At 66.3% G+C, this 55,174-nt stretch carries 54 protein-coding genes and 1 riboswitch; of the genes, 21 read left to right on the top strand and 33 right to left on the bottom strand.

The genetic code is table 11. The annotated features are described in order from the left end of the window. The first annotated feature begins 1,012 nt into the window (after window positions 1–1,012). The 6 genes from ACQR0U_RS32025 (at window position 1,013) to ACQR0U_RS32000 (ending at window position 6,065) form a co-directional block, all read left to right on the top strand. On the top strand, window positions 1,013–2,011 hold the full coding sequence (locus ACQR0U_RS32025) for an aliphatic sulfonate ABC transporter substrate-binding protein (RefSeq protein WP_434840888.1): 999 nt from the start codon (window positions 1,013–1,015) through the stop codon (window positions 2,009–2,011). Window positions 2,012–2,091: 80 nt separating this feature from the next. After that, window positions 2,092–2,712 (top strand): nitroreductase family protein, encoded by a 621-nt coding sequence (locus tag ACQR0U_RS32020; RefSeq protein ID WP_316166948.1) that lies wholly within the window; start codon window positions 2,092–2,094, stop codon window positions 2,710–2,712. Window positions 2,713–2,804: 92 nt separating this feature from the next. After that, on the top strand, window positions 2,805–4,100 hold the full coding sequence (locus ACQR0U_RS32015) for an O-acetylhomoserine aminocarboxypropyltransferase (protein WP_316166950.1): 1,296 nt from the start codon (window positions 2,805–2,807) through the stop codon (window positions 4,098–4,100). A 4-nt stretch (window positions 4,101–4,104) separates the two neighbouring features. Continuing rightward, complete coding sequence (locus ACQR0U_RS32010; RefSeq protein ID WP_316166952.1) at window positions 4,105–4,887, top strand: alpha/beta fold hydrolase; 783 nt, start codon at window positions 4,105–4,107, stop codon at window positions 4,885–4,887. Window positions 4,888–5,010: 123 nt separating this feature from the next. Further along, entirely contained in the window at window positions 5,011–5,412 is a 402-nt protein-coding gene (locus ACQR0U_RS32005) for a BA14K family protein (protein WP_316173087.1), read from the top strand. A gap of 140 nt (window positions 5,413–5,552) precedes the next feature. Then, complete coding sequence (locus tag ACQR0U_RS32000) at window positions 5,553–6,065, top strand: hypothetical protein (RefSeq protein WP_316166954.1); 513 nt, start codon at window positions 5,553–5,555, stop codon at window positions 6,063–6,065. 60 nt (window positions 6,066–6,125) lie between these two features. Here the strand turns inward: ACQR0U_RS32000 and cyoB are convergent, their stop codons facing one another. The 13 genes from cyoB to ACQR0U_RS31935 form a co-directional block, all read right to left on the bottom strand. Further along, window positions 6,126–8,129: a cytochrome o ubiquinol oxidase subunit I gene (gene cyoB / locus ACQR0U_RS31995; protein WP_434844160.1), complete on the bottom strand. Its 2,004-nt coding sequence runs from the start codon at window positions 8,127–8,129 to the stop codon at window positions 6,126–6,128. Between the two features lie 15 nt (window positions 8,130–8,144). After that, a complete protein-coding gene (locus tag ACQR0U_RS31990; RefSeq protein ID WP_434844161.1) occupies window positions 8,145–9,914 on the bottom strand; it encodes an SDR family oxidoreductase in 1,770 nt (589 codons plus the stop codon). 171 nt (window positions 9,915–10,085) lie between these two features. Next, on the bottom strand, window positions 10,086–10,994 hold the full coding sequence (locus ACQR0U_RS31985) for a flagellin (protein ID WP_315828416.1): 909 nt from the start codon (window positions 10,992–10,994) through the stop codon (window positions 10,086–10,088). Between the two features lie 15 nt (window positions 10,995–11,009). Further along, window positions 11,010–12,767, bottom strand: coding sequence for a flagellar hook-associated protein FlgK (gene flgK, locus ACQR0U_RS31980; RefSeq protein WP_315828417.1), 1,758 nt, complete (start codon window positions 12,765–12,767; stop codon window positions 11,010–11,012). Window positions 12,768–12,794: 27 nt separating this feature from the next. After that, complete coding sequence (locus tag ACQR0U_RS31975; RefSeq protein WP_434844162.1) at window positions 12,795–13,247, bottom strand: flagellar protein FlgN; 453 nt, start codon at window positions 13,245–13,247, stop codon at window positions 12,795–12,797. Window positions 13,248–13,262: 15 nt separating this feature from the next. Beyond that, entirely contained in the window at window positions 13,263–13,532 is a 270-nt protein-coding gene (locus tag ACQR0U_RS31970) for a hypothetical protein (protein ID WP_315718456.1), read from the bottom strand. 2 nt (window positions 13,533–13,534) lie between these two features. Further along, complete coding sequence (gene flgE / locus ACQR0U_RS31965; protein WP_315769942.1) at window positions 13,535–14,773, bottom strand: flagellar hook protein FlgE; 1,239 nt, start codon at window positions 14,771–14,773, stop codon at window positions 13,535–13,537. Between the two features lie 22 nt (window positions 14,774–14,795). Beyond that, on the bottom strand, window positions 14,796–15,461 hold the full coding sequence (locus ACQR0U_RS31960; RefSeq protein WP_315718454.1) for a flagellar hook assembly protein FlgD: 666 nt from the start codon (window positions 15,459–15,461) through the stop codon (window positions 14,796–14,798). Between the two features lie 364 nt (window positions 15,462–15,825). Beyond that, window positions 15,826–16,098 (bottom strand): hypothetical protein, encoded by a 273-nt coding sequence (locus tag ACQR0U_RS31955; protein WP_316225774.1) that lies wholly within the window; start codon window positions 16,096–16,098, stop codon window positions 15,826–15,828. A 231-nt stretch (window positions 16,099–16,329) separates the two neighbouring features. Beyond that, window positions 16,330–16,755, bottom strand: coding sequence for a flagellar export chaperone FliS (fliS, locus tag ACQR0U_RS31950; protein ID WP_316225773.1), 426 nt, complete (start codon window positions 16,753–16,755; stop codon window positions 16,330–16,332). After that, a complete protein-coding gene (gene fliD / locus ACQR0U_RS31945) occupies window positions 16,755–18,470 on the bottom strand; it encodes a flagellar filament capping protein FliD (RefSeq protein ID WP_316225772.1) in 1,716 nt (571 codons plus the stop codon). The genes fliS and fliD overlap by 1 nt, the downstream gene beginning before the upstream one ends. Before the next feature lie 61 nt (window positions 18,471–18,531). Beyond that, a complete protein-coding gene (locus ACQR0U_RS31940) occupies window positions 18,532–19,356 on the bottom strand; it encodes a flagellin (RefSeq protein WP_315718450.1) in 825 nt (274 codons plus the stop codon). A 138-nt stretch (window positions 19,357–19,494) separates the two neighbouring features. After that, a complete protein-coding gene (locus ACQR0U_RS31935; RefSeq protein ID WP_315754502.1) occupies window positions 19,495–20,199 on the bottom strand; it encodes an RNA polymerase sigma factor in 705 nt (234 codons plus the stop codon). 940 nt (window positions 20,200–21,139) lie between these two features. On the opposite strand from ACQR0U_RS31935, the gene ACQR0U_RS31930 reads away from it, so the two are divergent. Both ACQR0U_RS31930 and ACQR0U_RS31925 read left to right on the top strand, forming a co-directional pair. Continuing rightward, window positions 21,140–22,471 carry a hypothetical protein gene (locus tag ACQR0U_RS31930; protein ID WP_434844163.1) on the top strand — a complete coding sequence of 444 codons (1,332 nt, stop codon included), beginning with the start codon at window positions 21,140–21,142 and terminating at the stop codon, window positions 22,469–22,471. A gap of 18 nt (window positions 22,472–22,489) precedes the next feature. Further along, complete coding sequence (locus ACQR0U_RS31925) at window positions 22,490–23,215, top strand: formyltransferase family protein (RefSeq protein ID WP_316176113.1); 726 nt, start codon at window positions 22,490–22,492, stop codon at window positions 23,213–23,215. On the opposite strand, the gene bluB is transcribed toward ACQR0U_RS31925, so the two are convergent. Then, the gene (bluB, locus tag ACQR0U_RS31920; RefSeq protein WP_315718446.1) at window positions 23,216–23,872 is read right to left on the bottom strand and encodes a 5,6-dimethylbenzimidazole synthase; all 657 of its coding nucleotides are present in this window, start codon (window positions 23,870–23,872) and stop codon (window positions 23,216–23,218) included. Then, window positions 23,869–25,209, bottom strand: a complete 1,341-nt coding sequence (locus tag ACQR0U_RS31915; RefSeq protein ID WP_434844164.1) for a cobyrinate a,c-diamide synthase — start codon at window positions 25,207–25,209, stop codon at window positions 23,869–23,871. Before ACQR0U_RS31915 ends, bluB begins: the two co-directional genes overlap by 4 nt. A gap of 47 nt (window positions 25,210–25,256) precedes the next feature. Here ACQR0U_RS31915 and ACQR0U_RS31910 point away from each other — a divergent pair, with 47 nt between their 5' ends. Then, window positions 25,257–26,387, top strand: coding sequence for a cobalt-precorrin-5B (C(1))-methyltransferase (locus tag ACQR0U_RS31910; protein ID WP_434844165.1), 1,131 nt, complete (start codon window positions 25,257–25,259; stop codon window positions 26,385–26,387). Here ACQR0U_RS31910 and cobM read toward each other — a convergent pair. Genes cobM through cbiE form a run of 3 tightly spaced genes read right to left on the bottom strand, consistent with a single transcriptional unit; the run spans window position 26,357 to window position 28,751 of the window. Further along, window positions 26,357–27,118: a precorrin-4 C(11)-methyltransferase gene (cobM, locus tag ACQR0U_RS31905; RefSeq protein ID WP_315754514.1), complete on the bottom strand. Its 762-nt coding sequence runs from the start codon at window positions 27,116–27,118 to the stop codon at window positions 26,357–26,359. The genes ACQR0U_RS31910 and cobM overlap by 31 nt on opposite strands. Then, window positions 27,115–27,519 (bottom strand): cobalamin biosynthesis protein, encoded by a 405-nt coding sequence (locus ACQR0U_RS31900; RefSeq protein ID WP_315754516.1) that lies wholly within the window; start codon window positions 27,517–27,519, stop codon window positions 27,115–27,117. Before ACQR0U_RS31900 ends, cobM begins: the two co-directional genes overlap by 4 nt. After that, complete coding sequence (cbiE, locus tag ACQR0U_RS31895) at window positions 27,516–28,751, bottom strand: precorrin-6y C5,15-methyltransferase (decarboxylating) subunit CbiE (protein WP_434844166.1); 1,236 nt, start codon at window positions 28,749–28,751, stop codon at window positions 27,516–27,518. The genes ACQR0U_RS31900 and cbiE overlap by 4 nt, the downstream gene beginning before the upstream one ends. 14 nt (window positions 28,752–28,765) lie before the next feature. Here cbiE and ACQR0U_RS31890 point away from each other — a divergent pair, with 14 nt between their 5' ends. Beyond that, complete coding sequence (locus tag ACQR0U_RS31890; RefSeq protein WP_434844167.1) at window positions 28,766–29,539, top strand: cobalt-precorrin-6A reductase; 774 nt, start codon at window positions 28,766–28,768, stop codon at window positions 29,537–29,539. Here ACQR0U_RS31890 and cobJ read toward each other — a convergent pair. From cobJ to ACQR0U_RS31850, 8 genes are read right to left on the bottom strand one after another with little or no spacing between them, the layout of a single operon-like run. Further along, the gene (cobJ, locus tag ACQR0U_RS31885; protein ID WP_316166975.1) at window positions 29,503–30,270 is read right to left on the bottom strand and encodes a precorrin-3B C(17)-methyltransferase; all 768 of its coding nucleotides are present in this window, start codon (window positions 30,268–30,270) and stop codon (window positions 29,503–29,505) included. The two genes, ACQR0U_RS31890 and cobJ, sit on opposite strands and share 37 nt — an antisense overlap. Further along, window positions 30,267–31,025, bottom strand: a complete 759-nt coding sequence (locus tag ACQR0U_RS31880) for a precorrin-2 C(20)-methyltransferase (RefSeq protein WP_315718438.1) — start codon at window positions 31,023–31,025, stop codon at window positions 30,267–30,269. Before ACQR0U_RS31880 ends, cobJ begins: the two co-directional genes overlap by 4 nt. After that, a complete protein-coding gene (locus tag ACQR0U_RS31875) occupies window positions 31,022–31,654 on the bottom strand; it encodes a precorrin-8X methylmutase (RefSeq protein WP_434844168.1) in 633 nt (210 codons plus the stop codon). Before ACQR0U_RS31875 ends, ACQR0U_RS31880 begins: the two co-directional genes overlap by 4 nt. Then, the gene (gene cobG / locus ACQR0U_RS31870) at window positions 31,647–32,921 is read right to left on the bottom strand and encodes a precorrin-3B synthase (RefSeq protein WP_434844169.1); all 1,275 of its coding nucleotides are present in this window, start codon (window positions 32,919–32,921) and stop codon (window positions 31,647–31,649) included. The genes ACQR0U_RS31875 and cobG overlap by 8 nt, the downstream gene beginning before the upstream one ends. Beyond that, on the bottom strand, window positions 32,918–36,337 hold the full coding sequence (gene cobN, locus ACQR0U_RS31865) for a cobaltochelatase subunit CobN (RefSeq protein ID WP_434844170.1): 3,420 nt from the start codon (window positions 36,335–36,337) through the stop codon (window positions 32,918–32,920). Before cobN ends, cobG begins: the two co-directional genes overlap by 4 nt. A 9-nt stretch (window positions 36,338–36,346) precedes the next feature. Next, window positions 36,347–37,384, bottom strand: a complete 1,038-nt coding sequence (gene cobW / locus ACQR0U_RS31860) for a cobalamin biosynthesis protein CobW (protein ID WP_315718434.1) — start codon at window positions 37,382–37,384, stop codon at window positions 36,347–36,349. A gap of 20 nt (window positions 37,385–37,404) precedes the next feature. After that, the gene (locus ACQR0U_RS31855) at window positions 37,405–37,800 is read right to left on the bottom strand and encodes a DUF1636 domain-containing protein (RefSeq protein WP_315718433.1); all 396 of its coding nucleotides are present in this window, start codon (window positions 37,798–37,800) and stop codon (window positions 37,405–37,407) included. A 3-nt stretch (window positions 37,801–37,803) separates the two neighbouring features. Continuing rightward, entirely contained in the window at window positions 37,804–38,436 is a 633-nt protein-coding gene (locus ACQR0U_RS31850; RefSeq protein WP_315718432.1) for a HupE/UreJ family protein, read from the bottom strand. Between the two features lie 119 nt (window positions 38,437–38,555). Further along, window positions 38,556–38,748: riboswitch (cobalamin riboswitch) on the bottom strand. Between the two features lie 34 nt (window positions 38,749–38,782). Between ACQR0U_RS31850 and cobU the strand changes: the two genes are divergently transcribed. Genes cobU through ACQR0U_RS31835 form a run of 3 tightly spaced genes read left to right on the top strand, consistent with a single transcriptional unit; the run spans window position 38,783 to window position 41,442 of the window. After that, complete coding sequence (gene cobU / locus ACQR0U_RS31845) at window positions 38,783–39,319, top strand: bifunctional adenosylcobinamide kinase/adenosylcobinamide-phosphate guanylyltransferase (RefSeq protein WP_434844171.1); 537 nt, start codon at window positions 38,783–38,785, stop codon at window positions 39,317–39,319. Window positions 39,320–39,335: 16 nt separating this feature from the next. After that, the gene (cobO, locus tag ACQR0U_RS31840; protein ID WP_434844172.1) at window positions 39,336–39,944 is read left to right on the top strand and encodes a cob(I)yrinic acid a,c-diamide adenosyltransferase; all 609 of its coding nucleotides are present in this window, start codon (window positions 39,336–39,338) and stop codon (window positions 39,942–39,944) included. A 4-nt stretch (window positions 39,945–39,948) separates the two neighbouring features. After that, window positions 39,949–41,442 carry a cobyric acid synthase gene (locus ACQR0U_RS31835; protein ID WP_434844173.1) on the top strand — a complete coding sequence of 498 codons (1,494 nt, stop codon included), beginning with the start codon at window positions 39,949–39,951 and terminating at the stop codon, window positions 41,440–41,442. On the opposite strand, the gene cbiB is transcribed toward ACQR0U_RS31835, so the two are convergent. Continuing rightward, complete coding sequence (gene cbiB / locus ACQR0U_RS31830) at window positions 41,429–42,400, bottom strand: adenosylcobinamide-phosphate synthase CbiB (RefSeq protein WP_434844174.1); 972 nt, start codon at window positions 42,398–42,400, stop codon at window positions 41,429–41,431. The two genes, ACQR0U_RS31835 and cbiB, sit on opposite strands and share 14 nt — an antisense overlap. A gap of 37 nt (window positions 42,401–42,437) precedes the next feature. Here cbiB and cobD point away from each other — a divergent pair, with 37 nt between their 5' ends. Further along, on the top strand, window positions 42,438–43,493 hold the full coding sequence (gene cobD / locus ACQR0U_RS31825; protein ID WP_434844175.1) for a threonine-phosphate decarboxylase CobD: 1,056 nt from the start codon (window positions 42,438–42,440) through the stop codon (window positions 43,491–43,493). Here cobD and ACQR0U_RS31820 read toward each other — a convergent pair. From ACQR0U_RS31820 to cobT, 3 genes are read right to left on the bottom strand one after another with little or no spacing between them, the layout of a single operon-like run. Further along, a complete protein-coding gene (locus ACQR0U_RS31820; RefSeq protein WP_316171915.1) occupies window positions 43,490–44,209 on the bottom strand; it encodes an adenosylcobinamide-GDP ribazoletransferase in 720 nt (239 codons plus the stop codon). The two genes, cobD and ACQR0U_RS31820, sit on opposite strands and share 4 nt — an antisense overlap. After that, a complete protein-coding gene (locus ACQR0U_RS31815) occupies window positions 44,206–44,799 on the bottom strand; it encodes a histidine phosphatase family protein (RefSeq protein WP_434844176.1) in 594 nt (197 codons plus the stop codon). Before ACQR0U_RS31815 ends, ACQR0U_RS31820 begins: the two co-directional genes overlap by 4 nt. Next, the gene (gene cobT, locus ACQR0U_RS31810) at window positions 44,799–45,854 is read right to left on the bottom strand and encodes a nicotinate-nucleotide--dimethylbenzimidazole phosphoribosyltransferase (protein WP_316188181.1); all 1,056 of its coding nucleotides are present in this window, start codon (window positions 45,852–45,854) and stop codon (window positions 44,799–44,801) included. Before cobT ends, ACQR0U_RS31815 begins: the two co-directional genes overlap by 1 nt. A gap of 142 nt (window positions 45,855–45,996) precedes the next feature. Between cobT and ACQR0U_RS31805 the strand changes: the two genes are divergently transcribed. Together ACQR0U_RS31805 and ACQR0U_RS31800 are read left to right on the top strand one after the other, a co-directional pair. Beyond that, window positions 45,997–48,354 (top strand): Orn/Lys/Arg decarboxylase N-terminal domain-containing protein, encoded by a 2,358-nt coding sequence (locus tag ACQR0U_RS31805; RefSeq protein ID WP_434844177.1) that lies wholly within the window; start codon window positions 45,997–45,999, stop codon window positions 48,352–48,354. An 8-nt stretch (window positions 48,355–48,362) separates the two neighbouring features. Further along, a complete protein-coding gene (locus tag ACQR0U_RS31800; RefSeq protein ID WP_434872392.1) occupies window positions 48,363–48,935 on the top strand; it encodes a GNAT family N-acetyltransferase in 573 nt (190 codons plus the stop codon). Between the two features lie 9 nt (window positions 48,936–48,944). On the opposite strand, the gene ACQR0U_RS31795 is transcribed toward ACQR0U_RS31800, so the two are convergent. Then, window positions 48,945–49,157, bottom strand: a complete 213-nt coding sequence (locus ACQR0U_RS31795; protein WP_316201049.1) for a hypothetical protein — start codon at window positions 49,155–49,157, stop codon at window positions 48,945–48,947. A 431-nt stretch (window positions 49,158–49,588) separates the two neighbouring features. After that, window positions 49,589–50,638, bottom strand: coding sequence for a hydroxyacid dehydrogenase (locus ACQR0U_RS31790; protein WP_434844179.1), 1,050 nt, complete (start codon window positions 50,636–50,638; stop codon window positions 49,589–49,591). A gap of 151 nt (window positions 50,639–50,789) precedes the next feature. Here ACQR0U_RS31790 and ACQR0U_RS31785 point away from each other — a divergent pair, with 151 nt between their 5' ends. From ACQR0U_RS31785 to ACQR0U_RS31775, 3 genes are all read left to right on the top strand, one after another. Further along, window positions 50,790–51,341 carry a thiamine pyrophosphate-binding protein gene (locus ACQR0U_RS31785; protein WP_315754547.1) on the top strand — a complete coding sequence of 184 codons (552 nt, stop codon included), beginning with the start codon at window positions 50,790–50,792 and terminating at the stop codon, window positions 51,339–51,341. Next, window positions 51,338–51,937, top strand: a complete 600-nt coding sequence (locus tag ACQR0U_RS31780; RefSeq protein ID WP_315754549.1) for a thiamine pyrophosphate-dependent enzyme — start codon at window positions 51,338–51,340, stop codon at window positions 51,935–51,937. The genes ACQR0U_RS31785 and ACQR0U_RS31780 overlap by 4 nt, the downstream gene beginning before the upstream one ends. 130 nt (window positions 51,938–52,067) lie before the next feature. Then, complete coding sequence (locus tag ACQR0U_RS31775; protein WP_315718418.1) at window positions 52,068–52,421, top strand: VanZ family protein; 354 nt, start codon at window positions 52,068–52,070, stop codon at window positions 52,419–52,421. A gap of 52 nt (window positions 52,422–52,473) precedes the next feature. On the opposite strand, the gene ACQR0U_RS31770 is transcribed toward ACQR0U_RS31775, so the two are convergent. Beyond that, window positions 52,474–52,863 carry a DUF1236 domain-containing protein gene (locus ACQR0U_RS31770; RefSeq protein ID WP_315718467.1) on the bottom strand — a complete coding sequence of 130 codons (390 nt, stop codon included), beginning with the start codon at window positions 52,861–52,863 and terminating at the stop codon, window positions 52,474–52,476. 949 nt (window positions 52,864–53,812) lie between these two features. Between ACQR0U_RS31770 and ACQR0U_RS31765 the strand changes: the two genes are divergently transcribed. Both ACQR0U_RS31765 and ACQR0U_RS31760 read left to right on the top strand, forming a co-directional pair. Continuing rightward, complete coding sequence (locus tag ACQR0U_RS31765) at window positions 53,813–54,319, top strand: hypothetical protein (protein WP_316173084.1); 507 nt, start codon at window positions 53,813–53,815, stop codon at window positions 54,317–54,319. Between the two features lie 349 nt (window positions 54,320–54,668). Further along, entirely contained in the window at window positions 54,669–55,088 is a 420-nt protein-coding gene (locus ACQR0U_RS31760; protein ID WP_315754553.1) for a hypothetical protein, read from the top strand. Window positions 55,089–55,174: the final 86 nt, after the last annotated feature.

The following is a 55,174-nucleotide window of genomic DNA, read 5'->3' as shown; positions in this document are numbered from 1 at the left end:
GTCCCAGAGGTCTGCCTTAGTCACGGGCTGTCCTCCCGAACGTGCCCACTCCGTGGCTCCTGCCCCCCATGGCTGCCGGCTCGGCGCACCGCGCAAGTCGGAGGCCTCCGGCCAAATCCGCTCGTGAGCTCCCGCGCTTCATTTCGGCCGGCAGTTCGATAGGACATGCCCGCCCAGACCTCTGTGGAGAGTCGTTAAGACGTCATGGCCGGGCCGAGGCCCTGCCATGCCGTCGCGGCAGAGGGGCACAAGCTGATTGTGATATGCCGAAGCCCCAGGGCTTGCGTGACGAGCCAATGGCTTCTCCTCGCGCGTGCGCGACGAAGCGGAATTCGCCCGCATTCTCAGGCTGATTTGCCCTGTCCAGTCCCGCGACGAAAAATATTCTTGTTTCTTTTTTTCAGAATTCATGGTTGTATCACCCCATCCCGCCCGATCGAGAGGGGCGCTTCGCGAACGTCACGAAACGTTGGTGCGGGATGCGATGGCCGGTTCTCGTCGCAGTGTGCGTCAAGCGCGCGGACGAACGATGGGAGCCGGACGGCGAAATCGCGCGGTCCTGATACTCCGATGCTAGTATCAAGTTCGCGAAGATGCTTGCGTGTCTCGCGGATGACGGTGGCCAGAAAGCCCGGCGCACCGGGGAGATCGCGTATAAGCCGTAAGCCCATTGCGCAGGGAAGGCCGGATGTCCGGCTGATCCTGTGGTAACCGCCGCGTGCTTCCTTTTTTGCACGCGGGCCATGGGTGTCAGTCGACGCCCGGCCTTCCCTGTGCCCTCTCTCGATGGAGGGACGAACGGCAGACATCTCTCGGACGCTCTGCGCGTGGCGAGGATGCGAACGGCTGTCTCGTCAGATCTCGCGCGCCAAGAAAACAAAACCTCTCGCGGCACGGGCACATGAGAAACTTTCCTCTCCATATGAACAGATCTGCAAAATTGCGCAGGGCTGACGATCCTGCGAATGATCCTGGACAATTGCATGCAACCGCCTGTTTGGGAGATTGCCGAATGACACCGTCCTTCAGCGGCCTGCGTCGCGCGCGGCCCTTGCATCTCGCCCGTCGCGGCGTCCTGATGATGGCCGCGGCCCTGCTCGGCGCGCTTGCCACGTCGCAAGCCGACGCAGCCGAGACGCTGCGCATCGGCTATCAGAGATCCTCGACCCTGATCGCCCTCCTCAAGACCAATGGCGAGCTGGAGAAGGCGCTGGCGCCGCTCGGCATCAAGGTGTCGTGGCACGAATTCTCCAGCGGCCTGCCGCTGCTGGAAGCGATCAACATCGGCAGCATCGATGTCGGCGCCGATGTCGCCGATACCGTCCCGGTGTTCGCGCAGGCCGCGGGCGCGAGGCTCGCTTATGTCGCCGAGGAGGCCGCCTCGCCGTCGGCGCAGGCGATCCTCGTGGCAACGGCTTCGCCGGCCAAGACGCTCGCTGAGCTGAAAGGCAGGAAGATCGCGGTGACCAAGGGCGCCGGCAGCCACTATCTGCTGCTCGCCGCGCTCGCCAAAGCGGGTCTCACCTTCAAGGACATCACCCCCGCCTATCTGCCGCCCGCCGACGGCAGGACCGCTTTCGTCAGCAACAATGTCGATGCCTGGGTCGCGTGGGATCCGTTCCTGACCAGCACCATCCGCCAGTCAGGGGCGCGCGTGCTCGCGGACGGCAGCGACGGGCTTGCCAGCTACAAGCGCTACTATCTCGCATCCGCCGACTACGCCGCCGGGCATGGCGACGCCCTCAACGTCATCTACGGCAAGCTCGTCGAAACCGGCAAATGGGTGAAGGCCAATCCGGCCGCCGCGGCGAGCCAGCTCGCAGCGCTGTGGGGCATCGATGCGGCCACCGTCGAGGAGGCCAACAGCCACCGCTCCTACCAGGTCGGCGCGGTCACCGCGGCCGGCCTGTCGGAACAGCAGAAGATCGCGGATGCTTTCCTGGCGGAGCGCGTGCTGCCGGCGAAGGTGGACACATCTGCGTTGGCGATCTGGACTCCCAAAGCACCGTGAGCCACACAGAGGTCGCGATTGTGCTGCGCAGCGAGGCGCGGCACGAGGCCCGAGGACGGGCCTGAACGAAGGAGACCCCCGTGACTGCCCATCTTCCTCCCCCGACCGGCCGCATCACCGAGCATCCGGCGCATCGCATCTTCGTCGATCGCTGGTCGCCGCGCGGCTTCAGCGACGAGGCGCTTCCCGAGACGGAGCTCCTGACCTTCATCGAGGCGGCACGCTGGGCGCCCTCCTCCTACAATTCGCAGCCCTGGCGCTTCCTCTACGCGCTGCGCGGCTCGGCCGAGTTCGACACCTTCCTGGCGCCGCTGGTCGAGTTCAACCGCGGCTGGGCGCAGCATGCCGCGGCGATCGTCTACGTGCTGTCGAAGAAGACCTTCATCCCGGCGGGCAAGACCGAGCCGGCACCGACGCGCACGCATTCCTTCGATGCCGGCGCGGCCTGGGCCAATTTCGCCAACCAGGCCGCGTTGTCCGGCTGGATCACCCATGGCATGAGCGGCTTCGACGTCGCCGCCGCGCAGACGGCCCTCGGGGTGCCCGCCGGTTTCGCCGTGGAGATCGCGATCGCGGTCGGCCGCAAGGGCGATGGCGAAAAGCTGCCGGCCATGCTCAAGGAGCGCGAGAAGCCGAGCGCACGCCTGTCCATCGCCGAGATCGCCTCGGCCGGCCTGTTCCCGCAGCGCTTCGGCGGCTGATCGATGTCGCAGGGGCGGCGCACCGCACCGCTCCTGACGGACCGCGAAATCTGTGGCAAAAGATGCGATCTGCTTGAGGAGAGTTGATCCGCATGCCGCCGCCGAAACCGCCCGCCTTCGAGACCCTGAGCCTGCACGCGGGCCAGCACCCGGATCCCGCGACCGGCGCCCGCGCGGTGCCGATCTATCAGACCACGTCCTATGTGTTCGACGACACCGAGCACGCCGCGGCGCTGTTCAATCTCGAACGCGCCGGCCACATCTATACCCGCATCTCCAACCCGACCACGGCCGTGCTCGAAGAGCGGCTCGCCGCGCTCGAAGGCGGCGTCGGCGCGGTCTGCACCGCGAGCGGCCAGGCGGCGCTGCATCTGGCCATCGCCACGCTTCTGAATGCGGGCGATCACATCGTGGCCTCCTCCTCGCTCTATGGCGGCACCATCAACCTGCTCGCGCACACGCTGCCGCGCTTCGGCATCACCACGAGCTTCGTCAAGCCCAGGGATCACGACGGTTTCCGCGCTGCGATCAAGCCGAACACGCGGCTCCTGATCGGCGAGACCCTCGGCAACCCCGGCCTCGAGGTGCTGGACATCCCCAAGGTCTCGGCGATCGCGCACGCGGCCGGCGTGCCGCTCCTGATCGACAACACCTTCGCCACGCCCTATCTGAGCCAGCCGATTTCCCAAGGCGCCGACATCGTGATGCACTCCGCGACCAAGTGGCTCGGCGGCCATGGCATCGCGATCGGCGGCGCGATCATCGATGGCGGCCGGTTCGACTGGCGCGCCTCGGCCAAGTTCACGCAGCTCACCGAACCCTATGCCGGCTATCATGGCATCGTCTTCGACGAGCAGTTCGGCGCGGCCGCCTTCATCATGCGCGCGCGGACCGAAGGCCTGCGCGATTTCGGCGCCTGCCTGTCGCCGACCAACGCGTTCCATCTGCTGCAGGGCGTCGAGACGCTGCATCTGCGCATGGAGCGGCACGTCACCAACACCCGCGCGGTGCTGGAGGCGCTGACCGCCAACAAGGCCGTCGACTGGGTGCTGCATCCTTCGCTCGAGACCCATCCGGACCATGCGCTCGCCAAGGAGCTGTTGCCGCGCGGCGCCGGCTCGATCATCTCGTTCGGTATCAAGGGCGGACGTCCCGCGGGACGCAAGTTCATCGAGAGCCTGAAGCTGATCAGCCATCTCGCCAATGTCGGCGACGCCAAGACGCTGGTGATCCACCCCGCCTCGACCACGCATCAGCAGATGGACGCCGCCCAGCTCGCCGCGGCCGGAATCGGCGAGGAGCTGATCCGGCTCTCGGTCGGCATCGAGGCGGCCGGCGACATCATCGACGATCTCGGACAGGCGCTGCGCGCCTCGCAGAAGGTGTGAGCCCATGCAACTGTCGATCGGAGATCATGAGGTCTTCGCCGCCACGGGCGGCCGCGAGTTCGATTCGTCCCTGCCCGCCGTCGTCTTCATCCATGGCGCCGGCTTCGATCATTCGGTCTGGGCGCTGCACAGCCGCTGGTTCGCCCATCACGGCTTTGCCGTGCTGGCGCCCGATCTGCCGGGCCATGGCCGCTCGACGGGGCCGGCGCTGCCGACCATCACCGCCATGGCCGATTGGATCGTCGCGCTGTTGCAGGCGGTGAACGCGAAGCCCGCTCACCTGATCGGGCATTCGATGGGATCGCTGATTGCGCTGGATGCCGCGGCGCGCCATCCCGATCGCGTGTCGGCGCTCAGCCTGATCGGCACCGCGGCAGCGATGACGGTCGGACCTGACCTCCTGAAGGCCGCCGAAGCCAACGATCACGCCGCCATCGACATGGTCTCGATCTGGGGCCTCGGTTTTGCCGCCGAGCTCGGCGGCAGCCGCGCGCCCGGGCTGTGGATGCATGGCGGCGCGCAGGCGACCCTGGAGCGCTGCGCGCCGGGCGTGCTGTTCAACGATCTCTCCGCCTGCAACGACTATCAGGATGCGCTGGCAGCGGCGGCCAGGATCAAGGTGCCGACGCGGCTGATCCTCGGCGAAAAGGACATGATGACGCCGCTGAAGGCCGGCAAGGCGCTGGCGGCTGCAATCGCGCAATCGCGCACCATCGTGCTGCCCGGCGCGGGGCATACGATGATGACGGAATGTCCGGATGCGCTGCTCGACGCGCTGATCGAGTAGCTTGCGGTCACGGTTCGCTCTTGGCTGCGACCTCGTGCCGCCGACATGCTCCTTTGCAGCGCGGAACGGAGGGCGACGGCGAGCCGTTGCCCTCCGGCACAACGAACAGAAAGGAGCACGCAGATGGATCTGCGCAAACTTTTGACGGTCGCCACCATCGGAACGATGTCGCTCGCGGCCGCATCGCCGCTCGCCGCCGCGCCGTTGCCGAACCACGCGGCGCCGGCCGCCGCCACGCAGAACGCGACCGAGCTGCAGCAGGTGCAATATCGCCACTGGCGCGGCGGCTACGGTCATCGCCACGGCGATTACGGCCATCGCTATGGCGGGCATCGCCACGGCTACGGTGCGGGTGCCGCCGCCCTGGGCGGTCTCGCGGCCGGCGCGATCATCGGTGGCGCCATCGCCAACAGCCGCGCCGAGGCCGCCAACGCCCAGGCCTATTGCGCCCAGCGGTTCCGATCCTACGACCCGGGCTCCGGCACCTATCTCGGCAATGACGGCCTGCGCCATTCCTGCCCGTAGCGACATCAAGGCCGATGCCGGTCTCCGGCATCGACCGCCGCCTGGACCCATGGCGCGCGACAAAACGTCCGCCGCGACAAATGCAACGAAGTGCGTCTCATCCGGTTGAGTATGAGCCTGAATCAACGGGAGACATCGGGATGGTCACCTTCAAAGCCGCCGCGACGCTCGCCATCGCCGGCGCACTTTCTTTGTCCACGCTGCACTCGGTCTCGGCTGCGCCGCTGACGTCGCTGTCGGCAGCCGCCAAACCGGGCGCCGAAAGCTCGAATGCCGTCCAGGTCCGCTACGGCGGCTGGCATGGCGGCTGGGGCGGCGGTGCCGCAATCGGCGCGGGGCTGTTGGCGGGTGCCCTGATCGGATCGGCGATCGCCGCCCCCTCCTACTATGGCGGCTACGCGCCCTATCCCTACTACGGCGGGTATCGCTACGCTGCCTATCCCTACGGCTATGGCGGCTACTACCCGGCCTACCGCCCCTATTACGGCGGCTACGGCTACGGCTACAGCTACGTGCCGCGCCCGATCTATCGCAGCTACGGCTATTCCTATGGCCCGCGGCCGTGGCGCCACAGCTACGGCTATTACCGCGGTCCGGGTTGGGGCCATCACCGCCACGGCCATGGCGTGATCCGCGCCCATCATCGCTGGTGATGTGAATTCGCCGGTGCGTGCGGCTGGCCCGACGCATCGGCAGCTTCCCTTCGATGGGTCTCAGGCCCCGGCAGCCGCTGACGACGAGAATCCCTGCCGCGCTTCGATGATGCCCCGATCGATCCGGGCGACCTCCGCCGCAGGGATGACGTACTCGTCGTGATCGCGCCAGGCAAACACGACGAATGTCGCCAACGCGCCCATTGCGCCGAGCGCCACCATCCACCAGATGTGCCAGATCAGCGCGAAGCCCATGACCGTGGCGAAGAAGGCGCAGACGAATCCCGTGGGGGAGTTTTTTGGCAGCTCGATGTCCTGATAGTCCTTTTCCCGCGTATGGGGCTGCTGGTCTTTTGCATTTTCCTTGATCCGCCAATACGCATCCTGCCCCGTCACATTCGGCAGCACCGCAAAATTGAACACCGGCGGCGGTGAGGACGTGGCCCATTCGAGCGAGCGGCCGTCCCAGGGGTCGCCGGTCGTATCGCGTAGGAGCTCGCGATCGCGGATGCTGAAGACCAGTTGGAGAATCTGGAGAATGACACCGATGGCGAGCAGCGCCGTGCCGAACGTTGCAGCTGCAAGCCAGGGACGCCATTCCGCGACATCGTAGTGCTGCATCCGTCGGGTCATGCCGAGCAGGCCGACGACATAGAGCGGCATGAAGGTCACGTAGAAGCCAATGAGGGTGAACCAGAACGCCGCCTTGCCCCAGCTCTCATACAGCCGGAAGCCGAACGCCTTTGGAAACCAGTAAGTGACACCGGCGAATACCCCGAACAGCACGCCGCCTATGATGACGTTGTGGAAATGGGCGACCAGGAACAGGCTGTTGTGCAGCAGGAAATCCGCCGGCGGCACCGCGACAAGCACGCCGGTGAGCCCGCCGATCATGAAGGTGATCATGAAGCCGACCGACCACAGCATGGGCGTCGTGAAGCGCACCCGCCCGCCATACATCGTGAACAGCCAATTATAGATCTTCACGCCCGTAGGCACCGCGATGATCATGCTCGCAATGCCGAAGATCGCGTTCACGTTGGGGCCCGCCCCCATCGTGAAGAAATGATGCAGCCAGACCATGAAGGAGATGACGCAGATCGCCATGGTCGCCAACACCATCGAGCGATAGCCGAACAGCGACTTGCTCGAGAACGTCGCGACCACCTCGGAGTAGATCCCGAACGCCGGCAGAACCAGGATGTAGACCTCGGGATGTCCCCAGGCCCAGATCAGGTTCATGAACATCATCATGTTGCCGCCGGCCTCGTTGGTGAAAAAGTGGAAGCCGAAATAGCGGTCGAGCATCAGCATCGTCAGCGTCGCCGTGAGGATCGGAAACGCCGCGACGATCAGCAGGTTCGTTGCCAGCGTGGTCCAGCAGAACATCGGCATGTGCAAATAGCTCATGCCCCGGGTGCGCAGCTTGAGGACGGTGGTGACCAGGTTGATGCCGCTGACCAGGGTCCCGACGCCGGAGATCTCCAGCGCCCAGATGTAATAGTCCACGCCCACTCCCGGCGAGTAGGTCAACTCCGACAAGGGCGGGAACGGCAGCCAGCCGGTGCGCGCGAACTCGCCGACCACGAGGGACACGTTGACCAGCAGCGCGCCGGTGGCCGTGAGCCAGAAGCCGACGGAGTTCAGCGTGGGAAAGGCGACATCCCGTACCCCGAGCTGCAGCGGCACGACCAGATTCATCAGCCCGATCACGAACGGCATCGCCACGAAGAAGATCATGATAGTGCCGTGGGCGGAGAAGATCTGGTTGTAGTGCTCCGGCGGAAGATAGCCGTTGGAATGAAACGCCACCGCCTGCTGCGTTCGCATCATGATCGCATCAGTGCCGCCACGCAGCAGCATCATGAAGGCGAGCAGCATGTACATCACGCCGATCCGCTTGTGATCGACGCTGGTGATCCATTCACGCCAGAGATAAGGGAAGTACCCCTTCGCCAAGACCCATCCGAGGACACCGAGGATCGCCACCAGCACGAGGCCTGCGGCCACGAGCGGGATGGGCTGGCCAAAAGGGATCGCCGACCAATCGAGCTTGCCGAGCATGGACGCCCCCGGGGATCAGCGGGTAATATGTCGGCGCGATGGCCGCGAAGGCCGGCGGGCGCGCGCAAGAGCAACCAACGCGATGCCTCCGAGCCCAAGTGCCAATCCAATTCTGCTGAGCTGCCCGGCCGGCGGCAGCTTCTTGCGCACGAGCCAGCCGCCGCTCACCGCGGTGCCAGCGGCGATCGGCGCCAACACGGCACCTGTGCTGCGTGGTGCGCCCTTCGCGCGCGACAACAGGAAACGGAACGCCGCGCTCATGAGTCGCTCGGTCGGCCAGCGCGCCAGGGCATAGGAGATCTGCCCGAGCCGCGCCGGCCAGCCGACGGCGACTTCGTCGTGAGGAGTGCGGATCAACTGCAAGAACGTCTCGGCGACGTCCTCAGGCCGGTACAGCAGCGGTCCTGGATCGAGATTGCGGCCGGACATGTTGGCGCCATGCACGAAGCCGGGCGTGTCGACCATCGCGGGGAATACGCTGCAGACGTGGATATCCTTGTGACCGGCGAGTTCCTGACGCAAGCTCGCCGAGAAGCCGCGGAGACCGAACTTGCTGGCGGTGTAGGCGGCGGCGAACGGAGTCGGTGCCCATCCACCGAGCGAGATGTTGTTGATCAAGGTTCCGCGCTGCTGCCGCAGGAAGACCGGCAGAACCGCATAGGCACCGTTCATCGTCCCCAGCAGATTGACCTCGATGGTCTTATGGTGGAGCGCGATGTCGGCGTCCTGATAGGCGCCGAACACCCCGGTTCCGGCGTTGTTGATCCAGACATCGATGCCACCGAACGTCTGCACGGCCTGATCGGCCAAGTGCATGACCGCGGCTGCATCGGTCACATCGGTGCCGACGGCGATGGCGCGCCCGCCAAGGGTTTCGCATTCGGCCGCGACGTCTTTCAGCACGTCCACGCGCCGCGCGGCCAGCACGATGCTGGCCCCTTCCCGCGCCAAGGCGAGTGCCGTCGCCCGGCCGATGCCGCTCGAGGCGCCCGTCACCACGACGCGCGTTCCCTTCAGATCACGCATCAGCCGGCGCGCCTCGGGGGAGGCATCCAGCAGCCAGCCGAGCGCGCGGCGCAGCTGGTGCGCGCCGCCGGTGTCGAACCATCGGCCATGGGAAAAGACGACGCGTTCGGGCGCCAGCGCAATCAACCGCGCCGCCGCGAGCCGGACGGCACGGCCGCCGAGCCGCAGCAGCATCCGCAGATGGGTCGGTGCCTCGCCATCAGGCGCGGTGATCCCGAGCAGATTCGCCGCGGTCCGCGCCACGATGCCCAGACCTTCCGGTGCCAGGTTCTGCACGAGGTCCGTCAGGACGAGTGTGCGGCTCGGCCTGTGAAACAGCTCCACTTCGGCGAACATCGGTGCGGCAACGAGCACCAACTGGATATCTGCGGACCATTCGTCCGGCGTGACATCGGTCAGCTCACGATCGATACGCAGGCCGCTGCGGCGAACCTGCTGGCGCTCTGCCAAGCCCGGCGCAGCGAAGACCTGCGCATTCGGCAGGGCCGCCTGCCAGTCCGGCAAGAACATCCAGTGCGCGACGTTGGGCGCGAGCAGATATTTGATGGGTCCCAGCTGCTCCAGCTCCTCCCGCAGCGCATGAGTGAAGCACGTGGGCGAGTGCAGCAGCAGATCACCGCTCGACAGGCGGATCACCGTCATGCGCACGGAGAGCGGCAGTCCGGCGGCCCGAATCCGGCCGCCGTCGACGATCCACACATTGTCCGCCACGGGCCGCAAGCCATGGCCGTCGCTTCGAGGCTGAGTTATCTGGTCCATGAGAGTTCCGCCGACGAGATGCCCGTCAACAAACCTCCGGCGCGGCGCATGGTTTCAATCGGCTGGGAATGCGGATCCCAAGGCCGGCCGCCGGCAAGGTCTATGCCCGCCCGGCAGATCCGGCTCTGCTCGGGTCCCTGCGCCCTGCATCGCCGCGCGATAAGTCGGGGCTCAACGCAGGTAACTGGCCAGGTTCAGGCTCTGGATCTTGGAGATGGCGGTATAACTCGCCGTGAGCTGGGCTTGATAAGTCGAGAGCTGGGCGGTCACCGCCGCCACATCGACGCTGGTCAGGTCGGTCGCCAGGCTCTCGGCATAGCTCTTGTAATCGGTCTGCTGCGACTTCGCGCTCTCGATCCGGGACGCCGCATCGGAGAGCTTGGCCTGTACCGTGGCGACATCGTCCACCGCCTGATCGGCAAGCGACAGCGCGGAGGTGATGTCGGTTCCGGACAGGGTCGAGCTGTTGGCCACGAACTTCAGGACCCGCATGACCTCCTCGAACGCCGGATTGTCGGCAGTAACGCCATAGGTGACCGACTGCCCATCGGAAACCCGGACCGAGGCAAGCTCGCTGTCGCCCTGAAAATAGCTGGTATCCGTCGTGGTCAACGATCCCGTGCCGGAGGCGAAGCTCGACGTATCGACCGCCGCCGTCGCGGTCCGCGCACCGCCGAACAGATATTGCCCGTCGTACTGGGTGTTCAGAATGCCCGACATCTGCTGCAGCAACTGCTGCGCACTGCTGATCGCGGACGTGGTTCCCGTGCTGCTGCCGGAGCTCGCAGCGCTCAGGGCCGTGCGCAGCTGACTGACGATGTCCGACACCTGCCCCACGGCAGAGTACATGACCTGCACTTTGCTGTCCGCCAGAGTCGCAGCGTCGATGTAGGACTGCGCCCGCGCGACGGAGACCTGCAGATTGACGACGTGCTGGGTGTCGGCGCCGTAACCGGCGAGATACTCGGCCTTCAGCCCCGAGGCCTCCTGCACCTGGAGGTTGGCCATGGTCGCCTGCGTCCGCAGCGCGCCCGTGATCATCTGGTCGGAGTTCGAGAATGTCGCAATCCGCATCGTCATGATGTCCACTCCGGACTAGGTCGATTGCACGGCAGTGAGCAGCGACGAGAACATGCTGTTGACCACGGAGATCAGCTGCGAGGCGGCAGCGTATTTGTTCTGCAGCGAGCTCAGCCGCGCCGTCTCCTCGTCGAGGTTGACGCCCGATTGCGAGGACAGCGAACTGGCATAGCTCGACTGGGCCGTCGACTTCGCGGTGTAGGCAGTGGAGGCCTGCGACGCCTTGCTGGCGACATTGGCGACGATCGCCGCGGCGTAGTCGGCGAACGAGCCGGTCGTTGCGCTCAGGCCGCCAGCCGAGGCGAAGCTGGTCGAGCCGGTCAGCTTGTCAACGAGCGCGTCGATGACCGTCGCCGAGCCGGCCGTCAGCACCTGGCTGCCGGTCGTCAACGTCGCGGAGCCGTCGAGCGTGCCGGTGGGCAAACCGGCCGCGCCGCTCAGGATGCTGCTGTTGACGGCAAAATTGGCGGCGCTCGTGCCGGTGACGAGGTCATTCATGCCGAAATAGTCGGAGAAGCCGCTGCCGCCGACCGCGCTGGTCATGTCGTTGATCGCGATGCCGTTCGACGACGACGTGGCGCTGATCGACAGGTGTCCGCTGGAATCGATCGAGGCAGAGACCCCGGAGATGCCGTTGAGCGCCGTGACCAGATCGCCCACCGTCGCATAGGACGACAGGTCGAGATCCTCGTACGAAACGAGATTGCCGCTCTGGTCAGCCACGGCGATGCGGACCGTTCCGGACGCCGACAGGGCCGTCGTACTGCTGACGCTCGCCGACCCGGTCAGAGCGGTCGGAGGTGGAACGGCCGATGCGCCATTGGTGATCGCATTCAGCGACGATTTCAGCTGCGAGGCCAGCTGATCGAGCTGGGTCTGCGCGGCCGGCAGGGTCTCGTCCCGCAACGTGACCAGCGAACCGATCTTGCCCGACGTGATCTGCGACGTGACGTCGACGCCGTCGACCATGATGCCGCTGAAGCCGCCGGACGCATAGCTCGACGCCGCCGAGACATTCGCCGAGGCCGTATAGCTCAGCGTGTGCGCCGAGCTGTCGACGAGAGCTCGCCCCGACGAGGTATAGACCTGAAGGTCGCCGTTCGACGCCGCGTAGTAGCTGACGTTCATATAGGACGAAAGGTCCTGCAACGCGGCATTGCGCTCGTCCTCGAGATCGGCGGTCGATTGGCCGGACGCCGCCATCTTGCGGATCTCGACATTGAGATCGGCGATCTGTTGCAGGTCGTCGTTGGCGCTCTGAACCGACGACGCGATGTCCTTGTCGGCGTTGGCCCGCAACGTCTGCACACCGCTCGACGTGCTGCGCAGCTGGCTGGCGAAGTCATCCAGCGCGCTGACGACTGCCGATTGCAGCGAAACACTGCTGGGCGAGCTCGCCAGCGACGACAAGGCGGACTCCAGCGATGCCAGCGAGTTTGCCAGCGACGTTCCCGTCGTCGAGGTGCCGGATGTGGACGCGCTGCCGAACAGCTGCTGCAGTTGCGTCAGATAGTTGTTCGTGGTGTCGGCCGCGCCGAGCTCCGAATTGGCTCCGATCAAGGATTTCAGCAGCAGCTTGTCGACATTGCTCGAAATGCCGGTAATGGAAACGCCGGTCCCGACTCCGCCGGTCACGTTCGTGACCTGGTTGGCCGTCTTCTGCGTATACCCCTTCGTGTCGGCGTTCGAGATGTTCGACGACGCCACGCTGATCTGCAGCTCCGTGGCCGAGATGCCGCTGAAGGCGACCAGCCGTGCTATGTCGAGCGACATTGCCCTACTCCCGCTGTTGGCTGGCCATCACGCCCTCACGTTGGTTCCACAGGACGTCGCACGCGCGGTACGACGTCCACCGGCGCCATAGGGCGAGGCATTCGCGATCTGCTCGCGGATCGCCTGCATCACCGCCTCGATGCGACGATTGCTGGCTTCGATCGCAGCCCGCAGCCGAACGAGGTTCTCGTCCATCGCGCCACGAAGGTTGAAGATGTGCTCCATGAACTGCTCGCGCAGCACACGGTCGCGGACGTCGAGGCTCGCCGTTCGCCTGGCGCATTCGGCGACCCGCTGCTCAAACAGCCCGGCGAGCCGATTCTTGTCGTCGAGCTGCTTGGAACGCGAGGCCGGGAGCCCTTTGGCAAGCTCCGCATTCTCCTCCGACACCACCGCGATGAGTTCGTCGATCAGCGCGATCAAGGTCCGCACTTCATCTTCGCTGGCCGGCCGCTGATCGGCCTGAATTGCGTGTTTCATCCTGTCGCTCCCATCCTACTGTTCACGCTGCGGTCGGCGGCTGATCTGCGCGACACGGGCGTAGGTATTCAGCGCCGTCACCCTCACGGTGGCGACCTTGAGCTCTTCGTCGAGCAGCGCGCATTCACGCAGCAGCTTTCGTCGGACCGTTTCGATATCGTCGATCAAGGCCAGCAGTTGCGCGCGGTCGTCCTTGCCGGCGGTCGCAGCGCGCAGTCTCAGCCGCCGCAGCCTCTTCAGCAGAGCCTCGCCCTCGCCGAGCCGCTCCCTCTTCAGGTCGGCCATGATCACCTCATCGACGAAATCAGCGTGTCGTACATCTTGTTGACGGCCGAGATCACCTGCGATGCCGCCGAATAGGCCTGCTGAGCCGAGATCATGTTGCTGAACTGGCCCGTGGTGTCGGTCGTGCTCGATTCCAGCTCACTGCCGTAGATGGTTCCTGCACCATTCTCGCCGGACGCCTGCAGGGTCGCATTGCCCGACGTCGCCGTCGACGTGTACATGCCGCTGCTATGCGCCACGAGACCATTGGGATCGGCGAAGGTCGCTACCGCGAGCTTGTAGATCGGAACCGTCTGTCCGTTGGAATAGGTCGCCTCGACGAGGCCATTCTTGCCGACCGAAATGCTGCTCAGCGTGCCAAACGAGATGCCATCGGAATTGGCGCTGAAATTGGAGACGCTCGGCGTCGTGCTGCCGGACGACAACTGGGTCAGGCCGTCGGTACCGCCGCCGGTGGTGCCGAAGCTGAGCGCGATCGAGCTCGCCGCGGCGCCGTTGTTCCAGGTGATACCGAGATTGGTCGAGGAGACCGTGCTGAGCGAACCATCTGAGTTGAAATCGATCGTATAGGTGCCGCTCGTCACGGTGCCGTCCGACGCCGTCGCCGGCGCGAAATCGGCGGTCCATTCGTTCGCCGTCGCCCCCTTGGTCCAGGTGACGTTGAGCGTGTGCGATTGCCCCAGCGAATCGTACACGGTCATCGAGCTGCTGAAGGTGTCTCCGCTCGCGGCATCGGCCGGCAGGTTGGCCGCAAGCGACGTCTTGGTCGTCGCCCCACCATTCGTCAGCGCCACCTTCGTATTGACCGGCTCGAGGCCGTTGCCGACCACGTTGCCGGTTGCATCGGTGCGCCAGCCTTCGAGGTAGTAGCCGTCGTTCTCGAGATAGCCGGCATTGTCGGTGGTGAACGCGCCGTTGCGGGTGTAGAAAGTCTCGCCTCCGGCCGAAGTCGAGTTGGTCGCGACGAAGAAACCCGAGCCCTGGATTGCGACGTCGGTCGCGTTGGTGGTGGCGGCCAGCAGCCCCTGCTGCGTGATGTTGGCACGGCCGGAGACCGAGACGCCCCCCGAGGAATAGGCTTTCGAACTGCTCGATGCCGTCACCAGCTGCTCGAACAGGCCGGAGGTGGTCTTGTATCCGGTCGTATCGGCGTTGGAGATGTTGTCGCTGATCATGGCGAGCGACGAACTCTGCGCATTGAGCGCCGAGATCGCCGATGACAGGGCTCCAGAAAGACTCATGATTGTACTCCGGGTAATGCCGTCAGGAGGTGACGCCGATGATGTTGCTGGCGCTGACAGGAACGCCGCCGACGGTGAGCGAGGGCGTGCTGGTCGAGGTGTCGATGCCGGTTACGGTCCCGGTGACCGTCGTGTAGTTGAGGACCGAGGTGCCCGCGGAGTCCGTCGCCGTCACGGAGATCGTGTACTGGCCGCCGTCGCTGAGCTGATTGCCGCTGGAATCGGTGCCGTCCCAGGTGATCGAATTGGCGCCCTTGTTGCCGGTCCCGGTGCCGGTCCAGACCGTGCTTCCGGAGGAATCCTTGATCGAGATCGAGACGTTCGATGCCGCCGACGACAGCGAATAGCCGAACGTCGCCGAGCCGTTCGAGAGAACGGCGGTGTCACTCTTGGCCTCGACGGTGTGACCGATGTAGTTCACCGAATTCAGCGTCACCAGGCTCGAGAACGAGCCGGCCAGCGAGGTCATGCTGCTGTTGAGCGACTGCTGCGAGGTGTAGTTGGCGTAGGACGTCATCTGGTTGATGAAGTCGGTCACGCTGGTCGCATTGAGCGGATCCTGGTTCTGGAGTTCGCTCACCAGAAGCTGAAGAAAGTCGGTAGAGCTGAGTGTCGTACGAGATGTGTCGCTGGATGATGAGGTCGATGAGGTGGTCGCAGTCGACGAACTCGCGGCAGAAACGGTCATGGCAGAACTCCGGCTCGCGCCGCGAACGGCGGCGGGACACAGCACGACCACGCGGTCGTGAAGGCGTTTGCTGATCAAACGGCCGGAGCGCCGATTCCAGGCGCACAATTAGTCGGTCGAATTAGTTGATCCGACGGCAGAATTTGCCGCCGCGCGGTTGCGCTGAGTGGGCAAAAATCGCCTGGTGCGAGGCTCCGATCTGCATCGGCGCGACGGTTCGCCGTCGCCGCACTCGGGCGCCTGGATTCGCGCGCAAGCGAGCTCGACAGATTGAGCGAGATGACAGATGCGATGGTGTTGCGGTTCCAGCGCCGAAGTCCAACCGGCCAAAGCGTAGCCGCCCAAGCTCGGCCCTGGCTAGGGCTCAGCCAGGCTGGTGGGCGTCGGCCGGGGCGGTTGCCGCTTCCTCTTGGGTCAGGCGATGGGCCGCAGCAAGGATGCGCGACGTCAAGCCCGCGGGTGCACGCGCCGGCGGCGACGACAGCGCCTCACGAACAAGACGTGCCTCGGACAGCAATCGACCGGCTTCGGGAGAGGATGCCAGCAGATCAGCAGCTGACTGACGCTGCTCCGCTGGCCAGCGCGAGATGTCCTCACCCAGCCTGCCGATCAGATCCTCGAATTCCCTGACGTCCATCGTCCGCCCAATCCAGCGCTTCCAGCTTGGTCATAAAGCATTCAGCCCGCGAACGAAATTGATATCGGCAATTGTGGCGATCGACCGCAACCGGACACGGAAAACTCCGTATTTTTCGGGAGCCGTATGCACGCGAGGCCGCACTGGATACCGAAACGGGAGACAATGCAGCCCGTTTCTGATCCGTTTCCCAAGATTTCCGCGGTGCGGCAGGGGCCTGATTCGCCAGAGCTACCGAGGGTTGGCCGAATCACCGGCCGCTCGCTTTCCCCGGGATGCCGCCTCGACCGCCTCCCACGCCTCCCGCAGCTCCAGCAGACTTTCGGTGATCCGCTGGAAATTCTCGCGCATGTGAGGTCGACCGTAGGCCCGCAGCGCGGCCACGATCAGGGCGTTGTAGGTTCCGAACAGCTGGTCGGCGACCGGCCCGCCGCGCGTCGGATCGAGGTGAAGGCTCAATCCGCGCAGAATGGCCGTCGCCCGGGTCACATGGATGTGCCCCTCCTCGAAGCGGCGAGCCTCCTGCGCCTGCAGCGACTTCTGCAAGCTCATCATCGCTCCGTTGAGCAGCATGGTGACGGCCCGCAGCGGCGGAACGGCCACCGCAGCGCCGCGATAGGCCTGACTTGCGAATTGCGCCATCGAATTCTGGGTCATCAGTTACTCGAACTCGCGTTGAGAAGGGCTTTCAGATAAGTGAGCGTGTTGTTGGCGCTCTCGATCGCAGCCTGATATTTGGCGTACTGCGCCGTAAGCTGCGTCTGGAACGTGGAGGCCGAGCTCTTGATGTCATCGACCTTGGCCTGCATCGTGTCGTCCTGCGAGGTCAGATTGTCGATCAGCGTCTGCAGCGATCCCGTGCTGGATGATGCGGTCTTGGCGATCTGGTAGATCTGGGTCGCGAGCCCCTGTGTGGAGGTCACGGTGATCGATTGCGACGTCGAGCCGGCATAGGTGAAGGCCATCCCGGCATAGATCGTCCCGGAATTGCCCACGATCGTGTTGCTGCTCACCGTGAACAGGGAGCTGTCGCCACCGACGGACGCCGCCGAAAGATTTCCCGACGAATCCACCGTCAGATCAAGGGTGAACGACTGCGGCGACGACCCGGTATTGACCACGCTGAGCTGGCTCGACGAGGTCTTGGTCTGCGCCGACAACAACGTCGTCACGCCGCTCAGATTGGTGCTGAGGATCGTCGACAGCGTGCTGGTATCGAGTTCGAGCTCGTTCTTCTCGTTGAACGACAGGCCAAGGTCGGCCATCGTCAACCCGCCGACCGAGGTTCCGAGCACGGCCTGAAGCGAATTCATGATGTCGCGCATGGTGCCGTCGCCGAACAGGACGGAGCTCGAGGACGCCGTCCCGTCTGAATTGGTGGTCTGCTGCGCGATCACGGCATCGCGGAATGCATTGTAGTCGGTAACGAATGTCTGCAATGCCGACGAGATCTGGCTCGTGTCCGTCCCGATCGTGACGGTCAGCGTCGTTCCGGACGGGGTCGCCTGCAGCAGGTCGAAGGTGACGCCACTGAGAACGTCGGTGATGTCGTTGGTATCGCGCGTCAGGCTGATCCCATCGAGCGTGAACTCCGCGGCCTGGGCCGTCTGCAGCACCGTCGCGAAGGCTCCCGAGCTGTCGGTCACCCCGAGCTTGTTGAGGATGTCGTCCCCGGACGAGCTTGCATAGGTAATGTCCGCGGCATCCTGGGTTCCCGTCAGCACCAGCTGATAGGACCCGCTCGATACCTGGACGATCGACGCCTCGACATTGGTCGTGGAGCTCTGGGCATTGATCGCGTCGACGACATCCTGCAGCGACATGCCGCTGGTGATGGTGATGTCGGCCGTGCTGCCCCCGGACAGGCCGAGCGAGAACGTACCGGAATAGCCGAGTGCCGCGGTCTGGCTCGACTGCGTCGCGCCCGTCACCTTGTGAGCCGTGGCGACCTGGCTGATCGTCAGCGTGTGGCTGCCGGTCGCGGCTCCGTTGCTCACCGACATCGACAGAGCCGATGAGGCGCTGACGTCGCCGGTCGCGCTGATGGTGGCGGCCCGCGTGGCGAAGGCGTTGGTCGCAAGCGAGTTCACCATCGACGTCGCCAGTGACGACAATCCCGATGACAGCGTCTTCAGCGCGGTCTGCAGCGTCTGATACGCCGTGATCTTGGCCTCATTGGCCGTGATCTTGGTCGAGATCTGGGTCGCCTGGGTGAGCTTGGCATTGACGGCGGACTCGATCAGCGCGGTCCAGTCGATCGTGCTCGTCGTGCTCGTGCCCGACGTCGTGAGCGAGCTGCTCGAGCTCGTCGACGATGATGAAGACGACGACGTCGTGCTGCTCGTGCTCGAGGTTGCGCTGCTCACCGTCATCCGTCGTCGTCCTCCAAGGAAGAAGCCGGACCGGCGAGGCGCCGGCCCGGCAGATCACGGCTCAGCCCAGCAGCTTCAGGAGGTACTGCGGGATCTGGTTGGCGGCGGCTTCCGCCGACACCGCGGCCTGGGTCTTCACCTGCGCCGACGACAGCTTCGCCTGCTCGGACGCGATGTCGACGTCCTTGATCGCGGAATTGGCCGATTGCAGGTTCTGCGTCTGCGTGGAGATCGAGTCGGCCGAGAAGTTGAAGCGCGACTCCTGCGCGCCGATGTCGGCGCGGGCCTTCGACACGGTGTCGATCGCGGTGTCGAGAGCGGTCAAGGCTGCGGTCGCGCCGGTCTGGGTGCTGACGTCGAGCGACGAGACGCCGAGCGTGCTCGCGGTGAGATCCGACAGCGTGATGTTGATGGTGTCGGACGCGGACGAGCCGACCAGGACCGAGACGCCCGACGAGAAGGTGCTGGTGCCGTCGAGCAGGCTCTGGCCGCTATAGCGCGTTCCGGTCGCGATCGACGAGATTTCACTGGTGAGCTGCGAGAATTCCGACTGGATGTAGGTGCGGCTGGTTCCGACCGTGGTGCCCGATGCGGACTCGGAGGCCAGCGACTTCATGCGCGCCAGGATGTCGCTGATGTTGGATGCGCCACCATCCGCGGTCTGCAGGATCGACGTCGCCTGCGCCGTGTTGGTCGCAGCCTGCTGCAGCGTGGTGATGTCCGACGAGATGCGCGTCGAAATGGCGAGACCGGCCGCGTCGTCCGAGGCTGACGTGATGCGCGAACCGCTCGACAGCTTGGAGAGCGAGCTCGTCTCCTGGTTGGAGTTGATGTTCAGGTAGCGGACGGCGGAGTTGGCGGCGATGTTGGTGGAAATTGCGGGCACGGTGAGGACTCCTGAGTGATCGGCAAAGCACGCCGCATCGTGGAAGGACTGACGGTGCGGATCGGCCCCGTCTGACCGATCAAACGGAAGCGCCTGCGGGAATCAGGCGGGAATTCTCCCGCGACGGGATTTTTATGGTTAGCAATCCGTGAAGGCGCCGCGAATGTCGCGCTCGTGACGCCGCAGCATGTCGCGCAGATGCTGGCGTCCCCGTTTCAACAGCGACTCCACGGCGGCCACTGTCGTGTCCATCACCTCGGCGATCTCGCCGTTGCTCATGTTCTCGTGATACGACAGGATCACAGCGATCCGTTGCTGTTCCGGAAGCCGCTGCATCGCTCCTTCCAGGAGGTCGCTGAGCTCCGCACGCTCGATGACGCTCACTGCATCCGGCTTGCCGTCCGCAACCTCGGGCACCACATCGACATTCTCGGTCCGCGGCTTGCGCCGGATGTCGATGCAGCGGTTGCTGACGACGCGATAGAGCCAGGTCGAGAATTTGGCGCGGCCGTGCTGCCACCGCCCCCGGTGCGTCCAGACCTTCAACATCGTATCCTGCACGACGTCCTCTGCATCGGCAGCATTGCCGACGATGCGCAACGCAATCGCATAGGCGCGGTCGATGTGGCGCTCGACGAGGAGACGAAATGCGAGTTCCTCTCCGGTGGCCAGCCGGTCGAGCAGATCCTTGTCCTCGTCAAAGATCGCAGCCTCGCCTGGCGGCGCGGAGTCGGGAACGGTGCTGGCCGACTCGCTCGACAGCAGCGTCGCAACGTCCGGCGCCTCCGGCTCCTTCGAAGATACGCCATCGGCCGGGGCCCAGACGTCCAGCGCGTAGCTCATTTCCGAATCTCCAACCCGCAATGCCGACTACGCAATTCGCAGACGGCTTCCGATCGTTGAACGCTGCGATCGAGAGAAGCAGGCGAAGATTTTTTGTGACTTTTCAGGTAGTTAGATGGAATGTTTTGCCTAGGGACAGGCAAATTCTGCCGCACGCGGATCGAGCGCTCGACGGTCGTTGAGAAGGAAAGGCCGATGTTCGGCATGGCGGGGATTTCATTCCGGAAGACGAATTCAGCAGAAAACGCGAGCCGCAACGCTTACTAACAGCATCCGTGGATGCGTACCGCGCACGCCAAATCCGCGCTCGCGCAAGGTCCGGAATTCTTGCGAAACGATCATCTCGCCCGGCAATTTTTTCCGAATCACCTCGACGAAATTATCTCATTTTTCGACTCTGTCAGTTGCCGCAGACGCGATTTTTGAATCGCGTGACGATTTTTGCGACATGACGCGCCTGATCTGTCGCGTTCTTACGTTGTAGTTGCTGATGACGCGACAAATGAAGCGAACGACGTGATGCGTCGCGCGCCATCGACACGCGCCTGGATGTCCATCGATGTCCATAGCGTCACCGAATGTTGCTGAATGTTTCGATCGATACAGACTCTCCGGAGCGGAGTTGCGTTCAACGTATCAGCGTGAAGCGCGGGATCCGCGCAGCGATCGCTTTTGCGCGCCCAATCGCTCACGTCAGTGCTGGTCAACTTGATCAGACCGGACGCGAATGCTCGTACTTCCGCTTCTGCAATCACGATGTCGATTCAACCGTTCGGGTTTCGAGCGGCGCGCCCGGCAACATTGCGAAACGAAGTTCGCGTTTTCCGTGTCGAGAGCCTCGTCCTACGCGCATCATCGCAATTCATCAGTGCAAGCACATGCGCGATCGACGCGCCTGATTGGCTGACGTGGTCCGTTTGATTGTGCAGGAGGACCCGGCATGACGCGACAAGACCCGAAGACCATTGACGACGACCCGCTGCAAGCCCTGCGCGCTCTTGGCGTCAAGCTCGGTCAGCAGCAAGGTCGTCGTCTCCAATGGCTGTCGCGGACGTTCGGGCCGCCGATTCACTGCGGCGACCGTCCGTCGCTTGGCCGTGGCCGTACGGTCGTCCTGCTCGACCCGCCAACGGGCGCGGGTGCCGAACTGCTGCATGGCTCGCTGACAACGTATGACGCCGTGGTCATCCCCTTCGGCGAAAATCCTGCGTTCGATTTCCTGAAATCCAAGTTGACCGCGTTCGGTACCGTCGGCACCTCAGCCGACGGTCCGCATGAATTGTGGTGGGGCGGCCGCGACTGGCCTGCTCCGGAGGCGGCACCCGCAACTGCGATGCGTGTCGTGTCCTGCCATCCAACGACGGTCGGCGACCTGCACGTCTATCATCTCAGACGCTCGCTGCAGCGGTTCGGGCTCCCATTCGACATCGAGGCGATCGATCGACGCCCCGGCGAGCGTCTGAGCGCTGCCGACAAGGCCGACTTCATCGCGCGGATGTGGCAGCGTCACCGCGAGCCGCTGTTGTACGTCGAGGCCGACGTGATGTTTCAAGCCGCCCCGGACCTTCCTCATCTGACGGGCTGCGACTTCGCCGTCCATAAGTGGAACGGCTGGGAGATGTCGCCGCGCACCCTCTATTTCGGTCGCTCCAAGGCGGCCGAGACAATGCTGACGACCTGGCGCGAGATCGCCTCGTCATACCCCGATGTCTGGGGCGGCTATCTGATCGACCAGGCCTGGAGTGCGGTAACGTCTCAGATCGCGCTCGACACGGTCTGGCTTCCCCGCAGCTTTCATGCCGTTGCAGGGGAAGCCGGGGTCCGCAACGCGACGATCGTGCACAATCTGAAGCCGACCAAGGCTGATCTTGGTCCCGACCCGGACTTCGCCGAGGTGGCGCGGTCGCCGCGGCGGGCTGGGCGCGTCGGCGCGCTGGAGTCGCTGCTCGTGGTGCGCTCGAGAGTGAAGTCCGACCGGGGCATCACGGTCATCCTGCGCGACGTCGAACGCAGTAGCGCACGCGCAACGGCTGACAGCATCGAGAGGCTGACGAGCGCCTTCGTCGCCGACTGCGGCGGCTTTGGCCGCCTCGAACTTTCGCTGTGCTCGTGGCCGCCGGAGGTTCGCATCGCGAGGGAGGCCGCTTTGCTGGCCGACAACATGGTGCTCGAGATCATCCCCGGTCAGGAACTGCCGGCCGATCTGTTCGCCGCCACCGCCGGCTCGGAAGCGACGCGCCGGCCCGCCAGCTTCAACGCCCATCGCCACTGACGCCAGCCAGGACAAATCATGTTCGACACTATCATCCTTCTCACCGGCAGCCGCGACCAGCAGCTCGCATTGTCGGAGCTCCTGCGGGCGCACAACCCTGCCCTCGCATTCCGTTTCGCGGTCAGCCTGCAGGACATCGAAGCCATCGAGCGCGACGTGCTCGGCAGATCCCGCCTGCTTGCCTTCACGACCGGCGTCATCGTGCCCGCCGCCATCCTTCAGGCGCTCGGCCACGGCGCCTACAATTTTCATCCGGGCCCGCCGGATTATCCCGGCTGGGCACCGGCCCATTTCGCGATGTACGACGGTGCGACGCGCTTCGGCGCGACGGCCCATGCGATGGAGGCCCGGGTCGACTGCGGCGCGATCGTCGGTGTCGAGACGTTCGACATCCCGCGAGGCGTGGATGTCCGCGGCTTGGAGCAGATGACGTTCGTGCGGCTCGCCTATCTGTTCTGGCGGATGTCGCGCGACCTCGCCTGCCATGCCGGCCCGCTGCCGGCACTCGGCACCGGTTGGAGCGGCGCGAAGAGCACCCGGCAGATGTACGCCGCCATGTGCGACATGCCCGTCGACATCGATCCGGCCGAAATGGCGCGCCGCATCCGCGCCTTTCACGACGATTTCCGCGGCATTCCACTGACCCTCAACCTGCACGGCACACGGTTTCAGCTCATGCGCGCCGCGGACGCTGTCGGCGAGCCGATGACGGTTGACGCACCGGCGCTGGCGCTCGCATCGTGACTAGCGCTTGAGCGGCTTGATCACGGTCTGGTCGAGCCGCGTTTCCCAGCCGTGACGTTCCAACTCGGGATCGTCATGCTCCTCCTGCGGCCAGCCGACGCAGAGATACGCAATTAGGCTCCAGTCGGACGGCAACTCGAGTTCACGACAGACAGCCGCCGGGTCCAGGATCGACACCCAGCCGACGCCGAGACCTTCCGCGCGCGCTGCCAGCCAGAACGTCTGGATCGCGGCCACCACCGAGTAGCGGAGCGTTTCCGGCATCGTGGCGCGGCCGAGACGATGGCCGGTGGCAGCGCCCTCGTCGGCACAGACTGCGAGATGGACCGGCGCCTGCGTCAAGCCTTCCAGCTTGAGGCTTGCATAGAGCGCGCGGCGCTCACCATCATAGCCGGCGAGCGCGGCCTGGTTCGCGTGCTGGAAGTTCTCGATGACCGTCGCGCGGCGTTCAGGGCTCTCGACGAGCACGAACCGCCAGGGCTGGCAGAAGCCGACGGATGGCGCATGGGACGCGAGCGCGAGCAACTGTTCGATCAGCTCTGGGGAGACCGGATCGGCGCGGAAACGGCGGACGTCGCGACGCCAGCGCACCAGCTCGGCAAAGCGCTGCCGGAATGTCGCGTCGAACTGCGGAGGGCTTCGGCCTGGCTCGCTCATGCGCCCTCCCCGCTCAGGACATGCAGGAACGATCCGGTCACCGACCCGCGCCGGGCGCCGCGCTCGGCGACAACGCCGCCCGATGCATCGCGGCACGCGATCAGCGGATCGTCTGCCTCGCTCAGGATGGTTGCATAGTGGAATTCGTGACCGCGAACGACGGCCCCTCTTCCGCCGAGACTGCAGTCGGCCAAGAGCGTCGCTTGACGATAGCCGAGATGCAGACGGCGGCGCGCGAACGACGTTTCCAGCGACAGCAGCCCGGCCATCGCATGCCGGACACCGTGAGCATCCTCGAGTCCTGTCCCCAGCGTCATGTAGCCGCCGCACTCACCGTGGATCGGCACGCCGCGTAACGCCATCGCGCGCAACGCATCGAGGAACGACCGCGCCGAGGCCAACCGTCCCGCGTGCAATTCGGGATAGCCGCCTGGCAGCCAGACCGCGTCGGCTGCGGGATCGGGAGCCTCGTCGTTCAACGGCGAGAACGGAATGGTCTCCGCGGCCTGAGCGCGCCAGTGCCGGAGGAGGTGCGGATAGCTGAACGAGAAGGCGGCATCTGCTGCGAACGCGATGCGCTGTCCGGGCGGTTTGAGGCCGAGGCTGGATGTCTGTGCCGCTAGATCGGGCGCGCGGATCGGGTTCGCGAGAGCGAGCAGCGCGTCGAGATCGACCGATCCGGACACGCTGGCCGCGAGACGCTCGAGATGGGCCTCGATGGCCGTGATCTCCTGGGCCTGGACCAGGCCGAGATGACGTTCCGGCAAGGTCAATTGCGCGTCCCGCGCCAGAGCGCCGAGGACCTTGATTCCGATAGCCGCGAACGCCGGCTCGATCAGCGCTCGGTGGCGCTCGCTCGCGACCCGATTGAGGATCACCCCGGCCACGTGAACATCGTCGCGAAAACGCGCGCAGCCGAGCGCGACGGCGGCGGCCGTCTCGGTCTGCCCGCTGACATCGAGAACGAGCACGACTGGCCAGCCGGTCAGGGCTGCGAGATCCGCGGCCGAGCCGCTGCCCGCGCGCCCGGGATGTGACGCACCATCGAACAGGCCCATGACGCCCTCGACGATGGCGATATCGGCATCGGCGGCAACGCTGCAGGCAAGCCCGAGCAGTTGCCGCGCCGACATCGCCCAGCCGTCGAGATTGTAGCTCGTCCGTCCTGCAGCGGCCGTGTGATAGGCGAGATCGATATAGTCCGGGCCGCATTTGAAGGGTTGCACGCGCGCGCCGCGCCGGCTGAGCGCACGCAACAGCCCGAGCGTGACCGTCGTCTTGCCGGCGCCGGAACGCGGCGCGGCGATGATGATTCCGTTGGGCGCCACCATGGTCATGGCCGCAACGCCGTCGAGGCATGGCAAAATGTGCTATGCGAGCGGACATGATGGAAACCGTGGATCCGCCGAACCGACCGCTGAAGCGTGGCTGGACGACCGGCAGCTGCGCCACGGCCGCGGCGCGCGCCGCCTACGAGCTGCTGATCACTGGCAACTGTCCTGCCATGGTCGAGATCGCCCTGCCGGGCGGACGTCGCGTCGGCTTTGCGATCGCGATGCATGAGGCCGACCGCACCAAGGCAACCGCGGGCGTGGTCAAGGACGCCGGCGACGATCCTGATGTCACGCACGGTGCGCTGGTCAAAGCGACTTTGCGGCGCGGTGCAGACAATTCCGGCGTGACGTTCCGCGCCGGCCCCGGCGTCGGCACAGTGACGCGACCGGGATTGCCGCTGCCGCCGGGAGAACCTGCGATCAATCCGGTGCCGCGCGAGATGATCGCGGCGGCGATCAATGAGGCCGCTGCCGCGCTCGGCGCGGCGCGCGATGTGGCCGTCGAGATCTCCATTCCCGGCGGCGAGGAGCTCGCCAGGAAGACGCTGAACCCGCGGCTCGGCATTGTCGGCGGCCTGTCGATCCTCGGCACCACGGGAATCGTGGTGCCGTTCAGTTGTGCTGCCTGGATCCACTCCCTCTATCGCGGTATCGACGTCGCGCGCGCGGCTGGCCTGCCGCACATCGCCGGCGCGACGGGAAGCACGTCCGAGAAGGCCGTGCAGCAGCTCCATGGCCTGCCGGAGACGGCGCTGATCGACATGGGCGATTTCGCCGGCGGCATGTTGAAATATCTGCGCCGGCATCCGGTCGCACGCGTCACCGTGGCCGGCGGCTTCGCCAAGATGACCAAGCTCGGCCAGGGCCTGCTCGACCTGCATTCGCGCGCCGGCGAGGTCGATCTCGGCTGGCTCGCGAACACGCTGCATGACGCGGGGGCGCCGGCCACGCTGGTCACGAGCGCACGCACGGCCAACACCGCGCTGCAGGTGCTGCAGGAGGCCGAGCGGGTCGGATTTCCCGCCGGCGAGGCCGTCGCGCTCGCCGCCTGGAAGACGGCGCGGCGTGCGCTGGGCGACAACGACATGGCCCTCGACGTCGCCGTGTTCGACCGTGACGGCCGGCTGGTGGGACAAAGTCAGGGACCGGCTCATTCGCCCCTCCCGCGGAAGCGCCGCTGATAGCCGGTATCGTACAGCGCGCTGTCGCGAAAATCCTCGGCTGCGAGCGCGCGGCCCACGAGGATCAGCGCGGTCCGCTCCACGGCGGAAGCCGCGGCTTGTCCGACGATCGTCGCCAGCGTGCCGGTCAGGACCAACTGATCCGGCCAGCTCGCGCGATAGACGATCGCCACCGGACAGTCGTCGCCGTAATGCGGCCGCAGCTCGTCAACGACTTTATCGAGAACGTGGATCGAGAGATGGATGGCGAGCGTGGCGCGCGACTGCGCGAACAGCGAGAGCTGCTCCGTCTCCGGCATGGCCGACGCGCGGCCGGACGTCCGCGTGAGCACCACCGATTGGGCGAGGCCCGGCAAGGTCAGTTCGCGGCCAAGCGCGGCGGCAGCCGCCGCGAACGACGGTACGCCCGGTGTGATCGTGTAGGGGATCCGCAATGCATCGAGGCGCCGCAATTGCTCGCCGAGCGCGCTCCAGATCGAGAGATCGCCGGAATGCAGTCGCGCCACATCTTCGCCAGCGAGCGTGGCGCGCTCGATTTCGGCGACGATTTCGTCGAGCGACATCGGTGCCGTGTCGACGATACGCGCGCCAGGTGGACAATGATCGAGCAGCGCCCGAGGGACCAGCGAGCCCGCATAGAGACAAACCGGGCAGCGCGCGATCAGGTCGCGGCCGCGCAAGGTGATCAGGTCCGGCGCGCCTGGACCCGCGCCAACGAAATGCACCGTCATGAGGCAGGCTCCGCAACAATGGCGCCGTCGCCCTCCGCCACCGCGCAGGTCGCTACGGCGTTTGCGACGCGCACGAGGATCAGCCGGGCATTCACGCCGGCGGCAGCGAGCGCCGCCGTCTCGGCCACGGAAGGTACACCCTTCAAGCACCTGACGCGATCGCTCCGCGTGATCGCGCGATCGGCAACAGCCGCCATATCAGCAGAGGCGATGGCGACGAGCGGACGGCCAAGCCGCTGCGCGGCGCAGATCACGCCAGGCTCACTGGCCTTGTCGGCCGCAGTGGCGAGCACCGACACGTCTGCGGGCGCGAGGCGCGCAAGCGAGAGCGCATGCGCGATGACCGCCTCGATATCTGCGACGTCGGCGGCACGCCGGCAACCAATCCCGAGCGCGATCATGGCTTCGTCACCCGCCACTGCGTGATCGGCATGGCCTGCCGCCAGCCATGCATGCGGCCAACCGGCTCGATGCGCGAAACGGCGATGCGGATCAGTTCACCGCCATGCCGGCCGAACAACGCGCTCAGCCGCGTCTCGCCTTCGAGCGACACCACGTTGGCGACGAGGCGGCCGCCGGGTTTCAACCGCGACCAGACGGCTTCGAACACCCCCGCTTCCGAAATGCCGCCGCCGATGAAGACCGCATCCGGCGTTTCGAGATCCGCCAGCACCGCTGGCGCGCGCCCCGTCACCAGTGTCAGCTCGGGAGTGCCGAGCGCCAGCGCGTTGCGCATCGCCCGGTCGGCCCGGTCCTGGCGCGCCTCGATGCCGATTGCGCGCAACGAGCCATGACGCAGCAGCCACTCGATTGCCACCGAACCCGAGCCCAGCCCGACGTCCCACAACAGCTCGCCCGGACGCGGCGCCAGGGCCGACAACGTCACGGCGCGGACCTCGCGCTTGGTCAACTGGCCGTCATGCTCGAACAGGTCATCGGCAAGACCGGCGGTCAGCGGGATCACGGGCGCATCAACCTCCGCGTCGACATCGATCGCGATCGTCGTCAGCGGATGAATATCAGAGAGATCGAACGCGTCGGCCGACGCGCTGCGCACCCGTTCGTGCGCGCCGCCGATCGCTTCCAGCACCGTGAGGCGCGAGCGTCCCATGCGGCGTGAGGTCAGCAGCGCGGCGAGCCGTGCGGCAGTGGAACCGTCCCAGGCCAGGGCCAGAATGCGCGCCGCCGGCGCGAGATGGCGGATGATCCCTTCGAGCGGGCGGCCGTGCAGCGTCACCTGCGCCACATCCTGCAGCGGCCAGCCGAGCCGTGCCGCTGCGAGGCTGAAGGCCGAAGGCTGCGGGACGCAAAGCATCTCGGCGGACGCGAAACGCTGCATCAGCTGCTTGCCGACGCCGTAGTTGAAAGGATCGCCGCTTGCGAGAACGACGACGGGCTCTCCCCGTCGCGCCGCGATCTGGTCGAACGCGAGCTTCAGCGGGCTGGGCCACGCCAGCCGTTCCCCCGCAATCAACGGCGCCGCAAGCTCGAGATGGCGCGCGCCGCCGACCACGAGCGCCGCCTGCGCGATGAGACGTCGTGCAGACGTTGAGAGACCGTCAACACCATCCTCGCCAATCCCGACGATGGACAGCCAGCGCTGCGCGTTGCAAGTTGCGGCCGAGTTTACCATGGACCCTGCCCCGCATGCGCATCCTCATTCTCGGCGGGACGACCGAGGCTTCGGAGCTGGCGAAGCTGCTCGCCGGCGACGACCGGTTCGCAGCGACGCTTTCGCTCGCCGGCCGCACCGCTTCGCCCAGACCGCAGCCGCTGCCGACGCGCATCGGCGGCTTCGGCGGCATCGCCGGACTGGAAGCCTGGCTGCGCGATCATGCAATTGACGCCGTCGTCGATGCCACGCATCCCTACGCCGACCAGATCTCGCGACATGCGGTTGCAGCCTGCCATGCGCTGTCGGTGCCGCTGGCGTCGATCCGGCGCGCGGCATGGCAACGTCAGGCCGGCGACCGCTGGATCGAGGTCAGCAGTGCCGACGACGCGGCTTCCGCGCTCGGAGCAGATCCGGCGCGTGTGTTCCTCAGCCTTGGTCGCCTGGAGCTCGCAGCCTTCGCAGCAGCCCCGCAGCATCACTACGTCGCGCGAACCATCGATCCGCCTCGCGACGTCGCGTTGCCGCCCGACATTCGCTTCGTCCACGATCGCGGGCCGTTCGACGAGGCGACAGAGGAAGCCTTTCTGATCCAGGAGCGCATCGCTTTCGTGGTGTCGAAGAACTCCGGAGGCGCCGCGACCTATCCGAAGATCGCAGCCGCGCGGCGGCTCGCGATTCCCGTGGTGATGATCGCCCGACCCGACAAGCCGCAGGGCGTCGCGCTGGACGGCGCGCGAGCCGCGTTGCAGTGGCTGGAAGCACGACTGGCTCATGCGCCGCCCTCGACCTCGCGGCGCAGCGTATAGACGTAGGGCGCCTTTCCCTCGCGCGCGATCAGGCGCGTGGCGGTCGATCCGATCAGCACGAGCGTTCGCATGTCCGCCTTGCCGGGATCGACCTCGCCCAAGGTGGTGACGATCCGTCGGACATCACCACTGCCCGCGGCCCGCACGATGACGACGACGGTCGAAGCCGGCTTGATCCGCCGCAGCAGCGCGAACGCCTCGCCCAGCTGATGAGGTCGCGCCTTGGACAGCGGATTATACAGCGCGATGACGAAGTCGGCGGCGGCCGCCGCCTCGAGGCGGCGGCGGATGGTCGTCCAGCTCTTGAGATTGTCGGACAGCGAGATCGCGCAGAAGTCGCCACCGAGCGGCGCCCCGACCTCGGCCGCCGCCGCCAGCATCGCGGTGACACCAGGCTCGACGCGAATGTCGAGGTCACGCCACGCCGCCGGTCCCGCCTCGACCGCTTCGAACACCGCCGCGGCCATCGCGAACACGCCGGGATCACCGCCGGACACCACCGCGACCTGCTTGCCGTCGCTTGCGAGCGCGAGTGCGTGGCGGGCGCGGTCGAGCTCGACGCGATTGTCGCTGGCGTGCCGGATTTGACCCGGACTCGTCGTGGTCACCCTGTCGAGATACGGTCCATAGCCGATCAGATCGGTCGCGCCTGCGATGGCGGCCGCGGCGGCCGGCGTGATCAGTTCGGCCCGCCCCGGGCCGACGCCCACGATCGTCAGCGTACCCGTCATAGCCGACGCCCTTGTCCGGGGATCAGGATCATCGAGAAATAGGGGCCGCGGTCCAGTTCCACCTCGGCCAGCGGCGCGACACGCTGCGCCTCCATCGTGCCGCGCTCGACATAGAGCGCGCGATCGAGCAATCCGGCGCTGATGATCGCGCGCTTCACTTTAGCAAGGTTGCGCCCGACCTTCATGATGACGGCGGCCTCGCAACGCGTCAGCCGGTCATGCAGGACGTCCTCGCCCAGCGTGCCCGGCAGCACGGACAGGACATCGTCGCCCCAGGTGATGGGAACATTGGCCTTGGTCCAGCAGCCGGACATGCCGGTGACGCCCGGGACGACCTCGACCGGATGATCGCGCTCGAGCCGCCGCCACATATGCATGAACGAGCCGTAGAAGAACGGGTCGCCTTCGGACAGCAGACCGACCGATCGCCCCGCCGCAAGATGCGCGGTGATGCTCTCCGACGCGCGCCGGTAGAAATCGGCGATCTGGGACTGATAGGACAAGTCGGCGACGGGCAATTCCTCCGTGACCGGATATTCGAGCCGCAGCTCGTGGCGGCCGGATTCCATCAACGGCGCCACGATCCGTCGCGCGTTGCCTTCCATGCCGCGCTTGGCAAAGAACGCCACCACATCGACGGACCGAACCAGACCAGCGGCGCGCAAGGTCAGATAGCGAACGTCGCCCGGACCGACGCCGATGCCGTACAGCGTACCCGGATCGGCCGAGCCCGCGATGGTGTCGAGCAGGCTCATTCGACGTCGCTCGCGATCGCATTCACCGCCGCAACCGCCATGGCGCTGCCGCCCTTGCGGCCCTTGACGATCAGATACGGTACCCGACCATCGGCCGCGAGCGCCTCCTTGGACTCGCGGGCTCCCACGAACCCCACAGCCGTTCCGATCACCGCCGCCGGTCGCGGCGCGCCCTGATCGAGCATGTCGAGCAGATGAAACAATGACGTCGGCGCATTGCCGATCGCCACCAGGGCGCCGCCGAGGTGCGGCCGCCACAGCTCCAGCGCTGCTGCGGATCGGGTCGTGCCGAGCTCCGCGGCGAGCGCCGGCACCTCGTGCGCATCGAGCGTGCAGATGATCTCGTTCCTCGCCGGCAACCGCGCCCGCGTGATCCCCTGCGCCACCATCTTGGCATCGCACAGGATCGGCGCGCCACGATCGAGCGCCTCCCGCGCCGCGGCGGCGAAATGTTCGGACATCGCGATGTCGGAGGTGATCTCGACCATGCCGCAGGCATGGATGATACGCACGGCGATCTTCTCTTCCAGTCCGCGGAAGCGCGACAGATCGGCCTCGGCGCGGATGGTCGCGAACGAGCGGCGATAGATCTCCGCGCCGTCCTTGATGTAGTCGCGCAGCTCAGACATCGGCCTTTTCTTTCGTTTCGAACAGCCCGTCGACGTCGATCTCGGTGGGATCGAGCATGCCGCAGGGCTCGCTCTTCACCGTGCCGTTGCGGACGACGTGATAACCTTCGCCCTCGCCGACCAGCACGACGTCCGCGGCTGCCGAGCGTGCGCAGCCCTTGGCGCAGCCGGAGACGTGCAGCGTGCCGTTGAATCCGGTCCGGGCCATCGCATCCGCGAGCAGGCCGGCATGCTGTCGCGTCGCCAGTCCGGTCGATGGACAGCAGCCGACGCCGGAGCAGGCGTCGATGCGCATCAGTGGATCGGCATCGTCGACGACCAGGCCGAGCCGGGCGGCATCCGCCGCCAGTTGCTCCGCGGTCACGGCACCCGCGGCGACATAAAGCGCGCGCCATGGTGACAAGCGGACCTCGGCGACATCATGTGCCGCAAGCATGGCCGCGAGCCGCGCCAGCGTGCCGCTATCAATGCGGCCGAACGGCACGCCGAGACCGACGGCGCAGGTTTGATCCGTCAGAGCGATGACGCCGCAACGTCGCTGCGAAATGGTTGCTGACGCCGTCGCGATGGCGTTTGAAACATCGAGGCCCAGTTCAGCGCGGATGGCAGCGCTCGCTTGCGGCTGCAACGTCGCGGAACGTCGCGTCGGGCTGTGTTGCAGCACCAGCCGCGCGAGGTGAACGGCCGTCGACGCCGCGTCGGTCACGGCTGCCGTTCCCAGCCACACATCGTCGTTCGAACCGGCAATGCCGACGGCGATCCGCCTTGCCTCAGTACCACCACAGGCGACGAGACGAACATCCGCGGCGAGCCCGGTCAGCGGCAGCCTGCCGCCGCCGTCCAGCGCAAAGCCGAACTTGGGCGGCAGCGCATGGAGCGCCTGATCCGAGGCCAGCAGCGTCTCCAGCTCGGCGGCGACGGGGCGCATGTCGACCCATTCGACCGGGTCGAGTCCCGCCAGCGGGTTGACGACGATGTTGCGGATGGCCTCGAGCTCGGCGCTGTCATCGAGCAGGCCGAGCGATGCCATCAGCTCCCACAGCGGCGCGAGCGTCTCGGACGATACGCCACGAATTTGCAGATTGGCGCGGCGCGTGAGGTCGATCTGGCCGTTGCCGTAGCGCCGAGCGGCCTCGGCAAGCTCACGCAGCGCCGACACCGGCAACGCGCCACCATGCGGCCGGACACGAACGATGAGGCCGTCGCCGCTCGGCATCGGCCTCCGCGCGCCCGGGCACCAGCCCTTGATCTCGACCGGGGCGGTCATGACGCGCTCTCCGCTTGCGTCAGGCGCGCGCGGGCATGCGCAAGCTCATCGGCGACGGCATTCCGGCGTGGCACCCACAGCTGCCGTCGCAGCGCGTCTTCGAATCGCGCCACGATCGCGGCGACGGCCGCGGGATTGCGTGCGGTCATGCCGTCCAGCACGGCCTCGTCGCGCAGCAGCGCACCATGCGCCAGATCGAACAGGTGCTCGGCAACGGTGTCGGAGGTGGCCGCAAAGGCGTAGAGCGCGTCGACGCCCTGCGCGATCTCGGCGACGCCGCGGTAGCCATGCGCGAGCATTCCCGCGATCCAGCGCGGATTGGTGAGACGGCCGCGCACCACGCGGGCAATCTCCTCGCTGAAGCTCCGCGCCGCCGGCGCCTCCGGACGGCTGGTGTCGAGATGAAGCAGTACGGGCGACGCGCCGAGCGACGCTGCAGCGGCTGCGAAGCCTCCGGCGAAATCGGCCACCTCCTCGCCATCGAGGAGGTCGCGCTCACGATCGTCCTGCGGATGCACGAGGGCATCGGCGCTGCGGACACGGGCGCGGAACGTGTCGGAGGCCGACACGCCGTCATGCGCTCCGCCGAAACTGTAAGCGGTGCTCTCAAGATACGCTTCGCCGAGCTGCGACCGGCTCGTCCAGTCCATCCCGAGCGCGAGGTCGGCGGCAACGGCGCCGTAGCTGCCGGGCGCGCCGCCGAACACGCGCGCCAGGCTCTCGCCGCGCCGCCGTGCCGCGGCCAGCGGATTGTCGGCATCGTCCTCGTCGAGTGACGCCACCTTCTGCACGGCGAGATCAAACAGCGCGATCTGCGCTTCGAACAGGTCGCGGAACAGCCCCGAGATCCGCAGCGTCGCATCGATGCGCGGGCGGTCGAGCATCGCCAACGGCAGCACGTCGACGCCGGTGACCCGATTGGAGTTGAGGTCCCAGCGCGGCCGCGCGCCGAGATAAGCCAAGGCCTGGGCCAGATCGTCGCCGCCCGTGCGCAGCGATGCGGACGCCCAGAGATCGAGCATGAGCGCGCGCGGGTAGTCGCCATGATCCTGCAAATAGCGCCGGATCACCTCATCAGCCGCGCGTACGCCGACCACGGCCGCGGTCCGGGTCGGGATCGCGCGCGGATCGATCGCGGTCAGATTGCGGCCCGTGGGCAGCACGTCGAGACGGCCGCGGCTCGGCGCGCCGGCGGGACCGGCAGCGACGCGGCGACCGTCGAGTGCCGCGAGCAACGCGCTTCGCTCGGCCGCAGCGCTCGCGGCGATCCGTGCGGCGATGTCGGCGCGATCGACCGTCACCGCCTGCCCCATCGCCGCCGTGATCGCATCGGCCAGCAGGGCGGTCGCCGCCGTGTCCGGCGCCTCCCCAAACACATGCAGGCGGTCGCGCACCGCGAGCTCCTTGATGTCGCAGAGCTGCGCATCGAGCTGCGCGATCGCCTCGCGTCCGGTCATGGCACGGTCGAGCCCGCAATCGGCGGCCAGGCCGCCCTGCCAGGCCCGCGCGACGATCTCCTCCTCGAGCAGTTTCAGGCGGCGTTTGTCGAGGCCATCCGCCTCAGCATATTCCTCGACCAGCCCCTCCAGCTCCAGCAGGGATCCGTGCAGACCGGCCTGCGACAGCGGCGGCGTCAGATGCCCGAGCGTCAGTGCCGACAACCGCCGCTTGGCCTGCATCGCTTCGCCGGGATTGTTGACGATGAAGGGGTAGATCACCGGCAGCGGGCCCAGCACGGCCTCCGGCCAGCAGGCATTTGACAGCGCCAGCGCCTTGCCCGGCAGCCATTCCAGCGTGCCATGCGCACCGAGATGGATCAGCGCATCGATCCGCTCGGCCTCTCGCAGATATGCATAGAGCGCGACATAGGCGTGCCGCGGCGGCACGCTGGTGTCGTGATAACCGGACTTGCGATCGGCGCGACTGCCACGATCCGGTTGCAACAAGATCAGGAGTTTTCCCGCACGCAGCACCGGAAAATGGAAGGCGCCATCCCGGAACGCCGGGTCCGCTTCCGCCTCTCCCCAGATGTCATGTAGCGCACGCTGCAGGTCGTCCGGCAACAGCACCAGAGCACACCGATAGGCCGCGAGCGGCACCACGAGCTGATCTGCCTCGTCCCGCAGCAGCGTTTCGATATCGTCCGCGGTCGGCGCCACACGGCCGATATCGTACCCCGCCTCCGCCAACAGCCGCGCAATGGCGGCTGCGCTTGCGCCGGTGTCGAGACCGACGGCGTAGCCGCGGCGGCCGCCGCGCGACGGATAATCGGAGAGCACCAGCGCCACGCGCCGCTCGCTGGCCGGCAGCCCCCGCAATTGCGCCCATCGCGCCGCCAGCTGCGCGACGTAAGCAATGCGGTCCCGTTGAGGCACATAGCGCATCGCGCTGAACTGCAGACGCTCATCCGCCGGCGCCTCGCCCTTGAACGCAATCGGGCGCGCCAACAGCCGGCCGTCGAGCTCCGGCAGCACGACATTCATCGCAAGGTCCGTCGGCGACAGTCCGCGCGCCGAGGAAGCCCAAGCCTCTTCCGTGCTCTGCGCCTGGATGATTTGCAGAACTGGTGCATCGGCCACGTCGAGCACCGTGGTGCCGTCGTCGCGCAGCGCCGAGAACGCGGTGGCGTTCAAAATGATCGCAGGACGCCGGCGCTGGACGAGTCGCGCCAGTGCATCCCCGATATTGGGATCCTTCAGGCTGGTCACCGCGACCGCGACTGCCGCCAGCCCTTTGGCTTCGATCGCCCGCATCAGCTCAGCCATCCCGGCCGTATCGGCAGCGAGCAGGCTCGCACGGTAGAACACGATCAGCGCGCTCGGCCGCGCATCATCATGGCTGCAGAGATCATCGATGCCGACGGCTCCGCGATCGGGCATGAAGCCGACGATCGAACCGATCGCGATCGGTTCGGCAAACTGCGCGTCGCGCCCGAGCAGCGTCGCGAGATAGCGCAGGGCCTCGCGCGCATTGCCGACACCGCCCTCGTGCAGATAACCGTAGAGACGCGAGGTCGCGTCCTGCGGCAAGGTCGAGAGCTCAGCAAGCCTGTCGTCGGCGCGATCGTCACCCGGCAGTGCCGCGAACAGGATGTGGCGGCTGCGGCAGACCGATGCGATGCGCTCCAGCCCGTACCGCCAATAGTCGAGCCCGCCGAGACAGCGCACGACGACGGCGCGCGCGCCCAGCACGACGCGGTCGACATAGAGATCGACCGACATCGGATGCTTCAGCCGTTTCAAGCTGGCGAGGCGCAGGCTCGGCAGCTCATCTGACGACGCGGTCCAGGCTTCGGCCAGCGCCGACAGGTCGGTGTCCGAGAACGACAGCACGACGATCTCGGCCGGCGACTGTGCAAGATCCACGGCCTGTTCGAGGTCGTCGAGATCCGCGCCCGTCGTCGCCAGCAGGTGCATCGGTAACGCCTATCCTGTGATCAGGCTCTGGATGGCAGCGGCATCGAGGCCGCGCTCGCCGATGATCACCAGCCGCCCCTGCCGCGATTCGCCCGAGCGCCACGGGCGCTCGAACTGATGCTGGATGCGGCTACCCACGGCCTGCACCAGGAGGCGCAGCGGCTTGCCGGCGACTTCCACGAACCCTTTCACCCGCAACACATCATGTGCGTCGACGGCGGCCGCGATGCGGTCGACGAGCGCATCGGGCGAAGCCTGCGCCGGAACGTCAAGCACGAAACTCTCGAAATCGTCGTGATCGTGCTCGGCCTCGTTGTCGTGATGCGACGGCCGGGCCGCGAGATCGTCCTCCGCGGCGGCACCGAGCCCGAGCAGCACCGAAGCCGACAGCCTGCCGTGCTCCGTCGCGATCACCTTGACGGCACGCTGCACCTTCGCCGCGATCTCGGCGGCGACGTCCTTGCGCTGCTCCTCGCTCATCAGGTCGCTCTTGTTCATCACGACGAGATCGGCGCACAGCAGCTGGTCCTCGTAGACCTCCTCCAGCGGATTGTCGTGATCGAGCGACGCATCGGTGGCGCGCTGCGCGGCGAGCGCTTCGGGATCGTCGGCGAAGCGTCCCGCGACCACCGCCGGACCATCGACGACCGCAACGACGCCGTCGACGGTGACGCGCGTCGCGATCTCGGGCCAGTTGAAGGCCTGCACCAGCGGCTTCGGCAGCGCCAGCCCCGAGGTCTCGATCACGATATGCTCAGGCGGCTCCTTCTGATCCAGCAGGCTCCTGAGCGCGGGGACGAAATCATCGGCAACGGTGCAGCACAGGCAGCCGTTCGACAGCTCGACGATGCGATCCTCCGGACAATCCGGCACGCCGCAACCCTTCAGGATGTCGCCGTCGATGCCGACATCGCCGAACTCGTTGACGATGATGGCGAGCCGGCGACCGTTCGCGGTCTCGATCAGGTTGCGCACCAGCGTGGTCTTGCCGGCGCCGAGGAAACCGGTGACGATGGTGCAAGGCGTCTTGGCGAACGACTTCGTCATGGCGATACGATCTCTCGTTTTCAGCGTGGCGCTGACAGCGCAGGCACGCGCGCGACGGTGTTCTTGCGAATGTATTCGGGACGCTCGCGCCAGGCCGGCAGGCCGGCGTCATGGCGCTGATGCAGTTGCGCAAATGTCAGCACATCCCGCGCATGCAGATCCGGATCGAGGGCGCCGAGCACATAGGTCCATTTGCCCGGCGCCGTCACCGCAACCGTGCACGCACGATTGCAGTTCGACAGACACTCGACACCGACAACGGTGACACCGGCGCGCTGCGCGGTCGGCAACGTCTCGATCGCGGCGAGCAAACGGGCTCCGGCCCGCGGCTGATCAGGCGGCGTAGGTTCCGTCCCCTGCGAACGGCAGGTGACGCAGACGAACAGCGTCGTCTCACCAGTCTCCGATGCGGTCATCAATCAGCCGATCACGCCAGCCGCGGTCGCCGCGGCGACCCCACCCACCAGCACGATGGCAGCGCCCGCGAGCCGCAGCGCCAGCGGCGCAGCCGTCTTGGCCTTCGCCGACAGCAGCCTGGTGCCGAGGAACGCGCCGGCGGCGATGATGGTCTGGATCACGAGCAGACCGACGAGATAGGCCCCGAGCGGGGTGTTCTCGGCCCCGACGATCGATTCGCCCAGCGCATATCCATGGACGAGGCCGGTCACGGCGAACAGGCCGGCGACGGGCAGCACACCGAAACGGCCACGCATCACCACCACCAGCCCAACCACGACGGTGGTCAGGCCGACCAGCAGCTCGGCAGCCGGGATGTTGGCCTTGGCCACATGAAGGCCGACGCCCGCGATCATCGCGGTGGTGAAGGCGAGCACCGGCGCGAAGCCGCGGCCCAGAAGCGCTGCAACGATGCCCGCGCCCACGATCGCCGCCAGATGGTCGATTCCGATGACAGGATGGCCGAGGCCGGACAGCATCCCCTGCGCAAACGTCTGCGGCAGTTTGCCACCCATCATGTGATGCGCGAAGGCGGGATCGGTGGCGAGCAGCATCAGGCTCGCGGCTGCAAAGGTCGTGGTACGGGTCAACTTCATGGCCGTCTCCGTCGCTTGCCGGCTCCCCAGAGGACCGGACGATGCGCTGCATCCGACGGCACCCCGCCCATCCCGGCGGGATCAGAACCAGCATCGCGACTCCCCGCGCGACGGGTCGGCCAACAGCAATGTCGACGGCAGGTCTCCTGGCTCTCGGGTCACCGCATGAAGCCACCTTCCCGGTTTCCCAGTGGTGTCTTGGCCGCACACTCGCCGATTACAGTTGCGGGGGCAGCCACGGCTTTGGGTCAAGAACCCGCACCGTGTTCCCTAAATCTCTCCTTTCGGAGAACCGTCATCTGTTAGATACGGGTCGCACCAAAGCCCGTCAATCGGAATCGTCCCCATGGTCCCCGCCCCGCCGCATCCCGCCCTGCCGCGCCTGACGCTGGTGCTCGGCGGTGCGCGCTCGGGCAAGAGCCGCCATGCCGAGGCCCTCGTCACCGCCCTTCCCGCGCCTTGGACCTATGTTGCGACCGCGCAGGCCTTCGACGCCGAAATGACCGACCGGATCGCCCAGCACAAGGCGCGCCGCGCCGAGGGATGGCAGACGCTGGAGACGGCGCATGATCTCGCGGGTCTCGTGCGGGCCAGCGGAGAATCGGGCGTACCGATGCTGATCGATTGCCTGACGCTCTGGCTCAGCAACGTGATGCTCGCCGACATGAACGTGGCGGCAAGATCAGCCGAGTTGATCGACGCGCTCAGGAACGCGCATGGCCCGATCGTGGCCGTGTCCAATGAGGTCGGACTGGGCATCGTGCCGGACAACGCGCTCGCACGCGCCTTTCGCGATGCCCAGGGGCGACTGAACCAGGACATCGCGGCCTTAGCGGATCGCGTGATCCTGATGGCGGCGGGACTGCCGCTGACGTTGAAGTGACGAGGAGACAATGCCGATGACCGGAAGCGCCGACGATTCACGCCACAAGGCGAAGATGGAGAACCGCAAGGCGGTGCAGGATGCCGAGGTCGCCTCCAAGACCGTGGAGAAGGGCCTGCTGATCGTTCACACCGGCAAGGGCAAGGGCAAATCGACGGCGGCGTGGGGCCTGATGCTGCGCGCACTCGGCCGCGGCTTTCGCATCGGCGTCGTGCAGTTCGGCAAAGGTGCGTGGGAAACCGGCGAGCGCAAGGCGATCGAGAAGTTCGGCGATCAGGTGTCGTGGCACACGCTCGGGGAAGGCTTTACGTGGGAGACGCAGGATCGTGCGCGCGACGTCGCCGCGGCCGAGCGCGCCTGGGCGAAGGCTAAGGAGCTGATGGCGGATCCGTCGATCCGGCTGCTCGTCCTCGATGAGCTCAACATCGCGCTGCGCTACGATCACCTTGATATCGCAGACGTCGTCGCCACGCTCGCAGCGCGCCGTCCCGATCTGCACGTCGTCGTCACCGGCCGCAACGCCAAGCCGGAGCTGATCGAGGCCGCCGATCTCGTCACCGAGATGAACCTCGTGAAGCATCATTTCGCGGCCGGCGTGAAGGCGCAGGAAGGCATCGAGTACTGAGCTCATGAGCGCGCGGGCCATCATGTTCCAGGGCACCGGCTCCGACGTCGGCAAATCGCTGATCGTCGCCGGGCTCGCGCGCGCGCTGACATTGCGCGGCCTCAAGGTGGCGCCGTTCAAGCCGCAGAACATGTCGAACAACGCCGCCGTCACCGCTGATGGCGGCGAGATCGGCCGTGCCCAGGCGCTGCAGGCGCGCGCGGCGCGGCGGCCGATGACCGTGCACATGAATCCGGTGCTGCTGAAACCGCAGAGCGAGATCGGGTCGCAGGTCGTGGTGCAGGGCCGCGTCATCGGCACCGCCAAGGCGTCGGCCTATCAGGCGATGAAGCCGCAACTGATGGCGGCCGTGCTCGACAGCTTCCATCAGCTCGCGGCGGATGCCGACATCGTGCTGGTCGAAGGCGCAGGCTCCGCCTCCGAGATCAACCTGCGCGGCGGCGACATCGCGAACATGGGTTTCGCGCAGGCGACGCAGATTCCGGTGGTGCTGATCGGCGACATCGATCGAGGCGGCGTGATTGCGAGCGTGGTCGGCACCAAGACGGTGATCGCGCCCGACGATGCCGCACGCGTGGCGGGTTTCCTCGTCAACAAGTTCCGCGGCGACCCCGCCTTGTTTGCATCGGGCATGAACGAGATCGCGCAGCGGACGGGGTGGACGTCGCTCGGGCTCATTCCACATTTTCCGGATGCGCGCCGCCTGCCGGCGGAGGACGCGCTTGGCCTGGCTGAACGCGGATCATCGGGAGGACAGCGGCCGAAGGTCGTCATCCTCGCCTACCCGCGCATCTCCAATTTCGACGAGTTCGATCCGTTGCGGCTGGAAGATGGAATCGATCTGCAGTTTTTGCGGCCTGGCACGCCGATCCCCGGCGACGCATCGATGGTGATCCTGCCGGGCTCGAAGGCGACGATCGCCGATCTCGCCGCCTTGCGTGAAGTCGGCTGGGACATTGATCTCCGCGCGCATCTTCGCCGCGACGGCCGCGTGCTCGGCATCTGCGGCGGCTATCAGATGCTGGGGCGCGTGATCAGCGATCCCGATGGGCACGAGGGTGCAGCTGGTTCCGTCGCGGGACTTGGCCTGCTCGACGTCGAAACGACACTGACCGATGACAAGGCGTTACGCGAGGTCCAGGGCACGCTGACGCACGATAAGCTCTCGTTCCGCGGCTACGAGATGCACATCGGCCGCACGGAGGGACGGGCGACACAGCGCCCCTTCCTCACCTTCTCCGATGGCCGGCGCGATGGCGCCATCGCGCCTGATGGCCTGGTAGCCGGCTGCTACGTGCATGGCCTGTTCGCCGACGACGGCCTGCGCAGCCATTGGCTGCGCGGCCTCGGCGCGACGACCAGCGGCCTCTCCTATGAGATCGATGTGGACACGACGTTGGATGCACTCGCGGCGCATCTCGAGCGCTACGTCGACGTTGACCGTATCCTGGCATTGGCGAGCAAGCCCGCGCCGCCCGTGGCGGCTACAGGATCCTGACCAGGACGAGTCCTGCGACGACCAGGGCTTGAACCAGACAGGCCAGCCGATACAGCCGCAAGGCCTGCCGGATGTCGGACGCGTCGAGATCGGCGCGCCCGTCGCCCATCCAGGCATCGGTGACGAGATGACCGTGATAGACGCGCGGCCCCGCCAGGCGCAGTCCGAGCGCACCGGCCATCGCCGCTTCGGGCCAGCCGGCGTTGGGCGAGCGGTGCTTCCACGCATCGCGTGCAACGGCTCGCACCGCGGCCGAAGCCGAGGCGCTCGGGATGCAGGCCGCGGCGGTTGCGATCCACAGCGCGGACAGGCGCGAGGCCGGCAGGTTGACGAGATCGTCGAGCCGCGCCGCCGCCCAGCCGAACGCGCGGTGACGGTCCGAGAGATGACCGATCATGCTGTCGGCGGTGTTGAGAGCCTTGTAGATCAGGATGCCCGGCAGCCCGCCGACGACGAGCCAGAACACGGGCGCGACCACGCCATCGGAGAAGTTTTCTGCCAGGCTCTCGACCGCGGCCCGCGCGACGCCGGCCTCATCCAGCCGATCGGGATCGCGGCCGACTATCATTGAGACGGCTCTGCGGCCGCCCTCGAGCCCCTCCTGCCCCAGTCCCTCCGCAACCGCGGCGACATGCGTGTCGAGACTGCGCTGGGCCAGCAGGCTGCTTGCCGCCACACCAAGGATGATGGTTGCGACCGGTTCGCCGACGAGCGCCTGCATGACCCATGTTGCGGCGAGACCGGTGGCCATCATCCCCGCGACGAGCAGGCACACGAGCGCCATGCCGCGCACGCGTCGTGCGGCAAAGCCGTCTGCTGCCCTGTTCCAGCGGCGGTCCCCCCATGCTATCAGCGCGCCCACCCACATCACGGGATGACCGATCCGCTGCACCAGGACCTGGGGATAACCGACCGCCGCCTCGACGAGGAGCGCCGTGAGCGCGAGAGAGACGAACATCGATCTCCGCTGAAGGAAAGACATGTAAAGGAAAGAGATGGACGACAGAGCGACTAGCATGCGCGCGGACGAGCCGGAAGCGATCCTTCACGGCGGCGATCTCGCTGCGATCAGCCGTCGCTATCCGGATGCGCCACAGCCGTGGATCGATCTGTCGACCGGCATCAACCCGATCCCCTATCCCGTGCCGGCGATCCCGGCTGAGAGCTGGGCAATGTTGCCCAGCAAGCTCGACGAGCAGGCGCTGTTGTCCGCTGCTGCCGCACGCTACGGCGTGCGGACACCCGCATCGATCGTTGCGGCCGCAGGCACCCAGGCGCTGCTCCAGATCCTGCCGCGTCTGCGCGCTCCAAGTTCGGTTGCCGTGCTGGCGCCCACCTACGAAGAACATGAGCTCTGCTGGCGCAACTGCGGCCACCAGGTGCGTCTGGTCGACAAGGTCGAAGCACTGGCCGAAGCAGACGTCGCCATTGTGGTCAACCCGAACAATCCCACGGGGCGATTGATGCCGCGCGCCACACTCCACTTGCTGGGCGTGTTTCTCGCCCGTCGCAACGGTTTGCTCGTGGTGGACGAAGCCTTTGCTGATTTCTGTCCCGTTGAGGCAAGCCTGATACCGAATTTGCCGCCAGCCACGCTGGTGTTGCGATCGTTCGGAAAGGCTTACGGTCTGGCCGGATTGAGACTCGGTTTTGCCGTCACGTCCCAGGACCTGGCCGATCAACTGCGCCGGGCGTTGGGGCCATGGGCCGTGTCTGGACCTGCGCTCGCGGTTGGCTCGCTTGCTCTCGCTGACGACCGATGGCTGCGGGAGGCACGCGTGCGGCTGGTGTCAGACGGACAACGCCTCGATACGATGCTAACCACGTCCGGCTGCAGGATTCACGGCCCCCCTACGTCCAGGGCTCTTGGAGGAACGCCGCTGTTCAGACTGGTCGAGAGCACGGATGCTGCCGCATTGGCCGACTGGCTCGCCCGCCATGGCATCCATGTCCGGCGTTTTCCGGCTCAAACAAGCTGGCTGCGCTTCGGCCTGCCGGGCCATGAGACAGGCTGGCAGCGGCTGGCGCAGGCGCTCGGCAGCGCGTCCTAGCCGAGAACGCAGGCGGCCAGCAGCAGCGTTTCCGTGACCTCGATGCTGGCGCCGTGGCAATCGCCGGTGATGCCGCCGAGCCGCCATTGCCAATAGAACGCGATTCCCGGAACCAGAGCGATCGCGATCAGCGTCGGCACCGCACCGGCCAGCGCGCCGATCGCGAGCGCGCCGCCCCAGGCGACGATGACGTTCCAGCCGACGCTGTTCGAGATGCTCGCCCCCAGCCCTGGCTTCAACGACAGCAGGGTCTTATTGCAGATCAAAGTCCCCCAGCGTGCCCAGGCCGGGATCAGCACCAGCGCCCAGGCCGTCGGGCCCGTCGCCAGCTCGGCGATCAGCACCAGCTTGGCGGCGATCTGCAAGCTGATCGCGACGACGGCAAAGCTGCCGGCATGGGGATCGCCCAGCACGGCGATGAAGCGTTCCGGCCTGCCATGCGAGGCGCCGAACGCATCGGCGACATCGCCGAGCCCGTCGAGATGCAGCGCGCCGGTGATCCCGATCCAGGCGACCAGCACGGTCAGCGCGACGATCCAGGGATCGGCATCATGAAAAAGGCGGGCGACCAGCGCCAGACAGGCGCCAATCACCAGTCCGGCTGCCGGAAACCAGACCGACGCCCGTGCAAGATCGTCCGGTCGCGACTCAGCGACCCGCGGTGTCGGCAGCCGTGTCAGGAACTGCAATGCGATCCAGAATTCACGCAGACTCATGGCTGGATGATCTCGACGATTTCGCCCCAAGATACACCATCATCGCCCTGCCCGGCTTCGAGCGTGATCCGCGTGCCGGGCCGGATGCGCAGGCTCCACAGCTGGCGCAGCGGCCAGCCGAGCAGATGCGAGAGCGCTGCGCGCATGGCGCCGCCATGCGCCACCACCAGAACCGGCGCAGGCTCGGGCCGGACAAGGATACGATGTGTTGCGCGCGCCACTCGCGCCTGCAAATCGGACCAGCTCTCACCGCCCGGCGCCCGGACCTCAGCATCGGCATGGAAGGTGTCGAGCAAGGCTTCGCCTCCGGGCTCCGCGGCGATGTCGCGATGCGTCCGCCCGTCCCAGAGGCCGAAATCGAGCTCGCTCCAATCCGCGTCGATGTCCAGCGCGCAGCCGGTCAGCCGGGCATAATCCTCCGCTGCCGCACGTGCGCGCGCCAACGGCGAGCTGACGACGCTGCGCCAGATCCGGCTCTGCGTCTGCCGCCGGAATTGATCCCAGCCGAGGTCGCTGAGCGGCGGGTCGGTACGGCCGTCGAGATGGCCGTCCCGTCCTGTCGTCCCGTGCCGCAGCAGATCGATCCGCATCAGGCTTCGCGACCCGATACGGCGGCCTCGGCGAACGTCGCCATGCCGTTGTGGAGTGCGCAGGCGAGCCGGATGATCGGCAGCGCAGTGGCGGCGCCCGAGGCCTCGCCGAGCCGCAGATCGAGGTCGATCAGCGGACGGGCACCGAGCGCGTCGAGCACGATGGCGTGGCCGCGCTCGGCCGAGCGATGCGAGAACAGCAGCCACGGACGGCAGGAGGGATTGAGGCGGACGGCGACCAGCGCCGCGACCGAGACGATGAAGCCGTCGACCAGCACCGGCCAGCGCCGCTGCGCGGCGGCGACGATCGCGCCGGCCATCGCAATGATCTCGAAGCCGCCGACGGCAGCCAGGACGTCCGCGACGGCCGCTCCCGCCGTGAGCCCGTGTCGCCCCAACGCATCGGCAATCACCGCAGCCTTCCTCGCCCGTCCGTCGGCGTCGAGCCCGGTGCCGCTGCCGACGATGTCCGCGGGCGCGCATGACAGCAGCGCAGCGGCGATCGCTGCCGCCGACGTCGTGTTGCCGATCCCCATCTCGCCGAAGATCACGAGCTGCGGCGCGTGATCGGCCTGCCGCGCCACCGCGCGCCGTCCGGCGTCGGCCGCGAACGCAACCTCCTCCGGCGTCAGCGCCGCCCCGGTGCTGAAGTCGCGCGTGCCGCGCCGCGGCTTGTCGACGACGACACCGGGCACCGGCTCATCCGCCAGCGTACCGACATCGACCACCTCGAGCGGACAGCCCAGGCTGCGCACCAGCACCGAGATCGCCGCGCCACCGGCCGCGAAGTTGTGCAGCATCTGCACCGTCACTTCCGGCGGATACGCCGACACGCCCCGCGCCGCGATGCCATGGTCCCCCGCGAACAGCACCACCGGGACCCGATCGGCCCCCGGCCGCTCCAACGCCTGCAGCGCCGCCAGCTCGACCGCCACCTGCTCCAATCGCCCAAGGGCGCCAATCGGCTTGGTCAACTGGGCCTGGCGTTCCAACGCCGCCTGCCGATGGAGCTCGGACGGGGCCACACAATCAAGGCTGATCCATTCGGGAAGCACCACGGATCCTTTCAGCATCACTCGGGTTCGGGACGATTGCCACCGCGAGGCGGCCGAGACAAGCTCCGTGAGGCGCCCTATTGTCATCGAACCGTCATCGAACGTGACGACAGGTGGCTGCCACCCAGCCCGAAAGACTCTCATGGAATACTTCCGCCGCTTCACCTTCCTGTTCGCCGCTCCCGTGTTCGAGACCGACGACCTTGCGGGCGTCCGCTTCAACCAGATCATCGAGGAGATCCAGCGCTCGGGCTTCGAGGTGGTGCGCGCCCGCAAGCTGGAGGACGCCGAGATCGCCGTGCAGACGGATGCCGCGATCGGCTGCATGGTCGTCGATTGGGGCAAGAAGGGCCTGGAAGGCAAGACGGCGTCGCTGATCAACCTGATGCGCCGTCGCGGACTGGACTTCCCGATCATCCTCCTGATCCGCCGCAAGCGGTTCGAGGATCTGCCGGTCGAGGTGCTCGACTTCATCGACGGATACGTCTTCCTGTCGGAGGAGACTCCCGCCTTCATCGCCAAGAACCTGGTCAGCCGGCTGAAGCAATATGCCGAGACACTGAAGACGCCATTCTTCGGCGCGCTGGTCGACTACGCCGAGGAAGGCAACCAGCTCTGGACCTGCCCCGGCCACAATGGCGGCGTGTTCTATAGCCGCAGCCCGATCGGCCGGGTGTTCGTCGAGCATCTCGGCGAGGCCGTGTTCCGCGACGACCTCGACAATTCCGTGCTCGATCTCGGTGACCTGCTCACCCATGAGGGGCCGGCGCTGCGCGCGCAGAAGGAAGCGGCGCAGATCTTTGGCGCCGAGAAGACCTATTTCGTCCTCAACGGTACCTCGACCTCCAACAAGGTCGTGCTCGGGGCCCTGGTCACCGACGGCGACCTCGTGCTGTTCGACCGCAACAACCACAAGGCCGCCCATCACGGCGCGCTGCTGATCTCCGGCGGAGTCCCGATCTACGTCCCAACGGTTCGCAACCCCTGGGGCCTGATCGGCCCGATGCGCTGGGATCTGCTGGAAGAAGAGCATCTGCGGCAGCAGATCCGCGACAACCCGCTGGTCAGGGACCCCGACGCCTGGCGCAAGCCACGCCCATTCCGCGTCGCAGTGGTCGAGCAGTGCACCTATGACGGCACGATCCACAGCGCCGAGATGATCCTGAAGCGGATCGGGCACCTCTGCGACTACATCATGTTCGACGAGGCCTGGGCGGGCTTCATGAAATTCCACCCGCTTTACGCCGGCCGCTTCGCCATGGGCCTGGGCGATCTCGGGCCCGACGCTCCCGGCATCATCGCCACGCAATCGACCCACAAGCAGCTCGCGAGCTTCTCCCAGGCATCGCAGATCCACGTCAAGGACCGCCACATCAAGGGGCAGCGGCGGCGGATCGAGCATCGCCGCTTCAACGAAAGCTTCATGCAGCACGCCTCGACATCGCCGTTCTACCCGCTGTTCGCCTCGCTGGACGTCGGCGCGCAGATGATGAAGGGCCGCTCCGGCGAGGTCCTGTGGGACGACACGATCCGGCTTGGCATCGAGTTGCGCAAGAAGATCCGGGCGATGCGCCGCGAATTCGAGGAGAAGGAGAAGGATCCGGCGCGGCGCTGGTTCTTCGAGCCATTCGTTCCGGATCGCGTATCGATCCCCGATGCGGCCAATCCCGGGGCTAGCCACGACGTGGCCTGGGAGGCGCTCTCGACCGACCAGCTCGCGACCGATGCCGCGCTGTGGCAGCTCGCGCCCGGGGCGGCATGGCACGGCTTTCCGGATCTCGCCGCTGGCTTCACCATGACCGACCCCAACAAGCTGACCCTGCTGACCCCGGGGTTCGATCGCGCCACCGGCGGCTATGCCGAGCACGGCATCCCGGCTCCGATCGTCGCGCAATATCTGCGCGAGAACCGCATCGTGGCGGAGAAGAACGACCTCAACTCGCTGCTCTTCCTGCTGACGCCGGGGGTCGAGGCGAGCAAGGCCGGAACCCTGATCAGCGGCCTGGTCGCGTTCAAGCGGCTCCACGATGACAACGTGCTGCTGGAGGACGCGATTCCGGAGTTCACCCGCAAGCGCTTTGCGCGTTACGGCAAGCTGCGGCTGCGCGACCTCTGCGCCGAGATGCACCGCTTCTACCGCGAGGCCGAGGTGAGCGCGCTGCAGGCGAAGCAGTTCCAGCCGCAGCACTTGCCCGAGATCGCGATGTCGCCGCGCGAGGCGGCGCGTGCGTTGATGCGCAACGAGGTCGACTACCTGCCGATCGACCAGATCGCCGGGCGCATCGCGACGACGCCGTTCGTGGTCTATCCGCCGGGCATCGCCACCATCGTTCCGGGCGAACGGCTGTCCGAACGCGCCCAGCCGATGATCGATTACCTCAAGATGTTCGAGCGGGCGTTCAACGCCTATCCCGGTTTCGACGTCGAGATCCAGGGGCTGTACAAGGAGCTCGACGAGTCCGGCCGGATCCGGCTCCATACCTATGTCTGCGCAGAGTAATTCGAACCATGGACAGCGCGATCACGGCTCGCGAGACCGAGCCGCCGGTCCTCGTCAGGCCGTCACGCGACGAAGATGTCGAGGCCATGCTCTCGATCTACCGGCGGCACGTCCGCCGCGGGGTCGAGGACAGCGCCGCCGGTTCCGGGGCGCCCGAGCCGGACGATCTCAAGCAGCGGCGCAAGAATCTGCGCAATCATCGGCTGCCACATCTGGTCGCGACATTCCGCGGCGAGGTCGTGGGCTATGCCTATGTCGTCCTGTTCAGGAAGCGGCCAGCCTATCGGTTCGCGGTCAAGCATTCGATCTATGTCCACCATGAGCATCTCGGCCGTGGCGTCGGCCGGCTGCTGATGCAGGCGCTGATCGATGCTTCCGCAGCGGCCGGATATCGCCAGATGATCGGCTATATCGACGCCGACAACGTCGCCTCGCTCGGCATTCATGAGCGCTTCGGGTTCGCCAGGGTGGGGCTGCTTCCGGGCGTCGCCCACCGTCACGGCCGCTGGTGCGACACCGTGATGGTGCAGCGCTCGCTGGGCCCCGGGGCCAGCGACGCACCGGCTGGGCTGCGCCGCTGAGCCGCAAGGTCAGGAGGGAAAGTCGGCCGCCTTCACCTCGATGCGGTCGGCATGCAGCGACCAGTCGCGCAGCTCCTGCTGTTGGCAGAACCGGGACTTTGCGATCTCCGCGGCTTCGTCTTCGCTCTCGGCCTCAACCTCCAGCGTGCTCTGGCAAATCTCGCACTGGCGGCCGTTCTCGCCCAGCACGTCCTTCATGAAATGGATGACATAGCGCGACATGCAACCTCCTGTCTCTCACGGAGTGCTCGGAGGTGATGTTACCGCGCTTCCCAGCTCGCTGTTGACCGATATCAAGCGGTCGATGCAAATATTTGACGCAGCTCGTGGAACCGGCGCTCAGGCACCGACCGAAGGCAGGCTCGCCGCGGCGATTGCGACGAACTGCGAGACGGCGCGACGGACGCGGCCGCGGGTCGACTTCAGGATCGCGTTCAGCCTGCGCATCGGACCAACTTCCCTTCCGCGCCGAGCGAAAAACGTGGCCTAAGCTCATGGCGCCACAGGAAAAATGATCAGCCTCCATCGTGCTGTCGAGACAGCTCGGAAAATAGCAATGTCCGCTTCGCGGAAGCCGCCCGGGAGAGAAGATTTGTTGCCACCTCGCGGCTTGCGACGCATGAAATCTTCTCCTCGCAATTCCTCTCTCCCGGCTAGGCGGGTGTCACTCCGAATGCCTCGCGGAAACGGGCGCTGTAGCGCGGCCAGGCCTCGGGGTTGATGAGGCGCGGCGGCCGCCCGCCGTCGAGCGCGGCGAGCAGTTGCTCGGCGGCGATCCGGCCCATGTTCTGCCGCGCCTCGCGAGTCACGCCGGCCGTATGGGGACTCGCCAGCACGTTGTCGAATTGGAGCAGCGGATGGTCCGGCGGCGGCGGCTCCTTGGCCCAGACGTCGAGGCCGGCGCCGGCGATGCGCTTTTCGCTGAGGGCGGTGAACAGCGCCTCCTCGTCATGGATGAAGCCGCGGGCGGTGGTGACGAAATAGGCGCTCGGCTGCATCAGTGCGAACTCGCGGGCACCGATCATGCCCCGGCTCTCCTTGGTGAGCGGGCAGTTGATCGAGACGAAATCAGAGCGCCGCATCAGGTCATCGAGTTCCACCTTCTCCGCGCCGCGTGCCGCGATCTCCTCCGGCGAGAGATACGGGTCATAGGCCAGCACCGTCATGCCGAGGAGGCCGCGGCACAGCTCGGCAACCCGGCGGCCGACATGGCCAAGCCCGACGATACCGATCGTCCGCCCCTGCACCTCGTTGCCGATCAGATCGTTGCGGTTGACGTCGCGCTCCCGGCGCAGCCGGCGGTCGGACTGGATGATGCGCTTCGACAGGGTCAGCATCATGCCGAGCGTGTGCTCGGCCACCGAATGCGCGTTGCCGCCGGACTGGTTCACGACGAGGACGCCGGCCCCGGTGCAGGCGTCGACGTCGACCGGGTCGTATCCGGCCCCGTTGCTCGACACGACGAGGAGGTTTGGGGCGCGGCGCAGCAGGTCTGCATCGACATGGAAGCGCGGCGCGAGTTCGTCGCGGGCCGCCCCGATCTGGTAGGCGTGAGCCGCCGCGAGGATTGGCGCCGTCTCGGCCTCGGAGCTCTCGTTCTCCAGCCGGTCGAGCCGGACGTCGGAGCGTGCGGCGAGCAGCTCGCTGAAGATCGGGTGGGCCAGATATTTGACGTAGAAGACGCGCTTGGAATTCGCGGCCATGAACAGGCGACCTCCTGGTGTCTTGGTTCTTGATGTCGGACTTGAAAGGCGGATGCCTGACCGGCCGGGCCGGCATGTTGACAATCGTCCCGGTGCCGTCAAGCTCAGCGCCAAACAGCGCCCCCCATCAGGGACGACCGGAGGAACAGCAATGGCCGCCGATGCCGATGCGGCGCGATCCGCAAGCACCGTGCCGAATTGGCACGAGATCGTGCTGCAGACCTTCAAGCGCAACGCCGTCGACCTCATCCCCTACGTTCCCGACCGCGTCCTGACGCCGCTGATCCACAGCCTGCACGACGATCCGTTCTTCACGACCTTTGCGACGGCGCGCGAGGAGGAAGCGGTCGGCATTCTCGCGGGCGCCTGGATGGGCGGGCGGCGCGGCGCGCTCCTGATGCAGACATCGGGCTTCGCCACGCTCGCCAACGTGCTGGCCTCGCTGGTCGTGCCCTGCCAGATCCCGCTGATCATGATCGTGTCCGAGCGTGGCACGCTCGGCGAATTCAACTACGGCCAGTCGCTGGTGTGCCGAACCATGCGCCCGGTGCTCGACGCGCTGGCGATGGAGCATCACACCACGACGCGCCTCGACGAGCTCGAATTCATCATGGACCGCTCGATCAAGCAGGCGGTGGCGACACAGGCGCCGGTGGCGCTCATCCTGTCGCCGCTGCTGACCGGCGGAAAGGTGTTCGCATGAGCGCGACCATCAGCAACACCAAGGTCATGAACCGCACCGACCTCACCTGCCGGCTGGTCGCGAAACTCGAGCACGAGGAAGCTGTCATCGGCGGCATCGGCAACACCAATTTCGATCTGTGGGCGGCGGGCCCGCGGCCGCAGAATTTCTACATGCTCGGCAGCATGGGGCTTGCCTGCCCGATCGCGCTCGGCGTCGCCCTGGCGCAGCCGCAGCGCCGGGTGTTCGCGCTCGAGGGCGACGGCTCGCTGCTGATGCAGCTCGGCTGCCTGACCACGATTGCGACGCTGGCGCCGAAAAATTTGGCCATCATCGTCATGGACAACGGCATCTACCAGATCACCGGCAGCCAGCCGACCTCGGCCCGGCAGGCCGACATTGTCGCCATTGCCGCCGGTTGCGGCATTGGCGCCAGCCATTGGGCTGTAGACGAAGAGGATTTCGAACGCTTGATCGATGTTGCGTTCGAGGCGCCCGGTCCAGTGCTGATTGCGGCGAAGATCGACGACAAGCCCGGTGTGGGCGCCACCAGGCGCGATCCGGCACAGATCCGCGAGCGCTTCATGCAGGGTCTGGGAGTCCGGCAGCCGATCTGAGGCGCCGGACGAAAGCTGTTCGCGGTACGATGAGAAGGCCATGTTCCGGCTTCCGAGCCACGTTAACTAAACCGGTGCCTCAAGCGACCGTGACCCCGGTTCGTGGCCCGGAACGTGCTAAGCAGCGTCCATGAAGATCGCGATCCGCCTCTCGGCCTGGCTGCTCGCCGCAGCCGTTGCCTTCGCAACGCTGGGTCCGCCCAGCTATAGGCCCCATTCGCAGCTTGGACAGGACGGCGAACACGCCCTCGCCTTCATCCTGATCGGCCTTGCGTTCGGCCTCGCCTATCGCAGTCATCGGCTGCTGACCACCGGGATTGCGGTGATCCTGATCGGTGCACTCGAACTCGCGCAGTTCCTGGCGCCAGGGCGTCACGCACGGCTGGAAGACTTCGTCGTCGACGCCGCGACCGCCTGCATCGGATTCGGCCTGTCCGCGGCCATCGACTGGCTCATCCGACAGATCCGCACGCAAACCGCATGACAAGAGGCCCCGCCGCTGATGCGACGAGGCCCCTGCCTGTCAGAATGTCCGATCACTCGATGATCTTGATGACGCGGCGGGTGCGCGGATCGACGATCACGCGGCGATCGTTCACGACGGCATAGCGATACTCGGTGTAGCGCGGTACCGGACGCAGTTCGACGGTGGCGGGCAGCGGCTCGCCGACCACGACACGCTCATGGACGACCACCGACGGCGCGCGCTCGGCCTCGATCGAGTTGATGACCGCGTTCGGAATCTCCAGGCCCGCACCGACGGCGGCGCCGACCGTGCCACCAACCATGGCGCCGACCGGACCGGCAACGGCGCCGCCGGCCGCAGCACCATTGGCGGCACCTTCGACGGTCGTGGACTGGGCGAACGCAGCGGTCGACGCCAGCAGCGAGGTGGCGATCAGCGAAACGGCAAGACGGGTTCTCATCATTGTCTCTCCTCCAGTGCTTTCGAGATGCCGTTCAACACCAAGGGATCGCCTGCAGTTCCGGTTCCAAATGGCCGAAACTTCATCATGCCAAGGGAACCATCATGCCAAGGGAACCAAACCTCGAACTCTTCACCATCGTCGGAGATGATGGAGAGATTGCTCAGTTGCTATCCACGTTTCAAACAACCGCGCGCAGGTTCGCACTCTCGCGGCGGATCACGCCCGAGTCCCGCGATCGACGGCCCTCCGATGAATCGAGAGGGCGCAGGGAATGCCGGGTGAAGGCCTCACCCATGGCCCGCCTGCTGAAAGAATGCAGGCGGCAGGTACCACAGGTTCAGCCGATCAACCGGCATTCCCTGCGCGGCAGTCTTAACGCTTCTTTCGCGCTCTCCTCGGGGACCGGCTGATTGACCCCGTCGCCCGCGCGAGGGCATGAGCCCTCGTCGCGCGCTTGACCTCGGCACCGGGAGGCCAGGACCACACGACTTCGCGTCCGTGCTGCGTCGTTCGTCCACATGCGCGTAAGCGCATGCTGCGACACCTCACGGCCACCGCATCCCTGCCCCACGTGTCGTGACGATCGCGCGCTACGCCCCTCTCGGCGAGGCAGGATGCGCACATCATGCACGATTTCTGAAAAATGGAAAGCGATTTCTTGGCTTCGCAGCGATGTGCGCGAGATCAGCTTGATTTCGTGGACGAATTCGATTCGTCCGATGCGGCGTGTCGTAGCCCTGACGGCGCGCGTTTCAACCACGTGCGCACAAAGTGCCCAGACTGATTTGCCCGACGAGCGCGTGCAACCCTTGTCCTTCGGATCGCTTCTGGCCCGTCACGACCTTCCCGGTCGATGGCGGCGATGTCCGCGCTGGAGGCCACATCGGAGCAAATCGTGGAATGGTCGGCAGACAGCTCTTGACCAAAGTGGAACCGGCAGCCGTTATTGCGCAAGGCGATGGAGTTCGATCGATCGGATGATGGACAGATGAAGCTGGTGAGGGTGACGCTGGTCGCAGCGTTCATGCTTGGGAGCATGCAACCGAGTCATGCCGCCGTGCGCATTGTTTTTGATCAGGGCGGGCGGATCGGAAACTACATCGACAGGTTCAAGGTTTTACGCGACTTCGGCGCGTCCGTCATCATCGACGGGATCTGCGCCGGCGCCTGCACGCTCGTGCTGGCGTACATTCCCCACGACAGCATCTGCGTGACCCCAAGAGCCGTATTCGGCTTCAGGGTCGCCGACAATCCTGGGCCCGATGGGAAGGCTATTCCCAACCCTGAAGCCACGCAGATGCTCTATGATCGTTACCCACCCGCGGTCAGGCAATGGATTACGCGGCACGGCGGCATGACCGCGCGCGCGATCTACCTCCGCGGCCGGCAACTCCAAGCGCTGTATCGGCCCTGCACCACCGATGTCGAAGGTGGACGCGGCCAGCCACGGTAGCCAATGCCCACGGATGATGCTGCGCCGGGTCACCATGACGAGGCGATCCCGCAGTGGCCGGGCTCGAGGCCACCCAAGAGTTCTCGGATTCAAATCCCGACTCTGAAGCCGAGCCGCGTCTTGAATTGCTAGAGGACTGTAAACGCGCCGGTGATTTTGACGGCTTTACGCCTCAACGGCAGCTTGCGTTTTGTCGGCGATATTACGGGCTCACCTCGTGAAGCTGCCATGTCTGCTTCGGACCATGTCGGACCTTCCCGTCTGCGGGGCAGGTCCGTTGTTAGGGTCGAATCGGAAGCAAGCGGTCGGGCGCGTGGAGGGCGCGTTTGACCCATTGCCGACATCAATGATGGCTGGCACTATTGTCGTAATGACGAACGACTGGCTTGCAGACATTGTGATTGTGAATGAGAGCCGCGACGAGGCCACGGCTGGCGACGTCTCCGTCTTTCGGAGCGCGGGAGAGGCTCGCAATTGTCTGGAGCATTGGTGGGTCGATCGCAGTGAGGGATTTGCGTTCACCGCCGCCGGACATCGCCTCACACTTGGTGTGGACGAGGAGAGAAGAGTAATTGTCACCCGCCAACAAGACGCGCCGGCCGGCACGGAGCTGGTGCGGGGTTGGCTGCGCGCCCAAGCCGCTGCCGTTTTGGATGTGCGAAGGAGCCGGGCGAGAGAAGGCAAAGCGACGCTTAGCCGTTCCGAGGAACAAGGGCTGCTTCCCACGTCCGTTGAGGGACTAATCGCCTACATCGGATTCAACACGTGACATCCGCTCATGACCCTGGCTGTGTGAAAACGCTGCGCGGCTGTTATGATTCTCCAGTGATTCTTTTGGGGGAATCGATGAGGCGC

The organism is Bradyrhizobium sp. HKCCYLRH3097, assembly GCF_051167875.1.
Taxonomy (GTDB): Bacteria; Pseudomonadota; Alphaproteobacteria; order Rhizobiales; family Xanthobacteraceae; genus Bradyrhizobium.
The sequence above is the reverse complement of the archived record's forward strand: the minus strand, read 5'-3'. Positions and strand labels throughout refer to the sequence as shown.

What these genes read in the sequence shown, in the direction of transcription:
- ACQR0U_RS32025 (WP_434840888.1), top strand. Translation starts at nt 1,013, where the DNA reads ATGACACCGTCCTTCAGCGGCCTGCGTCGCGCGCGGCCCTTGCATCTC.
- ACQR0U_RS32015 (WP_316166950.1), top strand. Translation starts at nt 2,805, where the DNA reads ATGCCGCCGCCGAAACCGCCCGCCTTCGAGACCCTGAGCCTGCACGCG.
- ACQR0U_RS32010 (WP_316166952.1), top strand. Translation starts at nt 4,105, where the DNA reads ATGCAACTGTCGATCGGAGATCATGAGGTCTTCGCCGCCACGGGCGGC.
- ACQR0U_RS32005 (WP_316173087.1), top strand. Translation starts at nt 5,011, where the DNA reads ATGGATCTGCGCAAACTTTTGACGGTCGCCACCATCGGAACGATGTCG.
- ACQR0U_RS32000 (WP_316166954.1), top strand. Translation starts at nt 5,553, where the DNA reads ATGGTCACCTTCAAAGCCGCCGCGACGCTCGCCATCGCCGGCGCACTT.
- cyoB (WP_434844160.1), bottom strand. Translation starts at nt 8,129, where the DNA reads ATGCTCGGCAAGCTCGATTGGTCGGCGATCCCTTTTGGCCAGCCCATC.
- ACQR0U_RS31990 (WP_434844161.1), bottom strand. Translation starts at nt 9,914, where the DNA reads ATGGACCAGATAACTCAGCCTCGAAGCGACGGCCATGGCTTGCGGCCC.
- ACQR0U_RS31985 (WP_315828416.1), bottom strand. Translation starts at nt 10,994, where the DNA reads ATGACGATGCGGATTGCGACATTCTCGAACTCCGACCAGATGATCACG.
- flgK (WP_315828417.1), bottom strand. Translation starts at nt 12,767, where the DNA reads ATGTCGCTCGACATAGCACGGCTGGTCGCCTTCAGCGGCATCTCGGCC.
- ACQR0U_RS31975 (WP_434844162.1), bottom strand. Translation starts at nt 13,247, where the DNA reads ATGAAACACGCAATTCAGGCCGATCAGCGGCCGGCCAGCGAAGATGAA.
- ACQR0U_RS31970 (WP_315718456.1), bottom strand. Translation starts at nt 13,532, where the DNA reads ATGGCCGACCTGAAGAGGGAGCGGCTCGGCGAGGGCGAGGCTCTGCTG.
- flgE (WP_315769942.1), bottom strand. Translation starts at nt 14,773, where the DNA reads ATGAGTCTTTCTGGAGCCCTGTCATCGGCGATCTCGGCGCTCAATGCG.
- ACQR0U_RS31960 (WP_315718454.1), bottom strand. Translation starts at nt 15,461, where the DNA reads ATGACCGTTTCTGCCGCGAGTTCGTCGACTGCGACCACCTCATCGACC.
- ACQR0U_RS31955 (WP_316225774.1), bottom strand. Translation starts at nt 16,098, where the DNA reads ATGGACGTCAGGGAATTCGAGGATCTGATCGGCAGGCTGGGTGAGGAC.
- fliS (WP_316225773.1), bottom strand. Translation starts at nt 16,755, where the DNA reads ATGACCCAGAATTCGATGGCGCAATTCGCAAGTCAGGCCTATCGCGGC.
- fliD (WP_316225772.1), bottom strand. Translation starts at nt 18,470, where the DNA reads ATGACGGTGAGCAGCGCAACCTCGAGCACGAGCAGCACGACGTCGTCG.
- ACQR0U_RS31935 (WP_315754502.1), bottom strand. Translation starts at nt 20,199, where the DNA reads ATGAGCTACGCGCTGGACGTCTGGGCCCCGGCCGATGGCGTATCTTCG.
- ACQR0U_RS31930 (WP_434844163.1), top strand. Translation starts at nt 21,140, where the DNA reads ATGACGCGACAAGACCCGAAGACCATTGACGACGACCCGCTGCAAGCC.
- ACQR0U_RS31925 (WP_316176113.1), top strand. Translation starts at nt 22,490, where the DNA reads ATGTTCGACACTATCATCCTTCTCACCGGCAGCCGCGACCAGCAGCTC.
- bluB (WP_315718446.1), bottom strand. Translation starts at nt 23,872, where the DNA reads ATGAGCGAGCCAGGCCGAAGCCCTCCGCAGTTCGACGCGACATTCCGG.
- ACQR0U_RS31915 (WP_434844164.1), bottom strand. Translation starts at nt 25,209, where the DNA reads ATGACCATGGTGGCGCCCAACGGAATCATCATCGCCGCGCCGCGTTCC.
- ACQR0U_RS31910 (WP_434844165.1), top strand. Translation starts at nt 25,257, where the DNA reads ATGATGGAAACCGTGGATCCGCCGAACCGACCGCTGAAGCGTGGCTGG.
- cobM (WP_315754514.1), bottom strand. Translation starts at nt 27,118, where the DNA reads ATGACGGTGCATTTCGTTGGCGCGGGTCCAGGCGCGCCGGACCTGATC.
- ACQR0U_RS31900 (WP_315754516.1), bottom strand. Translation starts at nt 27,519, where the DNA reads ATGATCGCGCTCGGGATTGGTTGCCGGCGTGCCGCCGACGTCGCAGAT.
- cbiE (WP_434844166.1), bottom strand. Translation starts at nt 28,751, where the DNA reads ATGGTAAACTCGGCCGCAACTTGCAACGCGCAGCGCTGGCTGTCCATC.
- ACQR0U_RS31890 (WP_434844167.1), top strand. Translation starts at nt 28,766, where the DNA reads ATGCGCATCCTCATTCTCGGCGGGACGACCGAGGCTTCGGAGCTGGCG.
- cobJ (WP_316166975.1), bottom strand. Translation starts at nt 30,270, where the DNA reads ATGACGGGTACGCTGACGATCGTGGGCGTCGGCCCGGGGCGGGCCGAA.
- ACQR0U_RS31880 (WP_315718438.1), bottom strand. Translation starts at nt 31,025, where the DNA reads ATGAGCCTGCTCGACACCATCGCGGGCTCGGCCGATCCGGGTACGCTG.
- ACQR0U_RS31875 (WP_434844168.1), bottom strand. Translation starts at nt 31,654, where the DNA reads ATGTCTGAGCTGCGCGACTACATCAAGGACGGCGCGGAGATCTATCGC.
- cobG (WP_434844169.1), bottom strand. Translation starts at nt 32,921, where the DNA reads ATGACCGCCCCGGTCGAGATCAAGGGCTGGTGCCCGGGCGCGCGGAGG.
- cobN (WP_434844170.1), bottom strand. Translation starts at nt 36,337, where the DNA reads ATGCACCTGCTGGCGACGACGGGCGCGGATCTCGACGACCTCGAACAG.
- cobW (WP_315718434.1), bottom strand. Translation starts at nt 37,384, where the DNA reads ATGACGAAGTCGTTCGCCAAGACGCCTTGCACCATCGTCACCGGTTTC.
- ACQR0U_RS31855 (WP_315718433.1), bottom strand. Translation starts at nt 37,800, where the DNA reads ATGACCGCATCGGAGACTGGTGAGACGACGCTGTTCGTCTGCGTCACC.
- ACQR0U_RS31850 (WP_315718432.1), bottom strand. Translation starts at nt 38,436, where the DNA reads ATGAAGTTGACCCGTACCACGACCTTTGCAGCCGCGAGCCTGATGCTG.
- cobU (WP_434844171.1), top strand. Translation starts at nt 38,783, where the DNA reads ATGGTCCCCGCCCCGCCGCATCCCGCCCTGCCGCGCCTGACGCTGGTG.
- cobO (WP_434844172.1), top strand. Translation starts at nt 39,336, where the DNA reads ATGACCGGAAGCGCCGACGATTCACGCCACAAGGCGAAGATGGAGAAC.
- ACQR0U_RS31835 (WP_434844173.1), top strand. Translation starts at nt 39,949, where the DNA reads ATGAGCGCGCGGGCCATCATGTTCCAGGGCACCGGCTCCGACGTCGGC.
- cbiB (WP_434844174.1), bottom strand. Translation starts at nt 42,400, where the DNA reads ATGTTCGTCTCTCTCGCGCTCACGGCGCTCCTCGTCGAGGCGGCGGTC.
- cobD (WP_434844175.1), top strand. Translation starts at nt 42,438, where the DNA reads ATGGACGACAGAGCGACTAGCATGCGCGCGGACGAGCCGGAAGCGATC.
- ACQR0U_RS31820 (WP_316171915.1), bottom strand. Translation starts at nt 44,209, where the DNA reads ATGAGTCTGCGTGAATTCTGGATCGCATTGCAGTTCCTGACACGGCTG.
- ACQR0U_RS31815 (WP_434844176.1), bottom strand. Translation starts at nt 44,799, where the DNA reads ATGCGGATCGATCTGCTGCGGCACGGGACGACAGGACGGGACGGCCAT.
- ACQR0U_RS31805 (WP_434844177.1), top strand. Translation starts at nt 45,997, where the DNA reads ATGGAATACTTCCGCCGCTTCACCTTCCTGTTCGCCGCTCCCGTGTTC.
- ACQR0U_RS31800 (WP_434872392.1), top strand. Translation starts at nt 48,363, where the DNA reads ATGGACAGCGCGATCACGGCTCGCGAGACCGAGCCGCCGGTCCTCGTC.
- ACQR0U_RS31795 (WP_316201049.1), bottom strand. Translation starts at nt 49,157, where the DNA reads ATGTCGCGCTATGTCATCCATTTCATGAAGGACGTGCTGGGCGAGAAC.
- ACQR0U_RS31790 (WP_434844179.1), bottom strand. Translation starts at nt 50,638, where the DNA reads ATGGCCGCGAATTCCAAGCGCGTCTTCTACGTCAAATATCTGGCCCAC.
- ACQR0U_RS31785 (WP_315754547.1), top strand. Translation starts at nt 50,790, where the DNA reads ATGGCCGCCGATGCCGATGCGGCGCGATCCGCAAGCACCGTGCCGAAT.
- ACQR0U_RS31780 (WP_315754549.1), top strand. Translation starts at nt 51,338, where the DNA reads ATGAGCGCGACCATCAGCAACACCAAGGTCATGAACCGCACCGACCTC.
- ACQR0U_RS31775 (WP_315718418.1), top strand. Translation starts at nt 52,068, where the DNA reads ATGAAGATCGCGATCCGCCTCTCGGCCTGGCTGCTCGCCGCAGCCGTT.
- ACQR0U_RS31770 (WP_315718467.1), bottom strand. Translation starts at nt 52,863, where the DNA reads ATGAGAACCCGTCTTGCCGTTTCGCTGATCGCCACCTCGCTGCTGGCG.
- ACQR0U_RS31760 (WP_315754553.1), top strand. Translation starts at nt 54,669, where the DNA reads ATGGCTGGCACTATTGTCGTAATGACGAACGACTGGCTTGCAGACATT.